Source organism: Colwellia sp. TT2012 (assembly GCF_001440345.1).
In the GTDB taxonomy this organism is placed as follows: domain Bacteria; phylum Pseudomonadota; class Gammaproteobacteria; order Enterobacterales; family Alteromonadaceae; genus Colwellia.
This window is the reverse complement of sequence record NZ_LJYX01000017.1, coordinates 519041-576711: the sequence shown is the minus strand read 5'-3', so window position 1 is coordinate 576711 and position 57671 is coordinate 519041. Positions and strand designations below refer to the sequence as shown.

42 protein-coding genes and 2 pseudogenes (1 of these 44 cut by a window edge) are annotated in these 57671 nt (G+C 39.7%); 24 read left to right on the top strand and 20 right to left on the bottom strand.

Translation table 11 applies throughout. The features are described from left to right. Positions 1–112: 112 nt before the first annotated feature. Positions 113–4255, top strand: coding sequence for a cobaltochelatase subunit CobN (locus tag ASU03_RS12180; RefSeq protein WP_082627266.1), 4143 nt, complete (start codon positions 113–115; stop codon positions 4253–4255). Positions 4256–4746: 491 nt separating this feature from the next. Here the strand turns inward: ASU03_RS12180 and ASU03_RS12175 are convergent, their stop codons facing one another. From ASU03_RS12175 to pabB, 4 genes are all read right to left on the bottom strand, one after another. Then, positions 4747–7533 (bottom strand): hypothetical protein, encoded by a 2787-nt coding sequence (locus ASU03_RS12175; RefSeq protein WP_157465892.1) that lies wholly within the window; start codon positions 7531–7533, stop codon positions 4747–4749. A gap of 1028 nt (positions 7534–8561) precedes the next feature. Then, a complete protein-coding gene (locus tag ASU03_RS12170; RefSeq protein WP_057832046.1) occupies positions 8562–9938 on the bottom strand; it encodes an L-serine ammonia-lyase in 1377 nt (458 codons plus the stop codon). A 321-nt stretch (positions 9939–10259) separates the two neighbouring features. Then, positions 10260–10829 (bottom strand): CoA pyrophosphatase, encoded by a 570-nt coding sequence (locus ASU03_RS12165; RefSeq protein ID WP_057832045.1) that lies wholly within the window; start codon positions 10827–10829, stop codon positions 10260–10262. A 100-nt stretch (positions 10830–10929) separates the two neighbouring features. After that, positions 10930–12414 (bottom strand): aminodeoxychorismate synthase component I, encoded by a 1485-nt coding sequence (gene pabB, locus ASU03_RS12160; RefSeq protein ID WP_231731585.1) that lies wholly within the window; start codon positions 12412–12414, stop codon positions 10930–10932. 277 nt (positions 12415–12691) lie between these two features. Here pabB and ASU03_RS12155 point away from each other — a divergent pair, with 277 nt between their 5' ends. Next, positions 12692–14215, top strand: coding sequence for a fumarate hydratase (locus ASU03_RS12155; protein ID WP_057181595.1), 1524 nt, complete (start codon positions 12692–12694; stop codon positions 14213–14215). Positions 14216–14278: 63 nt separating this feature from the next. Here ASU03_RS12155 and ASU03_RS12150 read toward each other — a convergent pair whose 3' ends face one another. From ASU03_RS12150 to ASU03_RS12140, 4 genes are all read right to left on the bottom strand, one after another. Continuing rightward, a complete protein-coding gene (locus tag ASU03_RS12150; RefSeq protein WP_057832044.1) occupies positions 14279–15211 on the bottom strand; it encodes a cation transporter in 933 nt (310 codons plus the stop codon). 284 nt (positions 15212–15495) lie between these two features. Next, entirely contained in the window at positions 15496–15906 is a 411-nt protein-coding gene (locus ASU03_RS12145) for an IS630 family transposase (protein ID WP_082627265.1), read from the bottom strand. Continuing rightward, positions 15866–16096: a helix-turn-helix domain-containing protein gene (locus tag ASU03_RS22110; RefSeq protein WP_442855142.1), complete on the bottom strand. Its 231-nt coding sequence runs from the start codon at positions 16094–16096 to the stop codon at positions 15866–15868. Before ASU03_RS22110 ends, ASU03_RS12145 begins: the two co-directional genes overlap by 41 nt. Before the next feature lie 643 nt (positions 16097–16739). Further along, entirely contained in the window at positions 16740–17543 is an 804-nt protein-coding gene (locus ASU03_RS12140) for a hypothetical protein (protein WP_057832043.1), read from the bottom strand. A gap of 470 nt (positions 17544–18013) precedes the next feature. On the opposite strand from ASU03_RS12140, the gene ASU03_RS12135 reads away from it, so the two are divergent. Continuing rightward, complete coding sequence (locus ASU03_RS12135; RefSeq protein ID WP_057832042.1) at positions 18014–19600, top strand: alkaline phosphatase family protein; 1587 nt, start codon at positions 18014–18016, stop codon at positions 19598–19600. 69 nt (positions 19601–19669) lie between these two features. On the opposite strand, the pseudogene ASU03_RS12130 reads toward ASU03_RS12135, so the two are convergent. Together ASU03_RS12130 and ASU03_RS12125 are read right to left on the bottom strand one after the other, a co-directional pair. Beyond that, positions 19670–20976, bottom strand: a pseudogene (locus ASU03_RS12130) (IS4 family transposase). A 180-nt stretch (positions 20977–21156) separates the two neighbouring features. Further along, a complete protein-coding gene (locus tag ASU03_RS12125) occupies positions 21157–22992 on the bottom strand; it encodes a methyl-accepting chemotaxis protein (RefSeq protein WP_057832041.1) in 1836 nt (611 codons plus the stop codon). Between the two features lie 1318 nt (positions 22993–24310). Here ASU03_RS12125 and ASU03_RS22105 point away from each other — a divergent pair. Next, a pseudogene (locus ASU03_RS22105) lies at positions 24311–25441 on the top strand (S8 family serine peptidase); the annotation flags it as partial. Further along, a complete protein-coding gene (locus tag ASU03_RS22100; RefSeq protein WP_231731584.1) occupies positions 25436–26260 on the top strand; it encodes a PKD domain-containing protein in 825 nt (274 codons plus the stop codon). The pseudogene ASU03_RS22105 and the gene ASU03_RS22100, both read left to right, overlap by 6 nt. A gap of 160 nt (positions 26261–26420) precedes the next feature. Here ASU03_RS22100 and ASU03_RS21515 read toward each other — a convergent pair whose 3' ends face one another. Together ASU03_RS21515 and ASU03_RS21510 are read right to left on the bottom strand one after the other, a co-directional pair. Continuing rightward, entirely contained in the window at positions 26421–26501 is an 81-nt protein-coding gene (locus ASU03_RS21515; protein WP_231731583.1) for a hypothetical protein, read from the bottom strand. Next, on the bottom strand, positions 26498–26716 hold the full coding sequence (locus ASU03_RS21510; protein WP_231731569.1) for a glutaminase: 219 nt from the start codon (positions 26714–26716) through the stop codon (positions 26498–26500). Before ASU03_RS21510 ends, ASU03_RS21515 begins: the two co-directional genes overlap by 4 nt. A gap of 593 nt (positions 26717–27309) precedes the next feature. Between ASU03_RS21510 and ASU03_RS12110 the strand changes: the two genes are divergently transcribed. After that, the gene (locus ASU03_RS12110; protein ID WP_057832038.1) at positions 27310–29004 is read left to right on the top strand and encodes a methyl-accepting chemotaxis protein; all 1695 of its coding nucleotides are present in this window, start codon (positions 27310–27312) and stop codon (positions 29002–29004) included. 48 nt (positions 29005–29052) lie between these two features. On the opposite strand, the gene ASU03_RS12105 is transcribed toward ASU03_RS12110, so the two are convergent. Beyond that, entirely contained in the window at positions 29053–29859 is an 807-nt protein-coding gene (locus ASU03_RS12105; protein ID WP_057832037.1) for an AraC family transcriptional regulator, read from the bottom strand. 151 nt (positions 29860–30010) lie between these two features. On the opposite strand from ASU03_RS12105, the gene ASU03_RS12100 reads away from it, so the two are divergent. From ASU03_RS12100 to nudC, 11 genes are all read left to right on the top strand, one after another. After that, positions 30011–31219 (top strand): MFS transporter, encoded by a 1209-nt coding sequence (locus tag ASU03_RS12100; RefSeq protein ID WP_082627263.1) that lies wholly within the window; start codon positions 30011–30013, stop codon positions 31217–31219. A 264-nt stretch (positions 31220–31483) separates the two neighbouring features. After that, a complete protein-coding gene (locus tag ASU03_RS12095; RefSeq protein WP_057832036.1) occupies positions 31484–32854 on the top strand; it encodes a glutamine synthetase family protein in 1371 nt (456 codons plus the stop codon). A 54-nt stretch (positions 32855–32908) separates the two neighbouring features. Further along, a complete protein-coding gene (locus tag ASU03_RS12090; protein ID WP_057832035.1) occupies positions 32909–34327 on the top strand; it encodes an aldehyde dehydrogenase family protein in 1419 nt (472 codons plus the stop codon). Positions 34328–34376: 49 nt separating this feature from the next. Continuing rightward, positions 34377–35549, top strand: a complete 1173-nt coding sequence (locus ASU03_RS12085) for an iron-containing alcohol dehydrogenase (RefSeq protein ID WP_057832034.1) — start codon at positions 34377–34379, stop codon at positions 35547–35549. Positions 35550–35632: 83 nt separating this feature from the next. After that, on the top strand, positions 35633–36346 hold the full coding sequence (locus ASU03_RS12080) for a glutamine amidotransferase-related protein (RefSeq protein ID WP_057832262.1): 714 nt from the start codon (positions 35633–35635) through the stop codon (positions 36344–36346). 445 nt (positions 36347–36791) lie between these two features. Beyond that, the gene (locus tag ASU03_RS12075; protein WP_057832261.1) at positions 36792–37646 is read left to right on the top strand and encodes a response regulator; all 855 of its coding nucleotides are present in this window, start codon (positions 36792–36794) and stop codon (positions 37644–37646) included. A 54-nt stretch (positions 37647–37700) separates the two neighbouring features. Beyond that, a complete protein-coding gene (locus tag ASU03_RS12070; protein WP_057832033.1) occupies positions 37701–38702 on the top strand; it encodes a hypothetical protein in 1002 nt (333 codons plus the stop codon). A 1-nt stretch (position 38703) separates the two neighbouring features. Continuing rightward, positions 38704–39312: a hypothetical protein gene (locus ASU03_RS12065; RefSeq protein ID WP_057832032.1), complete on the top strand. Its 609-nt coding sequence runs from the start codon at positions 38704–38706 to the stop codon at positions 39310–39312. A 47-nt stretch (positions 39313–39359) separates the two neighbouring features. Further along, positions 39360–41339, top strand: a complete 1980-nt coding sequence (locus ASU03_RS12060; RefSeq protein WP_197411247.1) for a PAS domain-containing sensor histidine kinase — start codon at positions 39360–39362, stop codon at positions 41337–41339. A 128-nt stretch (positions 41340–41467) separates the two neighbouring features. Beyond that, a complete protein-coding gene (locus tag ASU03_RS12055; RefSeq protein WP_057832030.1) occupies positions 41468–41809 on the top strand; it encodes a winged helix-turn-helix transcriptional regulator in 342 nt (113 codons plus the stop codon). After that, positions 41806–42798, top strand: coding sequence for an NAD(+) diphosphatase (gene nudC, locus ASU03_RS12050; protein ID WP_057832029.1), 993 nt, complete (start codon positions 41806–41808; stop codon positions 42796–42798). Before ASU03_RS12055 ends, nudC begins: the two co-directional genes overlap by 4 nt. A 232-nt stretch (positions 42799–43030) precedes the next feature. On the opposite strand, the gene ASU03_RS12045 is transcribed toward nudC, so the two are convergent. Next, positions 43031–43306 carry a hypothetical protein gene (locus ASU03_RS12045; RefSeq protein WP_231731568.1) on the bottom strand — a complete coding sequence of 92 codons (276 nt, stop codon included), beginning with the start codon at positions 43304–43306 and terminating at the stop codon, positions 43031–43033. An 854-nt stretch (positions 43307–44160) separates the two neighbouring features. On the opposite strand from ASU03_RS12045, the gene ASU03_RS12040 reads away from it, so the two are divergent. Both ASU03_RS12040 and ASU03_RS12035 read left to right on the top strand, forming a co-directional pair. Next, complete coding sequence (locus ASU03_RS12040; protein ID WP_057832028.1) at positions 44161–45342, top strand: serine hydrolase domain-containing protein; 1182 nt, start codon at positions 44161–44163, stop codon at positions 45340–45342. Positions 45343–45834: 492 nt separating this feature from the next. Then, positions 45835–47151 carry a DNA recombination protein RmuC gene (locus tag ASU03_RS12035; RefSeq protein WP_057832027.1) on the top strand — a complete coding sequence of 439 codons (1317 nt, stop codon included), beginning with the start codon at positions 45835–45837 and terminating at the stop codon, positions 47149–47151. 211 nt (positions 47152–47362) lie between these two features. On the opposite strand, the gene ASU03_RS12030 is transcribed toward ASU03_RS12035, so the two are convergent. After that, positions 47363–48700, bottom strand: coding sequence for a sodium-dependent transporter (locus ASU03_RS12030; RefSeq protein ID WP_057832259.1), 1338 nt, complete (start codon positions 48698–48700; stop codon positions 47363–47365). A gap of 166 nt (positions 48701–48866) precedes the next feature. Between ASU03_RS12030 and ASU03_RS12025 the strand changes: the two genes are divergently transcribed. Next, a complete protein-coding gene (locus ASU03_RS12025; protein WP_057832026.1) occupies positions 48867–49529 on the top strand; it encodes an MBL fold metallo-hydrolase in 663 nt (220 codons plus the stop codon). Further along, positions 49526–50353 carry an ion transporter gene (locus tag ASU03_RS12020; RefSeq protein WP_057832025.1) on the top strand — a complete coding sequence of 276 codons (828 nt, stop codon included), beginning with the start codon at positions 49526–49528 and terminating at the stop codon, positions 50351–50353. The genes ASU03_RS12025 and ASU03_RS12020 overlap by 4 nt, the downstream gene beginning before the upstream one ends. A 91-nt stretch (positions 50354–50444) precedes the next feature. Here the strand turns inward: ASU03_RS12020 and ASU03_RS12015 are convergent, their stop codons facing one another. After that, the gene (locus tag ASU03_RS12015) at positions 50445–50906 is read right to left on the bottom strand and encodes a YaiI/YqxD family protein (protein WP_057832024.1); all 462 of its coding nucleotides are present in this window, start codon (positions 50904–50906) and stop codon (positions 50445–50447) included. Positions 50907–51012: 106 nt separating this feature from the next. Here ASU03_RS12015 and ASU03_RS12010 point away from each other — a divergent pair, with 106 nt between their 5' ends. Further along, positions 51013–51366 carry an MGMT family protein gene (locus ASU03_RS12010; protein ID WP_057832023.1) on the top strand — a complete coding sequence of 118 codons (354 nt, stop codon included), beginning with the start codon at positions 51013–51015 and terminating at the stop codon, positions 51364–51366. An 89-nt stretch (positions 51367–51455) separates the two neighbouring features. Here ASU03_RS12010 and ASU03_RS12005 read toward each other — a convergent pair whose 3' ends face one another. Further along, positions 51456–51926, bottom strand: a complete 471-nt coding sequence (locus ASU03_RS12005) for an Hsp20 family protein (RefSeq protein WP_057832022.1) — start codon at positions 51924–51926, stop codon at positions 51456–51458. 289 nt (positions 51927–52215) lie between these two features. After that, positions 52216–52887, bottom strand: a complete 672-nt coding sequence (gene tpx / locus ASU03_RS12000; RefSeq protein WP_057832021.1) for a thiol peroxidase — start codon at positions 52885–52887, stop codon at positions 52216–52218. A gap of 173 nt (positions 52888–53060) precedes the next feature. On the opposite strand from tpx, the gene ASU03_RS11995 reads away from it, so the two are divergent. Next, entirely contained in the window at positions 53061–54176 is a 1116-nt protein-coding gene (locus ASU03_RS11995; protein ID WP_057832020.1) for a response regulator, read from the top strand. Positions 54177–54265: 89 nt separating this feature from the next. Further along, on the top strand, positions 54266–55234 hold the full coding sequence (locus tag ASU03_RS11990; protein WP_057832019.1) for a GGDEF domain-containing protein: 969 nt from the start codon (positions 54266–54268) through the stop codon (positions 55232–55234). A 115-nt stretch (positions 55235–55349) separates the two neighbouring features. On the opposite strand, the gene lnt is transcribed toward ASU03_RS11990, so the two are convergent. Beyond that, complete coding sequence (gene lnt, locus ASU03_RS11985; protein ID WP_231731567.1) at positions 55350–56948, bottom strand: apolipoprotein N-acyltransferase; 1599 nt, start codon at positions 56946–56948, stop codon at positions 55350–55352. Then, positions 56941–57671: the 3' portion of an HlyC/CorC family transporter gene (locus tag ASU03_RS11980; protein ID WP_057832018.1), read on the bottom strand. 148 nt of this gene lie beyond the right edge of the window; only the last 731 of its 879 coding nucleotides appear in the window; the start codon falls outside the window, past its right edge; the stop codon is at positions 56941–56943. Before ASU03_RS11980 ends, lnt begins: the two co-directional genes overlap by 8 nt.

The following is a 57671-nucleotide window of genomic DNA, read 5'->3' as shown; positions in this document are numbered from 1 at the left end:
CGCTATTTTCCTCAGGCGTCCTGAAAAGGAATTTTACCTAGCTTGGCTATATATTTACTCTAATTAACAACCATTAACCCGAGCTGAGGTTAAAAAGGTTCTCAAAAATATAATGATAACAAAAATTTTAAATAAACTTACTTTACTACCGGCTTTAGCACTAATGTGCTTAGTAAATGTCAGTGTTGCAGAGCCCTCTACCACGTTAGATAAGCCGTTAAATAAGGTGCAAGTTAAGCCGCAAGTGCTACTGATGATGTCCTCCCACGCCTCTAAACCTAAGGGCGACTTATTGCAATTATTAGCAAAAGATCAACCGTTTGAGCTAGTTAATTTTTCCAGCAAAGGCAAATCAGCAGAAGATATTAAAGCGGCTTGGTCGAAAGCCAGCTTAATTATGCTTGATGGTATCAATCCTGCGTTGTCTAAATACATGTTTGCTAAATATCAGCAGCACTTAATCACAATGCCTAATGTGCCGGTTATCTCCATGGGTGATTTAGCAAACACTACCATGAACCAAGGGCTATCTAGTGCGCAAGCCAAAAACATTGGCAGTTACTACAATAATGCGGGTCGTGAAAATTATGCTAATTTGATGCTTTACCTTGCCAATGATTTCCTTAACCTATCTTCGCTGACCGCCAAAGCGCCTATTATTGTGCCAAGTGTTGGTTTATATCATTATGATTTTCCCGGTCTTGTTACGAGTGATGCCGATGCTTTTTTTGAGTATTTAAATATTACTGATAACCAAGTAGTCATTGCCATTGGTATCCATAGAAGTGTTATTGATTATGAACAACAACAAATCGTCGATGCCTTGATTAAAGGTCTTGAAGCAAAGGGCGCTAAAGCCTTAGCTTATTTCTTCGAAGGGGAAGATCAAGCAACGAAATTCACTGATTTATTGATGGTCGAAAGCTCTGACAGTGTTGCAAGTAAACTGGGAGCAGCTCATAGCAAAACTAAAAGCCGTGTTGATTTATTGATTAACTATCGCTCATTACATTTTGTTGCTAAGCGTCGAACTGAGTTTGAACAACTGGGTGTGCCCGTATTACATGCCCTTAATTATACCGAAGGCGATCAAGCAAGCTTTGAACAAGACCATGCCGGTATTTCACCATCATTAACACCATTTTTTTTGGTGATGCCAGAAGATACCGGTAGCGCAGACCCTACTATTATTGCCGCAAATGATAAAGGTGTTAAAACTGTTATTGATTATCAGTTAAATGCCTTAGTTGAACGTGCTTATAATCACGCTAATCTTGCGCACATCAACAACAGTGATAAAAAAATAGCCACTTTTATTTGGAACTATCCACCGGGTGAAAAAAATATTGGTGCTGCCTTTTTAGATGTACCAACCTCCATTGAAAATATCGCTAAAGCGATGAAAGACAAAGGCTACAACATTGATGTTAAAGGCCATAAAGAAATCATTGAGTCAGCGGGTAAGTTATTACGCCCCTATTATCGCGGCGAAGATGCTGAGCAGTTAATCGCCCTCGATTTGGCCGAATATATGCCGTTAACTACTTACCTTAATTGGTTTAATGCCCTGCCAGCAGAGGTTACTGAAGCTATTATTGCCCGTTGGGGTAAGCCAGAAGAAAGCAGCATGTTACGTCAAGCTACACTTAACGGTGTCACCGTACCTGCGTTTGTTATTCCAAGAATGAACCTTGGCAATATGATAGTGATACCCCAAGGTGTGCGTGGTGACGATGCCCAAGAGCATGCTAATTTATATCACAGCACTAAAACACCGATTAATCACAGTTATCTTGCCAGCTATTTATTTGCCCGAGAAATTTTTGGCGCTGATGCCTATATTCACTTAGGGACTCATGGCAGTCAAGAATGGCTAACCGGTAAAGAACGTGGTTTATCTGTCTATGATGCACCGAGTTTAGCTTTAGGTAACTTACCGGTGTTTTATCCCTATATTATCGATAATGTTGGTGAGGCCATGCAGGCTAAGCGTCGTGGTCGAGCGACTATGATAAGCCACCTAACACCAGGTTTTGCCAAAGCAGGTTTATATACTGAAGTGGCAACATTAAATGAAAAAATCAACAATTACTTAATGTTATCTGAAGGGAAAACTAAGGCGAATACTCAAGACAGCATCATAGTTATGGCACAAAAGCTCAATATGTTAAAAGACTTAGCCATTGAGCCAGAGACCATGGCAGCTGATTTTGATAACTATATCGCTAAATTACAAGATCACTTAAATGCCTTGGCACAAATGAGCCACCCCTTAGGTGTGCATGTTTTTGGTGCTTTGCCAAAAGAGGCGCATTTATATACCACCATGTTGCAAATGTTAGGTGATGACTTCACCAAGCGTGCTGCAAAATATGAGCAAGCGCATAACATGACTATTGCCAAAGCAGAGCAGTTTGATCAACGTAATGTTAAAAAGCTACCGGCACTGGAAGGCTTTCAATTACTAAAAGCTTACTTAACTAAAAATAAAGCTAACCCAGAGTTATTAACGGATTTAGATGAGTTATTAGTTGCTGATTTAACGATAGCCAAAAACTATTGGCATAACTTTCAAGCCATAGCAGAGACACAAAACTTATTATTGGCCCTAGACGCTAACTACATTAAAACCAGTTATGGCGGTGATCCCATTCGTAACCCAGAAGCCGTACCAACGGGTCGTAACCTGATAGGCTTTAATCCAGCCAAAGTACCTTCTAAAGAAGCCTATGATGCCGGTGTTACCTTGATGAACCAAACCATAACGGCTTATGTTGAAAAGCATGGTAAGTTTCCACAAAAGTTAGCTTTCTCCTTGTGGTCATTAGAAACCATGCGTCATCAAGGGGCCTTAGAAGCGCAAATTCTCCATGCCCTAGGTGTAAAACCTAAGTGGAATCACCAGGGGCATGTGGTCGGTACCGAGGTTATTCCTTATAGCGAATTAAAACGTCCACGTATTGATGTGGTTATCTCAACTACAGGTCTATATCGAGATGCCTTTCCTAATGTGATGTTATGGTTAGCAAAAGCCATTGATAAAGTGGCAAAAATGAAAGAAGACAATAACTTTGTTTATCGTCATAGCAATGCCCTAAAGACAGAATTACTGGATAAAGGTAAATCGGTAGCAGATGCTGAGTATTTATCTTCTATTCGTATTTTCTCTAATGAAACCGGTAATTATGGTACTGGTTTAGCGGGTAGCTCATTAGCCTCGGATACGTGGGAAACCGATGATAAATTAGCGAACCTTTATCTTGACCGCATGGGCTTTGCTTATGGCGCTGATGAAAAACGTTGGAGCGAAAATGTTGCCAATGCTTTAGGGGCAGGGCAAGGTTTATATGCCAAAGTGCTTTCAGGTACTCAGGGCGTTATTTTCTCACGCTCAACCAACCTTTATGCCTTAATGACCAATGATGATCCGTTCCAGTATTTTGGTGGTATCGGTTTAGCAGTACGCTATCTAGATGGTAAAACTCCGGAAATGTATGTTTCCAACTTGCGTAAAAAAGATCAGTTAAAGGTACAAACCCTGGCTGAATTTATTAATCAAGAAATGCGTAGCCGCTATTTCCATCCACGTTGGATTAAAGCCATGCAAGACTCTGGTTATGCTGGCGCTACGGTCATTTTAGACCGCATGAATAACATGTGGGGTTGGGAAGTGATGACGCCTGAGGCGATACGTGATGATCAATGGCAAGAATTCTTTGAAGTCTATGTTGAAGATAAATACCAAATGGATATGCGTGAGTTTTTTGAGGAGCATAATGCGGAAAGCTTAGCGCAAATTATCGAGCGTATGCTTGAAGCCGTGCGTAAAGGCTACTGGCAAGCTGATGAAGCAACTATCAAGAAAATGGTAGCAACCTATACTGAAATCGCTACGCAGTTTGATGTGGTTACTGACAATGTAAAATTCAATGAGTATATGGACAGTGCCGCGGTTGGTTTTGGTTTAATGCCCTTATCTAAGGCATTAGCAGAGGTATTGGCACAAGCTAATGCACAGCCGAAAGTGCCAGCAGCGTCAGCAAGTCAAGCCAAAAAAACTGAGCACGTTACTGGACAAAAGCTGGCAGAGCAGAGCAAAGCTGAGCCCCTTGAAAGTGATCACACTACGCTATATTGGTTATTGGCTATATTCTTCGCTGGCCTCGTTAGTCATTTTGTTCGACCAACTAAAAAGTTGGTATGGCTTAACCCAAATGCTAAAGCTGTAAAACCAGTGTTAGAAAAAGCAGCCTAACATCGATAATGCTATGATCGATGTTATTTTTAGCTAAAAAATAATGAAAACATTAATGAAAGAAAGCCCCCAGCAATAAATTTGTTGGGGCTTTTTGTTTGTTATATCTCAGATCATTTATCTCCTTACAGCCAGTGCTATAAAAATAAACACTGGCTGTTTGGGAAGAGCAAAGAGGTTTAATTAAAGGAATAAAGCCCTGGTATTTTTAAAGCGGTAACTCAGGAAGTAATTGCAATTCCCATAAGGGGTTTTTAGTTTTTATTAAAAAAGATAAAGGGCCCATGCCGCTACGGTATTCTAGGTAAAATTGAATCCAATAACCCGTTATATATTTGTTTTCATCAATGGATTTATATGGTTAAAGCGGATTTTAACGCCAAAGGGTTTAAAGCTAAGGTGCGAGTCATCTTTTCTTATCCAACCAGTTCCGTTGCCCAAGAAAAGCATTAACTATGAAAGACAATACATAGTTAATGCTACCGAAATCGTTAAGGCAGCGTTGTTAAACAAGCTGCAGCCTCGGTAGTATCATCATCGATATAATCGCCAAAGCCGCCAAGTAAGTAATAATCATAATGGTTACCTGTTGAATGAAAAGAGGATGAACGATAGTAGACCCCAGGCCAGCCCATACCCCTGACAATGTAGGAGTCTGAAAACTGTGCATAATCAATAGCCGTCTGATTATAAAACTGCTGTAAACCAAAATCATCTGAGGTATCACTAACTCCTTGCACCGGCAGTATCATGCTGCGATTACTACAGCTATCGAGCGCAGTTTGCTGATCATAAATGGCCCAAATAATGCCAGTATTTCCATCTATGTATTGATCGTTATGTAGTGGCACACTACCCGAACTATTAATATTGGCGAGTGTTGATTCGGTAACATTGAGAGGCCTGTGTAATCTTTTACTAGTACCTGAAATGGTTAAATCAATAAAACTTACCGGCGCAATAACGCGCTTGCTGATATTATTGTCGGTATCTAATTGTGTCGGTAAACCACCAGTAATCTCAGTTACTGCTTGCTCAGCGGCTAATAAACATATCTCACCCGATTCGATAGTATCAATGCAAACTTCAAGGTCGTGACCTATTAACCAATTAGCTTCTTCCGTTGGGCTAGCTATGGTGAAAGAGCTACTATCGTTAGATCTTATGGGAGAATGGCTTGGGTGTAATATTCGCCAAGTGACGCTATTAAAACTATAACCGGTAATTGCTAAGCTAATGGTCTGGTATAGTTCTAATTTACCTGTGATAACAATATCCGCGATATATTCGGCTACGCAGCTAGTGGCTCCTTCTGCGGGGGAGCCAGTTATAGCAATAGGGGTAACACATACCGATAACAGTTTGCCTGCGCTATCATTAGGCAGTATATAATCGGGCATTTGACTAACTTCTGCGCCATCAATAGACCAAACAGTTGTGCTATCAAATTCTAAATCACCATCACTATCGACATAGTCATATGATACCGACATGTTATTAGTGGCTTTGGCAAAATTGGCTAATTGTAAGTTAGTTACCGATGGCGCAGAGCCTGCTTTCGCCGCTATCATTACTTGGTCGCTACAAATAGTATCACCCGTAGCATTTTCACCTGAGATTGCGATGGGGGTTAGGCATAATATAAGGAAACTGCCTTGGTGCTCTACCCCGAAGGTAATGATTTTTTGTGCACTGTAATCACTGTCATTTATTTTCCAGTTGAAAACACTATCACCTTCAAGCCGTTCGTTTTCATCTACAAACAGGTAAGTTGCCGAAACCTCAATACCCGTTGTTATGGAGCTAGTCAGTACTAAGGCATCAATAGTCGGTTTTGTGTATTGCCCGGTAATTACCTGTGTTTCACAGACCTCTAATCCTTGGGTTATTTCTCCTGTAGCCGCTATAGGGGTAATACAAAAAATTAAATTTTTAGCTTCGCTATCACTTGGTAGGGTAAAACCAAATGAATCCGCAATAACAATATCGTCAATTAACCAGCGATATAAACTACTGCCCTCAATATCATGTTCATCAAAATAAGTATAACTGGCAGTTATGTCTTTATTGGGTTGAGTTGGGGGGATGATGGTCACCTCACTGGCAAGTGGTGCAATGTTTAAAATAACTTGGGGTACATCGTCAGAGAGTTCTAATTCACCTGTGATAACAATATCCGCGATATATTCTGCTACGCAGCTAGTGGCTCCTTCTGTGGGGGAGCCAGTTATAGCAATAGGGGTAACACATACCGATAACAGTTTGCCTGCGCTATCATAAGGCAGTATATAATCGGGCATTTGACTAACTTGTGCGCCATCAATAGACCAAACAGTTGTGCTATCAAATTCTAAATCACCATCACTATCGACATAGTCATATGATACCGACATGTTATTAGTGGCTTTGGCAAAATTGGCTAATTGCAAGTTAGTTACCGATGGCGCAGAGCCTGCTTTCGCCGCTATCATTACTTGGTCACTACAAATAGTATCCCCCGTAGCATTTTCACCGGAGATTGCGATGGGGGTTAAGCATAATATAAGGAAACTGCCTTGCTGCTCTACCCCGAAGGTAATGATTTTTTGTGCACTGTAATCACTGTCGTTTATTTTCCAGTTGAAAACACTATCACCTTCAAGCCGTTCGTTTTCATCTACAAACAGGTAAGTTGCCGAAACCTCAATACCCGTTGTTATGGAGCTAGTCAGTACTAAGGCATCAATAGTCGGTTTTGTGTATTGCCCGGTAATTACCTGTGTTTCACAGACCTCTAATCCTTGGGTTATTTCTCCTGTAGCCGCTATAGGTGTAATACAAAAAATTAAATTTTTAGCTTCGCTATCACTTGGTAGGGTAAAACTAAATGAATCCGCAATAACAATATCGTCAATTAACCAGCGATATAAACTACTGCCCTCAATATCATGTTCATCAAAATAAGTATAACTGGCAGTTATGTCTTTATTGGGTTGAGTTGGGGTGATGATGGTCACCTCACTGGCAAGTGGTGCAATGTTTAAAATAACTTGGGGTACATCGTCAGAGATTGGTGGTATATCGTCAGAGATTGGTGGTACATCGTCAGAGATTGGTGGTACATCGTCAGAGATTGGTGGTACATCGTCAGAGATTGGCGATACTCTTTCAGTTACAGCTGGTATATCATCAGGGCTCAATAACTCTTCTTTGGGTTTGTGATCCTGGCAGGCCGATAGGCTTAATAACAATATAAATTGGCAGATACAGCTTGTCGGGTAGGGGAAGTATTTAATCATATCATTAGTTACCTTGTTAACGTATTTAATATAACCCCTCCATGTTAAAAATAATTCCGTTTAGCTTAACTCTCGGTATAGTCGGTATAGCTTCATATAGTAAGTGTACAGCTTGTTTAAAGTAGAAACAGCGGTTAGTTATTTATAAACTGATCATCTTTTCTCCGGCAAGAGATGTAACAATGAAAAATTATAAACAACTAACCTATGCACAACGATGCCAGATTTATGTGCTAAAGAAAACAAATATTTATCAACAAAAAATGGCGAGTATTATCGGAGCCAATCAATCCTTGGTAAGTTGGGAGTTAAAACGTAATATACCCAAGCCACCTCCAACTGCATGATTCAGTTGGAATTAGAAACGTTTTAGGTAAGGCATTTATTGAAGAGAACGGTTATTCCCTTGTCAAAATGAATAACGCAGCATAAAACGTTTCTAAACCAACCCTTTAGGGACTTCTGAGTCAATCATGCCTTGCGTTGCATCTGTTTTTAAGGGAATAACCATTAATAAAAAGATGCGCCTTGTTCATGAATTACTCAGTAGTCCTGAACAAGCAATTTGAAGTGGCTTGGTTATATAGGCAAGCGAGGTTATCGTTTCAAGCATGCCCAATTATTAACTGACAGTCGACGATTAGCGGCTACGAAGGTGATAAAAATGACACCTCATCTAATATCACTTATCGAAGACAAGTGAAGAGAAAAATGGAGTCCAGAGCAGATATCAGGCTGACTACACAAAGAAAGGTACACAACCGTTTGCCATGAAACGATCTACCGTCATGCTTGTGAAGCTCGCCTTTATCACTTCAGCAATACTCAACATAAAATCATAGGGTTATAATGTAGACAACCGTATTATGGTACAGAGCCAATTGTTAGTTTAAGTTAAGTGATTAAATTGATAGTTAAAGAAAAGCCCCAACAAGACTGACTTGTTGGGGCTTTTTAATTTGATATTGCTATTTACTAAAGAGACTATTATTTAGCTGTTTTGTAATGAATTTTCAGCTAACACTCGCTTAACATTCGATAATATTTACCGCTAAACCACCACGTGAAGTTTCTTTGTACTTGGTTTTCATATCATTACCTGTTTCCCACATGGTTTTGATCACTTTATCTAAAGAAACTTTTTGTGTGCCAGTACCGCGCAGCGCTAGGCGTGAAGCGTTAATCGCTTTGACTGAGCCCATAGCATTACGTTCAATACAAGGTACTTGCACTAAGCCGCCAACTGGATCACAGGTTAAACCTAGGTTGTGTTCCATACCTATTTCAGCGGCATTTTCTACTTGTGGTGGCGTGCCACCCATAATTTCAGTTAACGCGCCCGCGGCCATTGAACAAGCAACACCTACTTCACCCTGACAACCTACTTCAGCGCCAGAAATAGAGGCATTGGTTTTATATAAAATACCAATAGCGGCAGCGGTTAATAAATAGCGAACACAGTCATCATCCGAAACCGGCTTGACAAACTTATCGTAGTAGCTAAGTACTGCTGGAATAATACCAGCGGCACCGTTGGTAGGTGCGGTAACTACTCGGCTACCCGCGGCATTTTCTTCATTTACCGCCATGGCGAATAAATTGACCCAGTCCATTGCGATTAAAGGATCGGTAGATTTTTCTACCAACAAAGTGCGATATAGAGCAGGGGCACGGCGAGCTAATTTTAAACCGCCCGGGAGAATACCTTCGGTGTTCATACCACGTTCGATACTGTCTTTCATTGCTTGCCAAATGGTGACCAGTTTAGTGCGAATTATCGTTTCATCGTTTAAGCACTTTTCGTTATCCATCATGATAGTACTAAAACTTAGCCCTTTAGTACTCGCCAAAGCTAATAACTCATCTCCTGAGCTGAAAACATGTGGCCGCTTAATATTGGTGTGTAAAGAGAGCGCTTTATCTTTTTCTTGTTCAAAATCACATGCTTCAACAATAAAACCACCACCAATGGAGTAATAGGTTTGCTCTAATAATAAGCTATCATTTTGATAAGCATATAAGGTCATGGCGTTAGCATGAGCAGGTAGCGTTTTTCTGCGGTGATAAATAATTGCGTCATCTTTAGGGAAGTTGACTTCATGGCTACCATTGAGTGAGATTTTTTGGCTGCTAACGACTTCCGCTAAAATAGTTTCTATTGATTCAACCGGAATGCCTTCAGGCGTTTGCCCGGTGAAGCCTAAAATAACCGCTTTACCTGTGCCATGGCCAATACCTGTTTGTCCTAATGAGCCAAAAAGTTCACATTTAACTCGGTCGACCTTAGTTAATAACTCTTGCTTAACTAGTGCATCAACGAAAAGTTTTGCCGCTTTCATCGGACCCACTGTGTGTGAGCTTGATGGACCTATACCAATAGAAAACATATCAAATACACTGATCATACTTTTTTACCTTTGCTCTGCTTATTTAATACCAAGTGGAATAATCTACTTGGTTTAATTCACACTATTCTTTAATTATAGACCCAAGAACACTCAAGCTAAAGCTCGGTGTTAAAGGTTTTATGCAATATAAAGTATGGAACTTACATTGCTTTTCCGAATTATTACTGGTTTTTGTCGAAATAGTGGGATTTTTATCGGTTAATTTTTGTTGGTGGTAATTCTAGCTGAAAGTTATCAAATAAAGAAATAAAATAATCGACTAATTGATAACTAAATGTACTAGGGGGGCTTTTTTTTAGTGGCGTAATAACCGATGTGCTAGTTTATGTGTGCCACTAAATCTTTGATCATTACCGCGGTAGCACCCCATATATGGTAGTGTTTATAGGGCATAAAATGCACATTATGTTGTTTGCCATTTTTGCTGGCAACAAAAACATGGTGGTCTTTGGTGGTCAAAAAATGCTGTAGTGGTACTTGAAATATTTCAGCAACTTCATTTTTATCCATATGGTAAGTTTGCGCGCTGGCGACAATAGCAACCACAGGGGTAACATGAAAGCCGCTAATGGTTTCATAGGGTGGTAATTGCCCAACGACAGTGATGGCTTGGCGAGATAAACCAATTTCTTCAAAAGCCTCGCGCAGCGCCGTATCTATTAATGACTTATCTACTGGCTCTACTTTTCCGCCGGGGAAGCTTACTTGTGAGGGGTGATGTTTTAAATGGCTGGCTCGTTTGGTTAATAATACTTGTAAACCCTCAGCTGATTCGACCAAAGGGATGAGTACCGCTGCAGAACGAAGTGGTAAATGATGTTGATAATTATGCTCGGACTTAACCAATTGTAATAAATTAAAGCGTAATAAAAATTCATCTTTGCCCATTGGCGTTACCCTTACTACTTATTAGGAATCGTTAACCATTATTTTTATGCTGGTTTCTAAAAGACTTAACTTAAACTTTAACTATGGCTTTAACTAAAGCCTACACCTGATTGAGTTTTGATAATACCGGTAAAATACAATTGACCTTATCAAAGGTCTCTTGATATTCGCTTTCAGCGGTTGAATCAGCGACAAGCCCACCGCCAGCCCAGCAATAAATGCTATTCTCCCCTTTTAAAGCGGTATTGACTGAGCTGTCACTTGGCTGACAAATCAAGGTGCGAATCGTTATGCTGGTATCCATAGTGCCACAATTTGACAGATAACCAATAGAACCACAATAAACACTACGGCGGTGAGGCTCTAGCTCTTCTATAATTTCCATGGCGCGTATTTTCGGCGCACCGGTAATCGAGCCGCCGGGAAAGGCACCGCGAAGTAAGTCAGTGGCATGTTTATCGTTAGAGAGTACACCTTCAACGGTACTGACTAAGTGATGTACGGCCGGAAAGCTTTCAATATCAAAAAGTTTAGGCACTTTTACCGAGCCTGCTTGGCAACTTCTACTGAGGTCATTACGCAGTAAATCAACAATCATTAAATTTTCGGCAATATCTTTACTTGAATGTCTTAAAGTTTCGGCATTCTTAGCATCTTGTACTTTATCGTTACTACGCGGCATGGTGCCTTTAATGGGCTTACTTTGTACTTTACCTTGCTTTAACCGTAAAAAACGCTCAGGAGAGACACTTAAAATAGCCGCATTGTCTAAGCGAATAAAAGCCGAAAAGGGTGCTTTATTTGCTGCCTTTAGGGCTAAGTAAGCCTCAAATTCATCACCCTGATACTGGGCACTAAAGCGCTGTGCTAAATTAATTTGGTAACAATCGCCACTTAATAAGTAAGCTTGTACTTTATTAAATTTTTCAATGTAACTGGCTTTATCCATATTCGCTTGCCAAGAGCTGGTTAAATGGAAAGCTTCATTGCTCGCTTTCTTAGCAACTTTTGTGTATTCACTTGCGTCAAGCGAGGCGTTAATAGTCGAGTTAAGTAATGATTTTTCAAGCTCATTTCGCTCAGCATCGGGGCACACTAGGTAAAAAGTCGCTGAGTTTTTATCAAAAATAACCGCTTTGTTATATAGACCCACAGCCATGTCAGGTAAGTGAATGTCTTGTTTAGCAATACTAGGTAGTTGCTCAAATCGACGACCTAGATCATAGGAGAAATATCCTAAGGCGCCACCTAAAAAAGGCAGGAACTGATGAGGCTGCTGTGGGATGTTAAATAATTGTGCTTGCAGTTGTTTAAGCAGCAATAGTGGATCATCACTGCTTTTTTCAAGGTAACTATTATTTGCTAAGTTTTGAGATACGTTTTCAGGAAAGCAGATATCAGTGTTATTACCCTGTGTGGTTAGGGTGGCAATGGGCTGCCACACTATAATATCAAAGCGACTATCAACATGGTCGCTATTACCCGAGTCTAACCACATCGCCCAAGGTTGATGAGCAATAGGGCTAAAAATAGCCTCTGCTGTGGTACCACTTTTAACGGGCAGTATTTTAGCGGCAAGAGTCACGGCGCTTTTATTGGCCTTAATTGCCGCGTTAAGTGTTGTGGTAAATTTGATGTCAGTGGTATTAAACAAGGTTTTGCTTCACTTAAGTATTTGCTAGTTAAATAGTTATTATCAGTCATAAGGGACTGGTAGCACTTTCAATAGCAGGTTATTATACGCAGTAGTTTTATTATAACTTTCCACTTAACAATATTAAAGAATATTAGGGTTTTTTGAACTTTCATGCTGTAAACATAATCAGCAAAGGACAATCGCCCTATAGCTAATAGAGAGCACTATGGCCATCATTAAACAACAAGACTTAATCGACAGTATTGAAGATGCACTGCAATATATTTCTTATTATCATCCGATTGATTTTATTCAGGCATTAGAAAAAGCGTATCACAAAGAAGAATCAAAGGCGGCGAAAGACGCAATAGCACAAATTTTGATTAACTCACGTATGTCAGCCCAGGGTAAACGTCCAATCTGTCAAGATACTGGTATCGTCACCTGTTTTGTTAAGATAGGTATGGCGGTGCAGTGGGATAAAACTGACATGACCGTACAACAAATGGTTGATGAAGGTACCCGTCGTGCATATTTAAATCCGGATAACCCCTTACGTGCTTCTATCGTTGCAGATCCTGCCGGAGCACGTATAAATACTAAGGACAACACGCCAGCTGTTGTCCATATTGATATGGTCGAGGGCGCAGGCCTTGACATTATGATTGCGGCTAAAGGCGGCGGCAGTGAAAACAAAACTAAAATGGTGATGCTAAACCCATCAGACTCTATTGCTGATTGGGTCGTTAAAACCTTACCGACGATGGGCGCGGGTTGGTGTCCACCAGGAATGTTAGGTATAGGTATTGGTGGTACCGCTGAAAAAGCGGCAGTTTTAGCCAAAGAAAGCTTAATGGAGCCGGTAAACATTCAAGATTTAATTGAACGTGGCCCAGAAAATGCTGAAGAGGAATTACGTTTAGAAATTTTTGAACGTGTCAATAAACTTGGTATTGGCGCACAAGGTTTAGGCGGTTTAACCACAGTGGTTGATGTAAAAATCAACTCAATGCCGACCCATGCCGCATCTAAACCGGTAGTGATGATCCCAAATTGTGCCGCTACCCGTCATATACACTTCCATCTTGATGGCTCAGGCCCAGCAGTATTAACGCCACCTAAGCTGGATGAGTGGCCAGAAATTACCTGGGAAGTTGGTGAGAATGTTCGTCGCGTTAATGTTGATGAATTAAGCAAAGCCGATATTAGCGAGTGGAAAACGGGTGAAACGGTATTGCTGAGCGGTACTATTTTAACCGGTCGTGATGCCGCACATAAACGTATTCAAGACATGTTAGCGAAAGGTGAAAAACTGCCGGTAGACTTCACCAATAAGTTTATTTATTACGTTGGTCCAGTGGACGCTGTTGGTGATGAAGCAGTTGGTCCAGCTGGCCCTACTACGGCAACACGTATGGATAAATTTACTGAGATGATGTTAGCAGAAACTGGCCTATTAGGCACGATTGGTAAAGCTGAACGTGGTGCGGCAACGTGTCAAACCATTAAAGACCATAAGTCAGTGTACTTAATGGCGGTTGGTGGCGCGGCATACCTTGTTTCTAAAGCAATCAAAAAAGCGAAAGTGGTTGCCTTTGAAGATATGGGTATGGAGGCTATCTACGAATTTGAAGTAGAAGATATGCCAGTAACGGTTGCTGTTGATAGCACAGGTGAGTCTGTTCATGTCACCGGCCCTGAAATTTGGAAAGTTAAAATCCAAGAAGCGGAAAACAAAGCAAAAGCTTAATCGACTCTTTATTTTAAAGAGACAATTAATGAAGAGCGCTTACAGCGCTCTTTTTTATGCCTGCTATTTTAACGATAGTTCGAGCATTGAGTGAGGGTAGTGTTGATTAAGCTCAGCTTCGATAGCAGCTTTGGTTGCTGTTATCGCCTTACCATCAATAGTCTCTAGCTTAGTTATACTTATGTAGGCGACAACTAAATAGCAACTGCCTGTTTTTGATATGTAGCTGTCGACTAATAAGCCATCCTCGCTTAAGTGCTTAGCTATAATCGATTCAATGTGCTGTTTTTGCTTAGTGTTTTGCAAAGTACCACCAGCCAATTCAATAAAGGAATGCCGCACCAGAGTGAGAGGCTCTTTACCAAAAAGAAATACCAGCGCAATAATCAGTAAAGCATCACCTATATAATGAAGAAAGCCGAAATAGCCTTCAATATCAATAAATCGAATACTCACTAAAGCGATACCTATGCCCAATGACATTAAACCATCGAGTTTTACCCCGGTGTATTCAGCCAGTAATAATGTGCTGGCATTAGATAGTCTCTTATTTTGTTGTTTATAATAAAAAGCCAAAGAGAAACAAAGAAAAACCATCATCACGCTATAAATAAAAATAACATCGGTATCTAAAACATTCGCAGGCTCACCCGCTAAATAATGAAATATTCGCTCAATATTGACAATAAGTGCCATCAGCAACATGCCGATTATCATCAAACCTTTAACCATTGAAAAAAGTGACTCATAGGCGAATTGGCCAAAAGGGAAGGTGCTGGTTTGGTTTAGCTTGATAGCTGACACGCGTAAAGCGAGTATTACAGTGATAAAGGCAACAAAAGAGAAGTTACCATCGAGAGCCAAGGCTTGCGAGTTTGATAAGTAGTAAGCTAACCAACCTGCAAAAGCCATAAATAAATTAGTTGCGGCACCGACCATTAACGTTTTTTTTTCAATCAATTGCTTACTTACCTTTTTACGCACTATATTACTCATTTCAACATTCTTTTATCTTAACTTAGCGGCTTAATACTCACTGTTAATATTTTAGTTTCATCTTTATATGTGAGTGAAGAATATTAACTTAATAAGTTTCTCGGGGGGGGATATTATACCAATTCCATTAATTAACTTCCCACTTGTATCCAGTCCCTAGAGCATAATTTTATTACTCTGGAGGTATCAGATATAAAGCTAGTCCAGGCTCGGCTACATTCATCAACAATATCGTCATATCCCTTAAAGCATCTATTGGCGAGTTCATTTTGGCGTAGCCATTGCTAAACTTGCTCTATTGGATTCAACTCTGGTGAATAAGGCGGCAACTTAATAATGAATATGTTTTCAAATTTATCTGCTAAGTGGTTTTGATGCCAAGCGGCCCCATCTACAACGATCACTCCATGACGGCCTTCAGGCACTTTTTTCGATATGAGCGCTAGATGTTTTTCCATTACATCCATATTCATACACGGTGCTATTAATACTTCTGTGTCTCCTGTTGCAGGGCAGACGGCACCAAAAAGATAGGCGTATTCAAACTGCTGCTGTTTTACTGCTCTTGGCCTTGTTCCTTTCTCAGCCCAGAGCCGTATTGTCGTGTTTTGCTGTTCAAAACGAGCTTCGTTTTGGAACCATACATCAACATTTTCAAGGCTTACATTCCACGGGATCGTAAGTATCATTTCCATTTCGAATTTTTTTAAAATTCTCTTGAATTTCTATCGACTGTTTAGGATGTCTAGATCGGCTCGTTATCCATGAAAAGCCTAACTGATGAAATAGTCGATAAACATTTGAAACACAATAGTTGAGTTTAAATTTTTGAGCAATATAATTAACAAGCATCTGGGCGTTAAGCCTGCCACCACTTTCCTTAATACTATTATTGTGAAATATACTCGCTTAGTTGAGCAAGTTGAGCTTCATTTAAACGTGAAAGACGACCCGAACGAGGTTTTTATTTTAATCCTTCGAGCCCTTGAGTATAAAATATTTTAAGCCAATCATTAATAATGCGGCGGCTAATATGGAGGTTTTTTACGGTGATTTTCTAAAAACTCAGTTGAATGAATTTAATTGGTTAATTTTTGTACTATTTGAATTAAATACTGAACAGCTCATTAGTGATTTCTCTCTATTTTTAATTCATAGATAGGTTAGCAACTAGCTAACTTATTGTAAATACGTAATTTAACCTTAAGTTAATGACATTGTTATGCGCAAAGGGGACGTTAACTTAGATCAACTGAACGCTAAAAGCTGACGTTAAATGGCAACTTTGAGGCTAAAGCGAACGTTTCTTACTAGTCCCCCCTGATAAGTAACACTCTGGATATGAAAGGGAGCCTACAGAAAAAGTCTATTTTTAACTTGATTTACTTTAATGCTTTAAATAATTAGATGCACGAGGTGTAGCTATATGGCTATACAGCTGGAGCTGACCCAATTTTTGTTCATCTTCAAAGCATCATATACATGTTGTTATCATGGACGGTATAGTTAATTTTTTGTAATTCACTCATTATGCTGAAATCCCTTTTTGATCTACTATTAACTGATTAATAAACTGATGTATTTCTGCCACTTTAAACAGGGCATTTTCTAAATCGACATAACTGACAAGAACGTTAACGGTTACCGCGGGGTTATAATCAAAATTTACCCTGCATTGCACCTTAGCTAACTCTTTTTTGTTCATCTTGGTTACATCTGGATTTATCTCATGAAAAAGACAATCTATATAAAAAGGCAATACCGCTTTATCACCAAGATGATAGAACTTCAAATAACTCATCCCTGCTGAAGGTTTTTTATCTAGATTAAAAGGTATTTTATCTAGATAAGCAGGTAAACCTAGATAATCATTAAATAACTTGTCGTCATGTTTTTCTGAAGAAGTTTGACTGCCCATAAATCGCGCTTTAAAGCTAGTATCAGGATTATGACCCTCGTTGAAGTAAATCATCCGGCCACTTAACCAACTTCCATGACCCTCTTCGATAGTAATCTCCATTTTCCCTTGATTTCCTGAATTATTGCCATGGTATTTTATGTTTTTAGTTGCCTTAAAAACGTAGCCATTGCACTGCCCATCTTCAATAAAAGACCCAGTGTCTTCTTTATCAAAGGTGTCATTATAAATACATAAATAATTATCTGGCTGGCAAGTGGTCAAAGCCAACAGACAAAAAACCACCAATAAACAGATTATTTTTCCTCGGGTAATTATTTTCATCTTTGAAAGTATCTCTTTTTTAATAGTGGTAGTGATGCTGACACTATTACTGCAGCCACAACTGTAAGGTAGAACTAAAAAGCTGTTCATCCATAATTCTTTAAGTCTTGCTCACGGCATTGCTACCAATGATAAACGTTCAATCATTCAACTTAATTGTTGAACTTTTAAAGCTTCAGATCCCTTGAATTTTCAATCTTTATTAACAGGCAGTTTTTCATGCTGTAACCTCGTCCTTAATGTGAATATTTCTCTTAATTCTGTGATTGTTAGTATTATCTTACGTCGATGAAGCATATCTAGGTCATAAATAATGAGAAGTGCGTCACTGAATGAGAAAATTTAAAATATTGGTTACGTTTTATGACTGCCCCTAATAGTTAAGTTTAACGTTGCTGCCGTTGGAATTATAACCTGAAACTATTTTCTAGTTACGAAACTAAGGCCAAAACGTCTATGTCAAACGCTCTGACCCCTTAATTTCTGACCCTTTATTTTATAATTACAAACTATTTGTCTTATCAGCTAAAATGAGTATAAATGACAGCGTGGGGAAAAATATGAAAAATATACTGTTTATCACCGCAGATCAATGGCGAGCCGATTGTTTGTCCTTGATGGATCATCCCTGCATCAAAACCCCACATTTGGACAAGCTTGCAGAAGATGGTGTGCTTTTTAAGAATCACTACGCTCAAGCCGCACCGTGTGGCCCCGCAAGAGCCAGTCTTTATACGGGTATGTATTTACAGAATCACCGGATTGTTCAAAACGGAACCCCCTTAGATGCCAGACATACCAATATCGCTTTAGAAGCCCGAAAAGCAGGCTACGATCCACTGCTGTTTGGTTATACCGACATGAGTCCCGACCCTCGAACCCGTGCGCCAGGGGATCCCGATTTAAGGCGGGATGAAGGCGTTTTACCGGGGATGACGCCAGCGGTGTTACTCAATAGGGAGGCGATCCCTTGGCTTATCTATCTTAAGGGAAAAGGCTATGAAACTCCGCTGGGCCCCTGGGAAGTCCATCAACCGGTTACAAACTTTGCCGATGCCAAAAATCGGGGTCCATCTTTCGCTCCGTCCCGCTATAAGGCTGAGGACAGTATCACCGCATTTCTGACCGATGAAGTCCTCAAATATCTATCCATCAAACAGGATAATCCCTGGTTTATTCATTTGTCCTATCTACGCCCACACCCTCCGTTTGTCGCCCCCGAACCTTATCATGATATGTATAATCTCCAGGATATTCCTCCGACGGTAAAAGCCGAAACGGCTGAAATCGAAGGCCAACAACATCCCTGGTTATCGCATTATATTAATAATCAGACACAGCAACTTTGGTATGGCCACGATGCCACAACCAATGTCACCCTGGATGGTGCCGAGGTGGATCAAATCCGCGCTACCTACTATGGCTTAGTGTCTGAAGTCGATCACCAGATAGGCCGTCTAATCAATTTTCTCAAGGAAAATAATCAATATGACAAGACTCTGATTGTTTTTACCACCGACCATGGGGAGCAGTTAGGCGATCATTGGCTGTTTGGTAAGTCCGGTTATTTTGATCAGTCCTTTCACATCCCGCTGATTATTCGCGATCCCGACAGCGATGCTAAAGCAGGACAGAAGATTGAGGATTTTACCGAATCGATTGATGTGTTCCCAACTATTTTAGATTGGATAGGCCTGGAGACTCCCTCACAATGTGACGGCTGGTCGCTACTCTCTTTTTGCAAGGGGCAGAAACCCAATGTCATCAAAAAAGAAGTCCATTGGGGCTATGATTTTCGTGACACAGAAGGTCGAAATGTGCAAAAAGAATTGGGTCTGAGAATAGATCAATGCACCTTAAATGTGATACGCGATAAGAAGTTTAAATATGTTCACTTTACGGCGTTACCTCCGCTGTTATTTGACCTTGAGAAAGATCCCCATGAATTGGTTAATTGTGCAGATGATCCGGCTTATATTTCAGTGGTGACAAAATATGCCCAAATGTTGCTGTCTTGGCGAATGCAGCACGACGATAGAATACTATCGAATACCTGGATAGGCCCAAAAGGACCATTAGAAAAGAAAGACCCAAAACCCTCACACACAGAGGATAAGAATAATTCTATGCTGAAAAAAACATTGTAAAAGAGAATTAGCAGGCCAGTAGCACGTTGGTAACGTGCTCTGAATTACTCCTGGTTGTTGTAATGCCGTTCACTTAAGGTGACCGGCATTTCTTTTTTTAAGGGGGTATCTGTTTTTTGAGCATTTTAATTCTCGTGGATAACTTCGCTCTCGCCGTGCGGGAAGTATAAATTGTTTGGCACTTTTTGTTATATCCATCACGAACTTCGCGATGTTGCCTGGCGAACAAAATGGCAACATCGTTAGTTGATAAATTATATGCATTGATGCTCCATGAAAACTCAGTTGATTCGGGTGTATTGAATCAAGTGACTTGGCCATCAATACCATTTGATAGCGGATCAAATTGTACGCAAGTAATATTCCCCACAACTCTTGCTTTATAAGCTCTGGCTGATTACTCCGTAAAGTGAACTCACTATCAAGTAGTGACTGCTTCATATCTCTTAATCCTAGTTCTATTTCCCAACGGTGTGCATATAAGTCCACTATATCAGCAACAGGAAAACTCATAGGATCTGTCATAGAGGTTAAAACGTCACATGCCTTGAGACGAGCCGTGTTTCAATTGATTCTGGCAAGTCTGGACATTTCTTGCGTGCTTGTGGGCACGCGGTCAGACGAACGATTTTATCTTGTCTTCCTAATGAGCGAACCACTTCATATTGCACATTCTTCTTTAAAGGGATTAACCAATGACGTGAAGTACCCGTTGACTGCCAACGATTAAGGAGTCCAAGCGAGTAAAATCCCCGGTCAAATAATGTAAGGCTATTATCTGGCGTTGTTTTTATTAATGACTCAGCTAATTTCATCTCACTAATATCAACGCTATCAAAAGCACTTTGTGTCAATAAATGACTCGTCAATTCCATTTGGCAAACCATACGCACTTGAGGATAGCTTGCTTTACCGTAGCGATTACCCGTTCGGCCATAGTGTTCGCTATTTTCTTTTGAGTCAGGCGTTCGCCATACAACACCATCAACCCCTAATAGCGTTAAGCCACACCATGTTGGATGTACTGACTTCTCATGCCATAAAGATTGAGTTTGATTGAAAATACGTTCTATTGATTGATGACCAAGCTTTTTTCTCGCTTGTGTGACGGCACTTGGAGCGACATAAGGGTCACCGTTAGGCCGGATGATATCAAGTTGATTAACGAGTTGGCGCATGGACATTTTACGAAATAAAGCCATACCAATAACAGCCCATACCATTTGTTCCATGGGGAGTTTACGTTTCCTGATGGTAGCAACTCCAGATTGTGCTAATGCATCAACAACGAGGCTAGGCTCTAATAGCTCACTTAGTGCAGTAAACTCGGTGAAATTGTTTTGTGAAACTTGTGATAAAGCGGTAGATAGCAGCAAAAGAAAAGGCTCCTGAATAAATTCAGAAGCCTTTATAACCTAACCAGAAAATCGGTCAATGGATCTTGAAAATTTCTTAACTGATCGGTATTAGGCGCCTAAGGCGCCTTTTTCTAGCATTATTTTCAGTATCATATAGCCACTTCAAAGTAATAGCGTAGACATTTTTAGTTTAACGTTTTACAAGGTAAATACACTCGCTTCTTTATGTAATTCTTGCGCTAAGTTCGCGACATCATGGCTCGCTTTAGCATTACATTGAGAGTCGTTAGCGACCTCCTCACCAATATCTCGAATCCGGATAATGTTTTGATCGACCTCTTGTACCACTACTGATTGCTCTGCAACTGCCGTGGCAATTTGTACCGTCATATCGGCGATTGCATCAACATCTTCGATTATCTCATTTAAGAAAGACTCGGTCTCTTCAGCCTGAATAACACTATCAATACCTTGATCTTTACAGTGGTTTACTGTTTTGACTATATCAGAGGTGGTTGATTGAAGTTCTGTAATGATGGCGGTGATTTCAGTGGTTGCATCCTGTGTACGTACAGCTAACGTTCTGACCTCATCGGCGACCACAGCAAAACCTCGGCCTTGTTCACCTGCGCGAGCAGCTTCAATGGCAGCATTTAATGCTAACAAGTTAGTTTGCTCGGCAATACCCTTGATCACATCGAGAACAGAGGTTATGCCACTGCTCTTTTTTTCAAGATTCAAAATTTCCTTTTCTGCATCGATCAGTTTTTTTGATAGTAGGTTTATATTTAGCACAGTGCTGTGTAGCTTTTCTTTACCACTTTTTGCTTTTAAAGAGACTGCATCCGTTTTTTCTTTTGTGAGGTTGGCATTGGTAGCAATTTCATGAGCGGTGATGCCCAATTCAGTAACGGCTGTTGCCACCATGTCACTTTCCATTGCTTGATTAATCAAACCTTCGGATGTTTTAGTTACACTATTTGAAACAATAGCCGTTGAATCTGTTAGAGACGATACTGTTTTATTTATACTTTGAATTATTGTTTGAAAATCACCCATTAACTCATTGAATTCTTTTGAAATAACTCCAATTTCATCACTTCTTTCCTCACAGCGCTGAGAAAGATCATTGTTTTGCCTAATTTCAGAAATTCGTCGTGAAAACACATTAAGTGGTGTGATTATTTGTTTGGAAATAATGATAACAATAACACCAATTAGCAGTGAAATAATCGCTGTAATCATCAGATGAGAAAGTTTTGCGTTACTGACATAAGCTTCAATATGATCATTTAACCGAAATACCTCATCATCTAGGTTTTTCTCTACCTCATGAATAGCGGCACGCATATCCCCTTTAATACCAGATGTTGAAGTTAGACCTATTTTTTTACTGATTGCTACAAAGTGTTTGAACTCTAACAAGTAGGTGTCGAGTAAATTGACATCATTTAGCGTTTTTAGCCGCTTTAATAGCAACTCAGCTGTTTTGGCTAGCCCCTTAGCATATTTTTCATCCAAGCGTAAAATATAATCTTTCTCGTACCTTCTAAGAGTTAATAACAATATTTGTGATTTATCATTATTCGCTTTTTTAATTGCCTCCTCTAAGGCATGTGCTGCCTGCCTTAATCGACCGTAACTGCCATCATTTTTGTTTAGCCCTCTTGATTTGCTGGCTTCAACTAAAGTCATAAAGTGGCTTTGGTAGCTGTCAAGCTGATACGATATTTTTTCCAGTTGACCTATTGATATATCTGACGCTATCAAGTTATGCTCAAGGGTTAAAATTTGAGATTTTGTTGCTTTTATCCTAACGGCGAAAGCTTCTTTATATTTAATATTTTGACGCAGTAGAAAGTCTTTTTCAGTGCGCCTAAGTTGTAATACAGATATTTGCAGGTTTTTCATATTCTCATTACTTTCACTGAGAATAGAGAGCTTATTTTGATTCAATGAACTTTCTAAATAAAGGCCGATAAAGCCGGAGAAGACGAGAGTAATGATTAGTAGTAACTTTTGCTTGATTGTCATAGTGATAAAATGCCTTTTAAAATATTGATGGAGTAATGCGGAGCACTTAAATCTCCAATCTTATTCATATATTTGTAACTTTTCATAACATGCTCTGCTGATAAAGGTAAAGAATATAGCTAACATCGATATTTTCAGCAGCCTGTTTGCTTTTATTCTATTTTTCCAGTTACCCCGATGTACTCTCGGTAATAACTGTCAATTGTGGTCATATTAACTATTAGCTTGTTGCCTTATGTTTGTTAAAGCATTATCAATAAAATCTATTTTTATTCACACTGCAAGAGGTTAATAGTCTCTTTTGCATAACGACTTAAACTATGATTATTAGACGGAAAGTGGTTATTAATAAAAGAACCTACTGGTAGGGAAATATAGTGGTGTTTTCTGTCAAGGTCTGAATAGAGCCTAACCCCCAAACATTGAGTATACAATATTTAATATACATTTTGTGGCGATGTGTTTGAATTAACTGATTTTATCCACTTTTAGTGGATTTAATCGACCATTGATAAATGACATTCTATTAACATCCATTTTGATTGATAAAATCTAGCGATGAAAGTACTCACTACTTGTGCAAGTAGTGAGTGATCAGGTCAAGCTGCATAAGACCTGATCACAATTAACTGACTTAACCTGCACGGACCTAACATAAGAAATATGGCAACGTTAAAGATGTCGCCATCAGGGGTTGTGCACTCTATGGTGAGGCACTAACAGGAGAATAAACTCACCACTGAATATGGGTTTTAATGAGGTTAATTATATCCGCCAGATATTGGTTAACACTCGCGCCGATAATAAAATACCTTATCAGTTACTATTTTTTAGCGATAACAACAACTATATTTAATAAAGGTAGAAAGCAACCTCAATGTTAGCGATGTCGGCTTGTTTAGTGTTAGCTCTAACATCAATAATAATGATAGGAAGAGCTGATATGAATATTAAATATATCCCCCTTGTTGTAGCAATCGTTGCAATGATGTTTATGCCATCGCTAGCCGCCACAAAAAAAGATTTTAATGCCGAAAATGAACGCTATATTGTTAAGTTCAAACCCGGCAGTAAAGCCTCAATAATAACGTTGATTAATAGCCATCACGGAAAAATCAAGCTTGAAATCGATAAACATCGAATCATAGCGGTAAATTTACCCGCCCAAGCAGCCAAGCAATTCAAAAATCGCCATGATGTTGAGTTAGTGGAGCTCGATCCTAAACGCTACTTACTCGCTGAAGAAACGCCTTATGGCATAACTATGGTACAAGCTGATAATGCAGTGTTTATTAACAATACAAATACCAATATGACCGTTTGTATTATGGATACTGGTTATGATCTTGGTCATGGAGACTTACCTCGCTCAGGTGTAACGGGCAGTGATGGTTATGCTAATTATGATTCCGGTAATTGGTATGATGACGGTCATGGTCACGGCACCCATGTCTCGGGCACTATTGCGGCATTAGGGAATAATTATATCGGTGTGGTCGGCGTTAATCCAAATGGTAATTTAAAAATTCATATGGTTAAAGTCTTTGATAGCAGTGGTTCTTGGGCCTATGGCTCAGATTTAATTGTCGCGATCGATCAATGTATGGCGGCAGGGGCAAATGTCATCAGTATGAGTCTTGGCGGCTCTGGCTCTAGTATGGCTGAGAGCAATGCTTTTCAGGCCGCTTATGACAGTGGTATTCTTTCAATTGCTGCGGCCGGTAATGATGGAAATAGTGGCATGTCCTATCCAGCTTCTTATGACTCTGTTGTTTCTGTTGCTGCTGTTGATTCCTCTGCCAATAAAGCAAGTTTTTCACAATATAATACTCAGGTAGAAATAGCAGCACCGGGTGTTAGCGTTAAATCAACCTTACCTAATAACTCATACGCCTCGTGGAGTGGTACTTCCATGGCAACACCTCATGTAGCAGGTGTTGCCGCACTAGTTTGGAACTATTATCCTGATTGTAGTAATCATCAAATACGTATCGCTATGGCTTTGACAGCTGAAGATCGCGGCCGTGCTGGCAGAGATAATAGCTATGGTTATGGCATAGTCAAAGCAAAAGCAATGTATGACTTGTTTGCCAACTCCTTTGACAATAATAATGGTTGTGATATTGGTGATTTTCCACCAATACCAGAGCCGATTCAGTTAGTTAACGGTGAAGCTGTTAGCAATCTCTCTGGCGCTAGTGGTGATGAGTTGATGTATCAAATGAGTATTCCTGAAGGTGCCTTTAACTTAGCTTTTAATATTTCAGGTGGCAGTGGCGATGCTGATTTATATGTGAAATTTGGCTCACAACCCAGTATAACCAGTTATGATTGTCGTCCCTATCAAAATGGTAATAATGAAAGCTGTAGTGTTGCCAGTCCACAAACGGGGACTTATTATGTCATGCTGCGGGCTTATACAAATTTTTCAGGAACATCATTACTGGGCGGTTTTGAAGAAACGATACCTAATGTCCCGCCGGTAAGTTTATTTACTGTCGACTGCACTGATTTAAGCTGTACCTTTGATGGTAGTACTAGTTACGATAGTGATGGCGATGATCAAAAAGTGGTTTCATATAGTTGGGGTTTTAGTGATGAAGGCAGCGCAACTGGGGTAAACGCTGCTCATAGCTTTGCTGCTGACGGTACTTATAATGTTAAGTTAACTGTGACTGATGATGCCAGTGCTAGCCATGACAGCGAGCAAGAAGTCACTGTTGTTGATATCACCCCTAATCTACCGCCAGTAAGTGCATTTACATTTAGCTGCATCTATTTAAGCTGTACTTTCGATGCTAGTACTAGTAATGATAGTGATGGCACTATTGATTGGTATACTTGGGATTTAGGTGATGACACTGACATAATTACCAGTGATAAAACAACCACCTCTCATACCTATGTTGCAGGTAACTATATCGTTACTCTAACCGTTTTAGACAACGCTGGCGCCAGCAATTTTAGCACTGAAGAGGTTACTCCAACAGAACAGTCTGCCGCCGCGCCGCCAGAAGATGAAACTATCACCCTAGAGCTTAGTGGTTATAGTGTGAAAAAAATTAAATATGTCAACTTAGTCTGGAGTAATGTAATGGGTGACAGTGTTAAAATTTATCGCACTAAAAAAAGAAAATCAAAAACCATAACTACTGCCAATGATGGCGTTTATGAGGACTCATTTAGAGGTGGTGGCATCTATATTTACAAAGTTTGTCAGACGGGAAGTACTACCGTTTGTTCAGCAGAGCAGACGATAGAGTTTTAAAGCAGTACCTTCTTTACTAAGCTAGCCGGTCGCTTCTTTTTTACTAAGAAGCGGCCTTTTTTCTCTGTTTTTCCGCCGCTGCACTTGGCTTGTTAACATTGTAATAAAGTACCTTACAACTCAATATCATGCCTTTGGCGTAGGGCTGTTTAGGTTAAGCTTAAAAAATAGAAAGTCCTGATTTAGTAGTAAATAGCTCTAGTGCTTTTGTGCCAACTAATGAATTACCGTATTCATTCAATGCCGGTGCATAGACCGCGATAGTTGTTGTGCATTCATCACAATAGAGCAATGTTTAAAGTAAGTTTGCAATACTGCGTTGACATCATTGTCAAAGTTATCAAAGTTATCAAAGTTATCAAAGCTTTTCATTAAATTCGCTAAAGCGGAAATATAGGTAGCAACCTTGCCTTGCTCAAGGGAAGGGAGCACTTGCTGATGTATCTCATTTAACACGTCCATCAGCCTCATTAATAAAGCCTATAAAATACCATTAATACAAAAGTGCTATGGAGGAGTTTGCGTCACCTTAGTCGCAATCGTTGCTTTTTATATCGCTAAAGTCATTACATTGACAAGATAAAATTGTACCGAGCAATCTTAGTGATAGTTAAGCGGCAAGTAAAAACACCTTTGTAAGGAACTTTATCGATGAGTAACCGCGTTCTTTTTTGTAGTGATACTTGCCACTATTGAAACCGAGTTAGCAGCAGCGTCAAAGAAGGTAGAAAAAGCTTAATCGTTAGAGTTTTTTAATTTTTCACTCATTAAAATAGAAATAACATCAGTCACTGTTATGGTTTGTTTTATTTTTATGAATACTATCCAGCTCTCTAAGATAATTATCTGCAACTGTTTTTTATTGTAGGTCATAACATCATAAAATTATAAGCTATATCTTTTAAAATGACAGTACAAAAAACGAGCTATACTTTTAATCTAGGTTTTAAATTTATAGTAATAATGCGGTGATAACGGGCAATAATACCTATAAAAGTACGGTTAAAGGTATTTTTAAACGTATTCTCAAACATTGAGGAGTAATTAAGATGAAAGTTGATTTATCGATCAAGCAACGCATTATTGCTATGGTTGTGCTAGCCGTTGCTGTCCAGGTTATTGCCACCGCTATAATACTAACGAAATTAATCACCATTGAGCATCATATTGAAGCTGTTGCTAGTACAGATATTCCCATAACCAAAGCGGTCACTTCGTTAACAGAGCATCAGTTAGAGCAAGAAATATATTTTGAACAGGCTTTTCGCTTTGCTTTAGCAATGGCTACTGAGCCCTCAGCAAGCGCGCACTATAAGGCAGCGGTTGAGCACTTTGAAAGTTTAAATAAAAAGATTGAACACGAATTAAAGGCAATAGAGCAGTCACTTGAACAAGCAAAAAATCATGCTCAAGAGCAGGTTGACAGAGATGAATTTTCGAAGCTTTTAACTGATGTCAAACAACTAGAACGTCAGCATGAAAAATGGGCGAAACACGCGAAAGAAGTTTTTGTGGCGTTAGCTCTGCATAAGTTTCATCATGCTGAGCTATTAAGCGAAACGGTTGAAAATGAGGCCTTAGCGCTAACTGAGCATGTTGAAGGTGTTTTAGCTGAAATTGAGCGTTTTACCGAAGAGGCGGTAATAAAAATTGATGAAGAAGCTATCAAGCTTGAGTTTATTGCCATAGCTGCAGTAGTTGTGAGTGTATTCGTTAATATTATTAGCGCTTGTCTGGTCATTAATGCCGTGCAAGCTGGCTTGAAAAAGGCAGTACATTCATTAGAGAATATTGCTCATGGCAATTTTGATGAACATGTAGCAGTAAATGAGCCAGGAGAAGTAGGGCAGATGCTTGAACATATGGAGACAATGCGCGCTAGTGTTTGTGCTCTTTTAACCAAGGTCAATAACTCTACCAATGATGTGCAACAAACTGCTCAAGTATTAGCCCAAGCAAATAACCAGGTACAAGAAAATTTAGTCAATCAATTTCAACAAATTGATTTGGTGGCTACGGCGATTAACGAGTTGTCTTCAACCGCACAAGAAGTAGCAAAAAACACTACCAATACCCTAGAGTTAACAGAAGTCGCATCATCTAACTCTCAGCAAAGTCAGCAGGTAAATTTACAGGCCATGGAACAAATTAGGCAATTGATAGAAAGTTTATCAGACAGTGGCAAAGCACTGACTAAGCTAGAGAAGAACAGTGAAAAAATAGAATCAGTGTTGGAAGTCATTAAAGGCATTGCTGAGCAAACCAATCTTCTCGCGCTTAATGCTGCGATAGAAGCCGCCAGAGCAGGGGAGCAAGGTCGAGGTTTTGCTGTCGTTGCTGATGAAGTGAGAAACTTAGCGCAACGTACGCAAGAGTCTACTAAAGAAATTGAAAAAATGATTGAACAATATCGTTCTGGTGCACATAACGCCGTGGTAGCTATGGATCATAGCCGAGAGCTGAGTGCCAAAACCATAGAGTTCTCTGAGCGCTCAAATGCTTTAATGGCCGATGTTAATGAAGCTATTAGTAGTGTTAATGATATGTCCACCCAAGTGGCGACCGCTGCAGAAGAGCAACACTGTGTGGTTGAAGAAATAAATAACAATATCACGCAAGTTAATGATGCCTCGCATGAGAACAAGTTGGAGATTGATCGGGCCGTTGAAGCAACTACTCACTTACAGTCTACCTTGCATGAATTACATGATGAAATGAGTAAATTTAAACTTGAAAAAAAATAGTGATACTGATTATTTAGGGTAAAGCATGACAAAATCGTCTTTAAAAGCCTAGTTAGTCAAGTACTTTTTAGGTGGGCAACCAAGTTGTTTTTTAAAGCCGGTGATAAATGCTGAGGTTGATTCATAACCTAGCTCAAAGGCAATATCTACCAGTGGGGTATTGCTGTTCAGTAATTCTAACGACTTTAATATTCTTAGTTTTTGTTTCCATTTGCTAAAACCCATGCCGTAATTTTGATTAAATAATCGATTTAGTGTCCTGCTTGAGGCACCAACTTTAAGTGACCATTGCTCTATGGTTAATTTATTAGCGGGCTCTTGGTTGAGGGTTTCAATTATCGGTAATAGTCTTTTATCTTGAATAGTTGGCATAAACAACGGGTTACTTTTCGCCATGGCTAGGCGATCTAACAACACTAAAATAAAACGCTGTGTTTGCGCTGTTTCTTTATAGTCTTCTGGCCAGCTTGAAATCTCCAATATCAATGATTTTAATAAGGGGTCAACCGTTAACGGCCGTACTTTATTACCAAGCACTTCACTCAAAACAGGATCGATATATAAGCTACGGTAGCTTACCTTGTTCTTACAAAAATGTTGATGCGCTATACCTGGGGGTAACCACAATGCTTGCTCGGGGGGAATAACAAAAATACCCGCATCGGTTTCAATATGCATAACACCAATACAAGAATAGGAAAGCTGCGACCACGGATGAGTATGGCTAATAATCTGCGTCATGGGCTTAAATTCGGCAGAGGTAGGTAATACAGTTCGGGGTAAGCTTGGGTAAAGTCGGCTCGGGCTTTGTTTATGCCAGACTGATTTTGTCTGAATTGATAAACTAATTGTCATAATTGTCGCTATTGGTCATGTTTAAATCATCATATAATGGCCTCTTTCGCGACACAAGCTTATCCTTGGTAGAGCGTTTACCTGCTATGTCTTTGGCACTCATTACTTGGGGTAAGTTATTTAGTGTCAGTTATGTATAACAAGGAGTTGTATGAAAGAATTAAGCAAAGCAACGCAAGCAACAGCAAGAACAACACTTGTCGGCGAGCAAGATAAAAGTTGGCAAAGTCCTTTTGTTTTCTTAGCGATTGCCAGCATTGTCATGTCAGTTACTTTTGCCGGTTGGATGGCAATGCTCAATAACTTTGTTATTGAGCAAGCAGCCTTTACTGGCGCTGAAATAGGCATGTTGCAATCTTTACGGGAAATTCCTGGCTTCTTAGCGTTTACCGCAATATTTGTGTTATTAGTGTTTACCGAGCAAGTCTTAGCCTTGATTTCTTTGTGTCTGTTATCTATTGGTGTTGCCATTACTGGGCTGTTTCCTAGTATCTACGGGCTTTATGCGACAACGGTGTTGATGTCTATTGGTTTTCATTATTATGAAACCATAAATACGTCATTAAGCTTGCAGTGGTTTAAAAAAGCAGAGGCGCCAGTAAAACTTGGTCAACTAATGTCAATAAAGTCAGCGGCATCACTTATCTGTTATGGCTTAATTTGGCTGGGTTTTAGTGTTTTTTCTGCTAGCTATCAAGTGATGTATATATTTTTTGGTATTAGTGGCTTATTACTAACGATTTGCTTAGCCGTTGCTATGCCTAAATTTCCGATGGAACATATACAACATAAAAAAATAATTCTAAGAAAACGTTATAGTTTGTATTACTTACTCACTTTTTTAGCGGGAGCACGTCGACAAATATTTGTTGTCTTTGCCGGCTTCCTTATGGTGGAAAAATTTGGTTACAGTGTCCAAGAAATTACGCTTTTGTATATGATTAATCATCTAATTAACTTTTTTTTAGCGCCTAAAATAGGTGCTTGGATTGCCAAAGTAGGGGAGCGTAAAGCCTTAACCTTAGAGTATTTGGGCTTAATTACGGTCTTTATCGGTTATGCGCTGGTTGAGTCGGCTGATGTTGCCGCCGTGCTGTATGTTATTGATCATTTGTTTTTTGCTATGGCCATCGCCTTAAAGACCTATTTTCAAAAAATAGCGGACCCAAAAGATATTGCTGCAACTGCTGGGGTAAGTTTTAGTATTAATCATATTGCCGCTGTGGTTATACCAGCGACCTTTGGTTTAATTTGGCTTTATGATCATTCCTTAGTATTTTATGCGGGTGCCTTTTTCGCCTTACTTTCTTTAGCCGCCAGTCAGTTTGTTAACACGGCTAAGCTGGCACCGACCAGTTAATATTACCTTAGTATCATGTATTTGTACCATGCATTAATACCATGTCATCAGTAGCCAGTCACTCGACTGGCTTTTTTATGCCTGCTTAGCTGTGGACTCTTCTGAGAAAACACTCAATCAACATTGAGTTATTTTGAAAAATCTCCTTTGTTGAGCTTTACTGTAAAGGTAAGTACACATTTTAATTATCCTTCGAGTTATCAATATTCTAGATAATCTCTAGGTGATTTCTAGGTAAGGTAATACCGCTAAAGAGGAAAGTGCATGTTATTACCAAGAGAAGTTAAAACCATTGCAGACGCTAAGTTAATTGTCGAGCAAAGAGGCCTTAGCCATGTGAAAGTGGGCTTGTTTGATATCGATGGCATTATGCGTGGCAAGTACATGAGTAAAGAAAAATTCTTCTGCTCATTAGACTCAGGTTTTTCTTTTTGTGATGTCGTTTTGGGCTGGGATTGTCAAGATCAGCTTTATGATAATGTTAAATATACTGGCTGGCATACTGGCTTCCCAGATGCACCTGTTCGTATTATCCCGCAAACCTGCCGTGCCTTACCCTTTGAAGATGATATGTTGTTATTTATCGCGGAGTTTAGTGGTGCTGCAGCGCCTATTTGTCCACGCAACACGCTAAAGCGAGTACTTGAACGCGCCAAAGAACAAGGTTTTTTAGTGATAGCGGCATTAGAATATGAGTTTTTTATTTTTAATGAAACGCCTGAGTCTGTTCGAGCAAAAAATTATAAAAACTTAACACCACTGTCACCGGACTGCTTTGGTTATTCGATGATCCGTAACTCGGTGCACGCCGACTTACATCATCAAATCTTAGCCCTTGCTGAACAAATGGACTTTCCCCTTGAAGGATTACACACAGAGACAGGTCCTGGGGTATTAGAAGCCGCAATCGCCCATGATGAAGCACTTAATGCCGCGGATAAAGCCGCACTTTTTAAAACCTTTATCAAGGTTTGGGCACAACGTAATAATTTAATGGCTACTTTTATGGCTAAGTGGTCGACAGATTGGCCAGGACAAAGTGGTCATATTCATATCTCATTAAAAGATGCACAAGGCCACGGTGTGTTTTATCAGCAAGATAATAAGGATGGCATGAGTAAATTACAGCGCCAGTTTCTTGCCGGACAACAACGCTTTATGCCTGAGTTTATCGCCATGATTGCTCCGACAGTTAATAGCTATAGTCGCATGGTTCCTGGTTTATGGGCGCCACTTGATGCTACTTGGGGGGTAGAAAATCGTACCACAGCACTGCGGGTTATTTCTGGCTCAGAAAAATCACAACGAATTGAATATCGCCTTGGCGCTGCCGATGCTAACCCTTATTTAGCCTTAGCCGCGGCCATAGCTTCGGGCTTAATTGGCATAGAAGAGCAACTGGAGCCCTTGCCACAAATTAAGGGCAATGCTTATCAACAAAGTCATCCAGCAGAATTAGCACTGCCGAATACTTTATTTGCAGCGGCGACTAGGTTTAAGCAATCGAAAGCCGCCATAGCCATGTTTGGTCATGACTTTGTTGAGCACTTTAGTGCCAGTAGGGAATGGGAAGAGCGAGAATACCGTAAGCATGTTTCTGATTGGGAGTTAAGTCGCTACTTTGAAATTATATAAGCTGAAATAATTTAACAACACTTAGCAGTAGCGTTGTTACTAGGTAGATAAGTAATGAGTAATTTATCAGTCACTATGAGTAAAATTCAAACCACACGTTCACCTATAGATGACGCTATTTATGTCGAGCGTGAATTGGCTACTCAGGCTGAGGTCCAACGGGCTTTGGCACTTGCTAATAGCGCACAAATTAGGTGGCGACAAAGCTCACTAGCACAGCGGGCGGTTATTTGTCATGCCATGGTCGATATCTTGCTCAGTAAAGCCGATGAAATTGCCGAGCAGTTATGTTGGATGATGGGACGGCCCATTCGTTATGGCCAGGGTGAAGTAAGTGGTATGGCCGAGCGTGCTCGCTTTATGATTACCGAGGCACAAAATGCCCTAGCAGATATAAAGTTAACCAAGAAACCGGGTTTTATACGCTATATTAAGCGCGAACCCTTGGGTGTTGTTTTTATTATTGCCCCGTGGAACTATCCGTACTTAACGGCGATTAATTCTATCGTGCCAGCCATTATGGCGGGAAATAGTGTACTGCTAAAACATTCGGCGCAAACCCCCTTATGCGGTGAGCAATTTGCTAACGCTTTTGCGCAAGCGGGCTTACCCAAGGGCATCTTTCAAAATTTATTCTTAAGTCATGATGAGACCGAAAATCTTATTCGCCAGCCGCTAATTAAATACGTTGCTTTTACTGGCTCAGTGGCCGGCGGTGAAATGGTCGAACGCGCCGCCAGTGGCCGTTTTATTGGTGTGGGTTTAGAGTTAGGTGGCAAAGACGCCGCGTATGTTCGAGCAGATGCCGATATAGCTGAAGCGGTGGCAAGTTGCCTTGATGGCGCTTTTTTTAACTCAGGGCAATCTTGTTGCGCTATTGAGCGCATATATGTGCACAGCGAGGTCTATGATGACTTTGTTGAGCAATTAGTGACCTTAGTGCAGGATTATAAGTTAGGGCGGCCGGATGACCTTGCCACCACACTTGGACCCTTGGTTAACGCTGCCAATGCGGACTTTGTTCGTCAGCAAATAACCGAGGCACTTGCTGCTGGTGCCAAAGCACACCTTGCCAGTCATCACTTTCCCTTAGATAAGCCAGGTAGTGCTTATCTCGCGCCGCAAGTGTTAACCAACGTTGACCACAGTATGTCACTAATGACGGAGGAAAGTTTTGGCCCTGTGGTTGGCATTATGAAAGTTAGCGATGATCAACAGGCGGTTAGCTTGATAAATGATTCAATGTTTGGTTTAACCTCGACAATATTTACTCGCAATATTAAGCAAGGTATCGCCCTGGGCGAACAATTAGCTACCGGCACCTTTTTTATTAATCGCTGTGATTACCTAGACCCAGCTCTACCTTGGACTGGGGTTAAAAAATCAGGGCGAGGCTGTACCTTGTCTAGCTTAGGGTATGAGGCCCTTACCAGAGCAAAATCTTTTCATATTAAAATTACTAACAGCGAATAATGACTGGTAAATTTGACTTAACCCAACGTGAAACCCAAGGAGGTTATCGGTGACAACGCTAAAGCAATTTTATGGCAATTGGCATTATCCTACCTCGATTCGTGCCGGCATTGGCCGTATCAATGAATTACCCTCAGCGTGTCAGGAACTTAGTTTTAAAGCGCCTTTACTGGTCACGGATCCTGGTTTGGCTGCTCTGCCAATGGTAAAACAAGTCGTGTCACACCTTGTTGGACAAGGTATTCACTGTCAGGTTTTTTCTGCCATTAAAGCTAACCCCTGCGAGCAAAATATAACCGATGGTGTTACGGCCTTTTTGCACGGCGAGCACGATGGAGTTATAGCGTTTGGTGGTGGCTCAGCCCTAGATGCAGGCAAAGCAATCGCCTTAATGGTTGGTCAAACGAGACCTTTATGGGACTTTGAAGATATAGGGGATAATTTTCACCGAGTAAACACAGATAAAATGGCGAAAGTCATTGCTATCCCAACCACATCAGGAACTGGTGCTGAGGTAGGGCGAGCATCGGTTATCACCGATGAGCAAGCGCATATTAAACGTATTATCTTTCACCCAGACATGTTACCCAATATTGTGATTTTAGATGCCCAGCTTAGCGTTAGTTTACCGAAGAAATTAACTGCGGCCACCGGCATGGACGCATTATCGCACGCGCTTGAAGCGTATTGTGTCCCTTCTTTTCACCCCATGGCAGCAGGTATTGCTCTTGAGGCCATCCGTTTAATAAAAGAGTATTTACCTAGAGCGACGGCTAATGGCCATGATATCGAGGCACGAGCACAAGTGATGGCCGCTGCCACTATGGGGGCAACAGCTTTTCAGCGCGGCCTTGGCGCTATGCACGCCTTAGCACATCCCCTTGGGGCACTTTATGATAGTCATCATGGTTTACTTAATGCCATATTGATGCCTTATGTACTCAAAGCAAATGAAAAGGTTATTGCAGAAAAAATCACTCGGTTAAGCCGTTATTTATCCCTAGAACGGATAAGTTTTGACGGTTTCTTTCAATGGGTTTTAGCCTTGAGAAAACAACTAGCTATTCCTCATTCATTGCAAGAAATAGCCATAGATGCCTGTAGAGCCAATGAAATTGGCATGATGGCATTTAATGACCCTAGCGCCGGCGGCAACCCTATTGCCTTTAGCGCTCAGCAATATAGCGATATATTCAAAAAAGCAGTGCACGGAGAGTGTTAACGAGTTAGTTATTTTTGCTATGGCATTGTTATTGAGTTGATATGGGCTGATATTGAATGCAGATGAGGGGGGGTATTATTATTATGAAGTTAGGCATTTTGCTTTGTGACCATGTGCAACCTGCGCTGCAAGAGAAATTTTCTGACCTTGATGGTATGTTTACTCAGTTGTTATGCCAATGTGATAGCGCCATTGAATTGCATTATTATTGGGTTGTTGATGGCGAGTTCCCTGACAATATTGAGGTTTGTGACGCCTATATGACTAGTGGTAGTAAAGCCAGTGTAAACGATGACTTACCTTGGATTACTAGGTTAGAGCGGTTTGTTTGGCAATTATTTGTCGGGGGGAAACCCTTTGTCGGTATATGTTTTGGCCATCAACTTATGGCCAAAGCACTGGGCGGTAAAGTCGCTTGCTCTGCTAAAGGTTGGGGCGTTGGAGTGGCGACAACAAAAATACACTGCCATAAACCTTGGATGAAACCGCAGAAAGAACACATTAAACTCGTGGTTAGCCATCAAGAGCAAGTATACCAGTTGCCAGCTGAAGCTGAGGTATTAATGGCTAATGACTTTTGCCCTTATGCCATGATACAAGTGGGCAATAATTTTATTGGTTTACAAGGTCACCCTGAATTTAGCCGGGCTTATGCTAAGGCGATAATGCAAAGCCGAAAAGCTATTATTACTGAGAAAAACTACACTCAGGGTCTTCAGTCATTGTCACAACAAGGCGATGGGGAATTAGTCATGCGTTGGCTTATTCATTTTATACAACAAGTTATTGCCAAATAATACCGTTTTTAAAACGGATAAAAACACTGAATACGGGCGTTGTGCTTTAAATGTTTATGATAAAAAAAACAAATAGACTCGTCTTTATTGGCCATACCTTCAAGCCAGTATCATATTGGTTTTTTATTTATGTTTCATAACGCCTTTAACCCATAATAAGCTACTTGATATCAAGCTAATGCTTGCCAACCGAGCTATTACTTCTCTGCGTTGCATTTTGCAAATAATATCATTTTTAAAAATATCCCATCCCGCTTAATTACTTCGCTAAAAATACCAACTCATGCCACGGCCTAGAGTACTAATGGGCTTTAAAAAAATAGCGGTCCTATTTTGATGTCTGGTACATCAATTGCACTTCAATTATTACTTAGTGTTTATGCGGCTTTATGCCAAAGAGCAAGCAGCTATTAATTTTTTTATATTTACCGGGCAAGGAGAGCGTATGTTAAGCGAAAAAAGTGTCCTCATTGTTGATGATGAAGTCGGTGTTAGAGAGACCTTGAAAAGGGGGATTCACCGTCAATTTAATAAAGGCAATCAACGAGTATCTATTAGCGAGGCCGCTAATGGTGAAGAAGCGATAGCGTTAGCACATAGATTTCCTCCGGATTTAATTATTATGGATATACGTATGCCAGTCATGGACGGGTTAAAAGCCTGCCGTATTTTAAGGAGTGATAGCAAATTTGCCGCGACCATGATCATTATGCTGACCTGTGAAATAGCGGAGGAAAGTGCCGGTTTACTCTCGGGCGCAGATGATTACGTCATAAAGCCCTTTGATATAAAAACCTTACTTATTCGTATCGAAAGAGGCTTATTTAAACAAGGTGCTATGGGAACTTTCTCCTATGCGGAAAGTGATGGCGTGTTATCAAAAAACTACTTTGTCGAAAGTTGGTTAAATTATGAAATTGCCCGAGCTAAGCGTTATCAACACCCGTTAAGTTTTCTCTTAGTAAAAATTGGCTCAATAGATGACAAGCAAGGGGCTAAAAGCCGAGCTTTGGAAGTGATAACACTATTAAAGCGCCGAGCATCAGATCCCTTGATAAAGTGGGCTGAGCATACCTTTGCGATTTTACTGATTGAAACTTGTGCCGATGATGCCGTTTTACTTGCCAAGCGCATCATCTGGTTAGCTCAAAAAAGTCCTCACCTGTTACGCCCTAATATAGGTATTGCCAACTTAGAAGATACACTTACTGATGATTTAATTATCAATGCCGAATATTCATTAGCGGCTTCTGTCTGTACCGGGGAATTAGTCCTTAATAGGTTAGCCGTAAATTTGTAAATGTTTATTTATATAAATAAATGGCAAGACTTACTTTACCCGTAGGGGGGAATAATGAAACCTTGGCTTTATATTTGCTCACTACTCTTTATAAGCTTTGCCTTAGCACTTGTTTCACAGCCTTGTTATGGCAATTTTGGCAAAAATCTCAGATGGAGCATCGATGGCAGTGCTCGGTTGAATGATAATCAAGCCTTAGATAATACCAGTGCTATTTATGCTTTAGGAATTGATACTCATAAAGTCTTTACCCATTCCACTGGCGATATTGGTTATGGCGTAGGACAGGTGTATTTCACCAAGTTAGCAAACCATATACCAGTGCCTTTCTTATTTAGCTCGAAAGATGATAGTGAGTTTATTATTAGAGAGGCGCACCTCAATTATACCGCTGGGCCCAATTGGCTGCCTAATGTTCGAGTAGGGCATTTCACCTTACCTTTTGGCTTAGAAGAAAGCATTGATACCAATGGCCGCTTGCTTGATTACTATCATGGAAAAAATTTAGGCACAAAATTGGATTGGGGGCTTAGCTTCAACAAAGTACTAAGACAAATAGAATATAACTTTAGTTATACCCTAGGGGGAAAAGACCAGGCAAAGTCGCTTGCTGGCTCTTACGCCCTTACCGGGCGAATAGGCTCATTAAGTCACCTAGACTTTGTGCTTGGCTTGTCTTTTTTTGATGGCAAGATTGATGAAGTTTCACGAAAAAGGTTAGCCATTGATTGGCAATACTATTGGGGAACATGGGGGATATTAGGGGAGTTAGCCTTAGGTGAAGATAATAAACAGCACCAGGGCAGGCAAAAAGAAAAATACAGCCTAGTTGAGCTAAATAAAACCTCAATAAATGAGCAATTAAAGTTATATAGCCAGTTCATTATTAGAGCTAGAACAGATCACGCAAGTACGGATAAGCTAGTAAATATTGGCTTTAGTTATCAATTTAATAACCAGTTAGAGCTAAGCATGTCTGGCGTAAAACAAATTAACAGCCCGGTAAGTGGTCAAAAACAGCAATTGGCTAGAGTTCAAATAAGGGTTAGGTACTGATATGACCATACACTTCAGGATATTAATACTGACTTTAGCTATGCTGCTATTGCTACCTGGTAATGTTAACGCAGTCGCTTACTGCTCCTTACGTGACCCCGTTGCGCAAATAGCACAGCTTTACCCACAAAAAACTAATCAGCTTTCTATTGTTAAAACGGTCGATGATAATATTCGCGCGCAAGTGCAAATTGCACTGCCCAGTAATGACTTACACTTTAGTGAACTCGGTCGACATACCTTGTATATCGCGATGAAAGGTCAGGAGGTGCTAGGTTATGTCCATGTACGATCAGAGCAAAGTGATTGGGGCTTGGTAGAAATAGTGTGGGCAATTGATAAAGACTTAAGAATAAGAGACTTTGTTTTTCAACGCTGTCGCAGTCCTAAAAAGAAAATTGCCCAACATAGCAATTTTAAGGCCATTTTTATTGGCAAAAATTATCAAGAATTGAAGCAACAATTAAGTGCTGATGGTATTACGGCGAAGCCAAGCGTATTGAGTCATGCCCAAGGTGCTGCTGAGTTAGCCAATGTGGTATTAAGGTGTGCATTGAAAACCCTGTTACTCACTGAAATATTATGGGGAGATGAATTGGAAAAGCTATAGTTATGGTAACGCTTTTCATATCCATCACAAAAAATGACGAATTAATTATGAAAATTTCTAATTATAATCTGCTATTAGCAATATCGACGTTACTTTCTGGAGTCGTTATTTTTGCCAGCCTTTGGCATCAATACCAAAAGGTTGAGCAGATATCACGGATACATTATCAGTCACGTTTATTAGTACAAACCATTGAGCATGTATTTACTATGTCGCAGCTTTGGCTAACCACACAAGACCTACTCTTTTCTGGTCGGCAAACGTATTTAGCAAAAGGGATTAATGAGCAATCAGCACAACTCAGGCAAACCCTGATGAGTGTTAAAGGAAAACTAGCCAATAAGGACGGTAATGATCTGGTGTTAAAACTCATTGTCGCTACTGAAAGAAATGATGTTATTGTCAATTTGTTCTCCCAGATTTCAAGACGAAAAAACACCTATTGGCAAGCTAGGATTGCTGACTCTGACCAGATAACAACAATGTATGTCAGTAACTTAGAGCAATTATCGGCTCAAGTTATGCGTGATAATCTTTTCTGGAGTGAGCGGGCTAAGAGAGCGAAAAGCAACTTTACTACACTGTCATTTTTGGTGGTTTCTCTCTATTTATGTTTTATTTTATGCACGGTCAGTTTCTTTAGTAAATACATAGTAAAGCCCATTGAAAATATTACCGCCTTAGCTCTGCAGCGTACATCCGCAGGGGCTAGTGTTGAGTTTATACAAACAAGGGCAGCCACTGAAATAATTGCTTTATCAATTGCGATTCAGCAGTTTACTCAACATATTACCATTGAAAAACAGCGAGCAGAGCAAGAACGGTGCAATGTTATTCGAGCAAATGACAAAGCCAATATCATTATGGATACCATACCTTGTTCGGTACTCTTAGTAGACGAACAAGGGCTGATAAAGGAGTGCAATATAGAAACTGAAAAATTATTACTAAGAGATAAAACGCATATCATCGATAAGCCAGTGGCTAATTTCGTCCCGGCTTTAGCAACCTTAGATGGTCAGTTTGATAAGGAAATAGCGTTAAAAAACATGGAAGAATCTTTACTTGCCCCTGGCTTTGAAAATCCACATATTGAATTTACAGGCCGGAAAATAGTCATTATGGGAGCCGTTAATTATTTAATCACCTTAAATGATATTAATGAAAGAAAACATAGCCAAAAGGCATTATCTTCATTAAATGAGCAGTTAATACAGGCAGAAAAACTCGCCTCTATTGGCCAACTATCTGCAGGTATAGCTCATGAAATTAATAATCCGGTAGGTTATATTCGCAGTAATTTGGATGTACTTAATGACTATTTTAAGCCACTGCTTGCTTATATAGCATTAACAAATGTAGATCTAACTAAAAATTCGGCTAATAAAAAAGCTGCACAAGAGTTATATCAACAAGAGGATTTAGATTTTATTCTTAAGGATATTGAACCTTTAATCGCTTCAACGTTGGAAGGAGCAGCCAGAGTCAGTAAAATCATCACAGATTTAGGTAATTACGCTCATATTGACGAAAAACTTCCTGAAGCGATAGCCATTGATGAATTAATTGAAAAAAGCCTTACCCTAGTCGCTAATGAACTTAAATACAAAGTTGAAATAAGCAAAGACCTAGCAGCCAATGTTAATGTTATAGGGTTTCCGCAAAAGTTATTACAAGTGTTTATTAATATATTGGTAAATGCCTCTCATGCCATTGAAACTAAAGGCTGTATTTGTATTTCGTCACATGTTGTTCAACAAGAAATCAATGTCCGTTTCGAAGATGATGGCGCTGGTATTAGCCAAGAGAACTTAAAAAATATTTTTGACCCCTTTTTTACCACTAAGCCAGTGGGTAAGGGCACAGGTTTAGGGCTTCATATTGTTAGGTCTATTATTGAAGATCATCATGGTCGTATTGAGGTCAGCTCAAAGGTAGGCCAAGGCAGTCAATTTGATATTTTTTTACCTATTCATTATGATGAATTATCGGCTAGGAAATTAAGTGTTAAGCAATTAATTAGTTAACACTTAGCTGCTAAGTACTCATTGGCAGTGAGCGTTACTCTCTTGCTCTTGCGGGGGCGCTTGCTATAGTAACCATGCTACAAATAATGTAGCATGGTTCTTTTATTATTGCATTTTCTCTTGTAGCTATGACACTCCCACTACCTGGCAGACAAGTACGCGGCTCTACAACCGGTAAACCTATTATGGCTTTACTCGATTTACTTGGGCGAACATGGGCATTAGGTATTATTTGGCATTTACATACTGGCCCGGCAACATTTAGAGAGTTGCAACAACGCTGTGAGAAAATTTCCCCCACCTTGTTAAATACTCGCTTAAAAGAACTCAAAACACTGCAGCTTATTGAAAGCCAAAAAAGTGGTTATCAATTATCCTCCCAAGGCGTAGACTTATTTGAAATTATTTCCCCTTTGGGATGTTGGTCTGCTCAATGGGCACAAGCACTTAAGGACGAAAGCAAAATATGACATTAGCCTATGGTAGTATGCCGTTAGATAGATGCACTAACCAGCGAAAGAATAAACGTTGGTTAACGGCTGAGTTTAATCACCAAGATACTTTATTTTGTGTCATTCATGAAGGCATGAGTCTTTTTGAAAAGGCGGCCGAATTTATTCCCATTTATCTTAATAAAACACAACTGCCAACGGTTAATCTTAATAGCTGTATATACTTAGGGAAAGGTAGAGCAGAACATCAGGGTGGTGGAAAAAATCAGTCAGCAACTGCTGCCATCTTTGCTATCGATTATAATAAATTGCGTTTTTCTACTCAGCAAGCGTTAACTGAACTGGGGCAATGGCAAGGGCTTAGACAAGTCACCGCTAATTTATCTGCTATTGATGCGTCAATCTTAGCGTTAGCTAAGGGCTTAGTGCATTGGCATATAAGTCATCAATTTTGTGGCCATTGTGGCAATGCTAATGGTGCTGTTGAAGCAGGGCATGCCCGACGCTGCTCAGATTGTCGAAATATGAGTTTTCCACGCACCGACCCTGCGGTCATTATGCTGGTAGAAAAAATGTTTGCTGACGGTACTCCACGTTGCTTATTAGGTCGGCAGGCTAGTTGGGCTAAAGGTATGTATTCAACGCTAGCAGGTTTTGTTGACCCAGGTGAGACTCTTGAGCAAGCGGTGAGCAGAGAGGTAGTGGAAGAAACCGGTATTATCGTGGAAAAGCCACAATATATAGCGTCTCAACCCTGGCCCTTTCCCGCCTCAATAATGTTAGGTTTTACCGCTATTGCCATTTCGGAGCAGATTGATATTAGCCAAGATGATTTAGAAGATGCTCAGTGGTTTTCACGTGAGCAACTGAGTAAGTTTGCCTTGAATAGTTCTGTGACTGATGTGGCGAATAACCCTGAGACTCAGCAATATAGAATGAGTAGTAGCGACTCTATTTCTTCTTATTTAATAAAAGCGTGGATGAATAAGGAAATAGGACAGTATTAATTATAAGTGACAAAGTAAAAAAGAATAAAATCAAAAGGGGTAAGCTAATCATTGATTCGCTTGCCTCTTTTTTCGCTTAAATTTTTCCTGTGCTTGCTGACATAGAGTCTGTGCTAGCAACGTTATGTAGCAGTATTGTTTACTGTAGTACAAACGATGAAACAGCCCTTGCTGACAGTTATATATGCCAGCATTATCAATTTTTACGCTGAAATAGTTGTTGGCTAAAAAACTAAAAGTCACATTGCAGTATTTTCATCGGTTTATCTGCGGCCATGATACAACCCCTTGCTTCATCTGTAGCGGCTTTGCACTGTTTAAGCATTTTGGTCTTACTCGGGGCATTGTCTTTTAATACATTTTTCACATGACTGACCACAGCGGAACATTCGCTTAGGGGTACAGGCGTGGCTTTAGAGCAACTGACTAACGTTATGACCATTAAAGGCAAGGCTAAATAAGAGATAATATTCATTGTTTTATGCAAAGGGCTAGAATTTTTCTTCATGTTAATGACTCTGACAATTAGAAAGTAAATTGAGTATAGACATGGATTGTTATAAGTGCCGTTAGCTTTTGCGCTTTCTTCTAGTCTGTGAGATCCAGTTTAAAGTGAAATTGGCAGTATAATGAAATCAAAAGCTTAGAGGTCGAAATCCTGATAGTCTTTTTTTTAAATCCAGATTAACGGTAAATTGAACGCATAAAATCGGCGTTAACATGAAATTGGCATTTCATGGAAATTGAATATCTCAATTATATAGGCAGCTCTAGGGCTCATTATTGAAGAATATCAGAACATTGTGGATTTTCACGGAAGCTAAACGAGTAAAAGTCATACAATTTAATCATGCGGTTTTTTATTAGGCCAGTCTTTTAACTGGTACCTCAAAACAGACATTTATTTTTGAGGTACTAGGGGAAACTAGGAGCCTAAAGCGGTCTTTAAATGAATTAGAGCTAAAGATCACTTAGTGCGCATTGTTGACCTTAGCTAGGGGTTCAACACTAGGTCAACTTATAGCCAAAAGCGGACGTTAAGCTTTATGAAGCCACAATCATATTTATGGTAATATTCACCTTAATTTTCTACCCTCTTGTGAGGCAACTGTATAGCGCATTGCGGACGGTCGGGTTTTAACCATAGAGGTCAGCTGCTGTCAAACGGCTGACCTTGCTCCACAATACAAAAAGGACGACAATCACTTTTTTGGTGTATTTATAAATATTATCAATAACTTAATTAAAGTCACATAAGCCAGCAATACACTTTTGATACACTTTTGATACGATTTTTAACCCTAATATACTTTTGCTGTGATATCTTTTTTGCAATCAAATAATCACGGAAAGATAAAGAGTATGTTTAATTCAATCAAATCAGCATTAATTATAAGTTCTCTCACTTTAGCAATAACCGCCTGCGGTGGAGGTGGAGGTGGCTCAAAGGCTACAAGTAACGAAAATCAAACACCCGTAGTGTTTGATTATCAAGCATTGATCGACCAGACAATATCAGATGTTATTCCTGGCATAGTACTTTTGGTTGAAACCCCAGAGCGCAAGTTTCTAGGCAGTAGCGGACTGGCAGATATTGACTCTCACCTGCCGATGCAAGTTGATCATATTATGCCCAATGGCAGTGCCGGTAAAAAAGCAACGGCCTTGTTGACGGTCATATTGGCCGAAGAAGGCCTGTTAAGTTTGGATGACCTTATCAGTAACTGGTTACCAGAGCAGTTGCTATCACAAATCCCTTTCAGTGAACAAATGACCATACGTCAGTTATTAAATCATAGCGCAGGGGTTTACGATTACCTTGATGACGATACCATTGCAGACTTTTTCGCGGCAATACAAGCCGATCCAGAGTCATTAAAAACGGATGCTTTTGCACTACAATTTGCGCTTAATCAGCCGGCCTACTTTGAACCAGGCGAGGGTTGGGAATATTCAAATACTGGCTATTTACTGGTTGGTCTGGTGCTAGATGAAATACTAGGCGAGCATCATTCAATAGCCATGCGCAATCGAGTTTTTGACCCTCTAGCAATGCACTCGACCCATTTTGGCGGTGTAGAAAAAGAGCAAGGTGACATTATATCTGGTTATTACCATGATATTGATGGTGATTTTACTGGTGAAGCAGGCAAAGTGATCAATACCAAATCTTGGTATGAAAACATTGGCGTAGCCGATGCCCCCATGGTGGCAAGTGTTGAAGATATGGCATTACTTTTACGCAGCATTGTAAGTGACGACAGTAATATCAGTCAGGATATAAGAACCATTATGATGGCTGAAGATAACTTGCAATATATCGATGGAGAGGAAAGCTACGCGTTAGGCCTGTTCAAAACAAGTATAGCGGGCAATGTTGTCTATGAGCATGGTGGATTAGAGGCTGGGTATTCAACTTTTAACCTTTATATTCCGGCAATAAATACCAGTATTACCGCCTTTGCTAACTGTGGCGGATCGGATCCTTGTGAAGAGCAATTTGATGATTTAATCAAGCAGGTACTGATCGAGGAATTATTGTAAAATTTATACTCCCAGTATCGGGTTAAACGGGTACTGGGAGATAATTCATCAGGCTGAGAATAAAACTGATGTTTTTTTATTTCTGATGACTCTTATCTATAAAAATATTGACATTTAATGTCGGCCTTGTCGAATCACTTGTCGCTAGGTAAGACAAGCCTTACGTCCGCTATCGTATCAAAGTAGTCGTTAGATAGGGTGATTTTGAACAACAAATTTAGACCGCTTTGTGGTACAAACAGCCATAATTCTCACATCTAAGCCTATTTATAGGTGATTACTCAACTTATTTAATCAACTCTATATCCTAGGATTATCTTTATCATTATTTAATAAACGGCCCTGTTGAAGAGTTTAATCACTCTGGACAAAATTCAGAATTAAACTGGAACCCACACAATCCCACAGTTCTTGCCTTTGTGCTTGCCTTTCAGAAAGATACTGGTAATATTTACAGTGTAGTGCGTTTGGCACCTTATTGAGATTGATAAAATGACTTTTACCCTAGAGCAACAGCAGTTGCTATCGACTTGGTTGCCTGTACTGGCTTTTGTTGTGTTGGCCTTGCTATTAATACTGGTACTAGTGCGGTTAGCAAAGCAAGAAAAACGTTTACAAGTGCACAATATTGACTTGTTTAGTCAGTTAGCAAAAAAAACTGAGCAACAATTTTTGCAGCAGCTTAGCCAATTACAAGAAAAGCAGCAATTGCAATTAACTAATAGCTTTGAGCAGCAAATGGCTGATTTACGTATTAAATTATTAAGGCAATTTAATGAGCTGCAAGCGCAATTAAATCAAAATCAAAATCAGTCACTCGATCAACTTATTAAACATTTAAATGCCACTGCCTTTAGCAATAGGGAAGAGTTGTCGAAAACATTAGCGCAAAGCAGCGAGCAAATGACCAAGCGTATTGATGCTTTAACGGACTCTACCGATAAACGTTTACAAGAGATCAGTGGTCAGGTCGAAAAGCGTCTTAGCGAAGGCTTTGAAAAAACCACTAAAACTTTTAGTGATATCTTACAGCGTTTGGCATTAATAGATGATGCTCAGAAGAAAATTACCGAGTTATCTACCAACGTGGTCAGCTTACAAGCCATACTTAATGATAAGCGCTCACGAGGGGCCTTTGGCGAAGTGCAATTAAATAGCCTGATCAGAAATGTGCTACCAGAGCAAAGCTTTAAACTGCAGCATACCTTATCAAACGGAAAAATAGCCGATTGTATACTGTTTTTACCTAAACCGACCGGTAATGTTGTAGTAGATTCAAAATTTCCTTTAGAAAATTACCGTAAAATGATGGATTTTGAAGCCCCTGAATCTGAGAGGAAATCAGCTATGCGTCAGTTCAAAATCGATATTAAAAAACATATTAATGATATTAGTGATAAGTATCTCATTGATAACGAAACTGCCGACGGCGCTATTATGTTTATTCCTGCGGAAGCTGTGTTTGCTGAGATCCATGGGCATCAAAGTGACTTAGTTGAATATGCTCATAAGAAACGTGTTTGGTTGGCATCACCCACCACCTTGATGGCGATATTAACAACCGCGCGCTCGGTCCTTAAAGATGAAGCGACTCGTCAGCAAATCCATATCATTCAGGCACATTTGTCTGACTTAGCACAAGACTTTAATCGCTTTAAAGGTCGTTTTGCTAATCTGGCCAAGCATATAGACCAAGCGGCAACGGATGTTAAACAAATTCATACCTCGGCAGATAAAATATCAATACGCTTTGAGAAAATAGAGCAAGTGGACTTGGCTGAGGAAGAAGCGGCGTTACTGGATAAATAAAGTTGCCAGTGCGGATACTCGCTTAACATCAAATGCTAATAGGTTATCTACGGGGAAAACTGAGGCCATTTAGTTGTTCAGCTATTAAGATGACAGGTCATTGATAAGGTCATTATGGCCTGGTGTTTTTTATATCACAACAGCATTCTTCAGAGCCTACTTGTGTTAAACAGGCTGTAAGAAAAATTATAAGCTGTTTAACTAAGGGATATTAAAAGGCGATATTAACAAAGACGACCAATAACAATGCTGGGCAAATAAAGCGTAAGTAAAAACCAAGCAGTCTTAAGAATTTATCTTGTGCTAATGTTGCTATGTCTGTTAGTTGATTGCCACGCTTCCACAACCATCCTATAACAATAAAATAAAACAGCGACATCAGTGGTTGCAGCACAGTAGTGAGTAATTGGATGACTAAAGCAAAGAGTTGCTCAAAAAAGGCAATAAGTAACATGCTGGCAAGCAAAACTAACCCAGACACTAACCAGGTAGCATTTTTTCGTGTCATGGCTTTATCTTCAATTAAATAAGCCACAGGGACTTCTGTTGAAGAAATGGTTGATGTGAGGGCCGCAATTGAAAGCAGTGCAAAAAAAGCAAAAGAGACAATTAAGCCGACTGTGCCCATGGAGCTAAACAGGGTTGGCAGAATGTTAAAAATAAGCTGACCTTCACCAATTAAATGACCGTCAATAAATACTTCTTGTCCTGCATGTTGGGCAACAAACAGTGCTGGGATAATAAGTAAGCCGGCGATAAAAGCAATAAAGGTATCAAGTAAGGTTATCGAAAGTACTAACTTGCCAATACTTTCTCCTTTAGGCATATACGAGCCATAAGCCATCATGGCACCAACCCCTATGGCCAGTGAGAAAAATGCTTGTCCCATGGCTGAAATAATAAGTTTGGGCTCGGTCACTTGTGAAAAATCAGGGACTAAATAAAGAGTTAGTCCCTCCATAGCGCCATCTTGTTGCAGGATATAAATAACTAAACCACCTAGCATAACGAGTAACATTGGCATTAAGCGTGCCGACCAACGTTCAATGCCGCTGTGCACACCTTGGCGTACTATGGCTGCGCCAAGCACGATAAAAATAGGAGTGAAAATAACGTTGCGCCACGTACTTGACGTGGATAACCATTGCGATAATGACATTAAACCAACTAATTCAGCCAAAGATGCTAGCGCATGAGCCAACATCCAGCCTGCCACTATGGTATAAAAACTTAACATCATCATGGCGCCAATAATGCCAATAATGCCGGCGCTATGACCGAGTTTTTTAAAGCGTTTACCACAAGCCGATGCTAAGGCTGCTACAGGGTTCGTTTGTGCTTGATTGCCGATGTAAATTTCTGCATAAAGAGCAGGCAGGGCGAGTAAAAAAGTTACAATTAAGTAGACTACTAAAAAGGCGCCACCACCGTTATTTGCCACTTGTGTGGGAAATCCCCAAATATTGCCTAACCCTATGGCAGCACCTGCTGCAGCTAAAACAAAACCAAGACGAGAATGAAAGGAATCACGGGAAGAAACGGTGGTCATAGAGAGATAGTTAGTCGTTAATATTAGTTGGCCAAAGCTTACCGAGTTAACACGCTTAGGGGAAGTATTATTCATGGTTATTGTTACCTTTTTGTCATCAATATACCCTTGAAACTTATGATATAATGCCGCCATTTTGTAAATAGTAATGATTGAAGAGCGAGTTATGTTAAAACATGAAATTATCCCGGTAACGCCTTTTGAGCAAAACTGTACGCTATTTTGGTGCAGTGAAACCCAACAGGCTGCGGTAGTTGATCCCGGTGGTGATATTGACAAAATCAAAGCGGCCATCACTAAACATGGCTTAACGTTAGCAAAAATATTAATTACTCATGCTCATCTTGACCATGCCGGTGCGACCCACGCCTTAGCGATAGATTATGATGTTATTATTGAAGGTCCACATAAAGAAGATCAGTTTTGGATAGATGCTATCGAAGAGCAAAAGCAAATGTTTGGTGAGGCATTTAACTATGCAGAAAAATTCACACCTACGCGTTTTTTGCAACAAAACGATAGCGTAAGTTTTGGCAATATTACCTTAGAAGTTTACTTTTGCCCTGGTCATACCCCAGGTCATATCGTGTTTTTTCATCGAGAGTCAAAACTTGCCCAAGTTGGGGATGTTTTATTTAGCGGCTCTATTGGTCGTACTGATTTTCCCCGAGGCGACCACGCCACCTTAATTCATTCTATTCGTAACACTCTATTTCCCCTCGGAGATGATGTCCGATTTATTCCGGGTCATGGCCCAATGAGTACCTTTGGCCAAGAGCGTCGCAGTAATCAGCATGTCAGTGATGCTGTGATGGGAGTGAGCAAATGAGTCGTTTGATCTTAAGTGCTCAGCGCCAATTAAGTAAAATAGACGATAGTAAAATTTTTCAAGGTGTTGTTATTGCTGTTATTTTATTATCCGCGTTATTGATTGGCGCTAAAACTCATAACTTGTCCGCCAATGCTATTGCCGTATTATTACTTATGGATGTAGCGGTTACGGTGTTTTTTGCCATAGAAATATCTATTCGTTTTTTAGCTTGTCCTGAAAAAAAACATTTTTTTAAAAGTGGTTGGAATATTTTTGATACTGTCATTGTTATAGGTAGCCTAGTGCCCTCTGGCGGGGCAGGGGTTTTATTGGCTCGTTTATTAAGGGTGTTTCGTGTTTTACGCTTAATATCTATAGTGCCAGAGCTGCGTTTGTTGATTAATGCCTTACTTAAAGCTATACCTCGTATGGGTTATATAGCGCTACTGATGTTTGTCATCTTTTATATTTACGCTGCCATAGGTAGTATGTTTTTCCATGAAATTAATGAAGTGTTATGGGGCGATGTCTCTATTTCAATGTTGACCTTATTTCGTATCGCCACCTTTGAAGATTGGACCGATGTGATGTACGAAACGATGACTGTGCATCCATTAAGTTGGATTTACTATCTAACTTTTATTTTCTTAACCGCTTTTATCTTTTTTAATATGATGGTGGGTACAGTATTAGAAGTGATGAGCCAAGAACATGAAAAATTTCGTGCTGAGCAACACGGTGAAAGTGCAGAAGGTGGTGAACCCGCAAGTCGTGCGCAAATAGATAACTTAGAAAAAGAGTTGCAAGAAATTAAAGCGCTTTTACTTGCAAAAAATAACTGAAAAAAATAACGGGAAAATAAGCCAGTTTAGAGAAAAGAGGCCGATACTCGTTTGAGTATCGGCCTCTTTTTCTTTATTGAATCGGTATATTTCACTGTTTATTGAAATTTTTAAACTGGGTAATAATACGATCAAGGTGATTGGCGAAGTTTTGTCTATCGGTTTGATTTAATGCCGGTGGCCCACCAGTATGCACACCACTAGCACGCATAGTGTCCATAAAATCACGAATATTGAGCCGTGGTTTAATATTCTCTTTGGTAAAAAGTTCGCCGCGGGGGCTAAGGGCAATACCAGACTTTGTTATTACTTCATCCGCCAGTGGAATATCACTGGTAATAACCAAGTCATGCGGCTCAACACGTTTAACAATCTCATCGTCAGCAATATCAAAGCCACTGCTTACCTGTATAAATTTGATAAAAGGTGATGGCGGTACTCGAATATTATGGTTTGCTACCAAGGTCGTGGCTATTTTGGCTCTATCAGCGGCTTTAAATAAAATCTCTTTAATTACCACAGGACAGGCATCAGCATCCACCCAAATTTTCATGTTTTTCCTTAGCATAGTGTAATTGATGTTTGTGCTGCTATGATAGCGTATTCACTGGTCAATAAAAAATGTACTAATCAAGCTTGATAGCACAGGACGTAGAAAAATGGTAAACCCACATTACCAACAAATATGGCAAACAGTGCAGTTAATTCCTTACAGCCGGGTTGCTTGTTATGGACAAATTGCTGATTTGGCTGGTTTACCTGGTCGTGCTCGTCTGGTGGGTAAAGCGTTAGGTAAGGTGCCAAAAGAGGGATGGCAAGGGCGACGTGTGCCATGGTTTCGAGTTATTAATTCACAAGGGAAAATATCTTTTCCCCTCGGCAGTGAATATTTTGTTAAGCAAAAGCAGCATTTGCAAGATGAACAGATAGTGGTGCTTGGTAGCCGAGTAAAGCTAAACGATTTTCAATGGCAACCAGATTTAGCAGAAATATTGTTTTCACTTGAGTTTTAATACGTGCGGGCAGACATTTAACTTGCTTCGTTAAAACAAAAAAGCCCAGTCAAAGACTGGGCAAAAACAAAGGGAGAAACAGTTAAGAATTAAGCGTTACTAGGTAATAAACTTTTTCCGTTAATGGCTATCTTACGAGGTTTTAATGCTTCAGGAACCTCTCTTTCTAAATCAACGTGCAATAAGCCGTTTTCCATAAAGGCGCCAATAACTTTTACGTGCTCGCCAAGTTGGAACTTTCGCTCAAAATTACGTTCGGCAATGCCTTGGTGTAGAAACTGTCGGGGAGTTTTACCGGCCTCAACTTTTGGTTTATCTCTGACTTGCTTGGTGCCAATAATCGTTAAGCTACTTTCTTTTGACTCGATATCAATATCGTCTTCGCTAAACCCAGCCACAGCCATGGTAATGCGGTATTGATCTTCCGCTAATAACTCGATGTTAAAAGGCGGGTATGATGATTGTTTGTCAGCTCGTGAGGCTTTATCGATTAAACCAGCTAAGTGGTCAAAGCCAATAAAAGAGCGGTATAGTGGACTGAAATCTGTAGAGTTACGCATAATAAGTTATCCTAATATATAGCAATAAAATGATTATTATTTTGAATGTTGGCGTTCAGCTATTGAGCAACTCACTAGCAAAGCAATATTGCCTAGTAAATTACTGCGCGAATACGCGAGTCATTTTAAATAATGCTGCCTTTCACAATGAACAGGCAATTTTTTTGTGTAGCCCCTTGCGGCGACTACACAATTAGAGATGGGATTGTTTATTTGTTTTTCAAGAATATAATGGAAATAAGTTAAAATTTAATTATTAATGTTTGTTTTTATTGGTCTTTTAAATTAATTATTTTTCTGTTTTTTTAGCTGCTTCTTTAATTGTTACCGCATTAATAACAATAACGGGGGCTGTATATCTTACCTTTGCTAGCGCTTTATCGTAATTAGGCTGCTGTGAGATGTTGGCAACAAGCTCTTTGTAAACAATCTTGCCTTGATCATCAATGATGAATATGGCTCGGGTAAGCAAACCCATGTCTTTTATTAATAGACCATAGTTAGTACCAAACTCACGCCACACTGAATCGGATAGCACTTTAATGCTATCGATTTTTTCAACATTACAAAAACGCTTTTGGGCAAATGGCAGATCATTACTGATGGTTAAAATAGTGATGTTTTTAGGTAACTTGGCCGCTTCTTCATTAAAACGTTTGGTTTGAATAGAGCAAACGCCCGTATCTAAACTAGGTACAACAGAAATAAGTAAGGTTTGCCCTTGGAAGTCTTTCAGTGATACTGGCGCGAAGTTTTTATCAACCACTGTAAACGGCGGTGCTTGATCGCCAACATTAACTTGTTGCCCTAAAAGGGTGACATACTTGTCGCCAGCTTTAACAAGATTATTGCTTTGTTTTAGCTTATCCAGATCAAAAGAGTAACCCTGACAGTTAAAAGCCAAAGTAAAACTGGCGATAAAGAAAGCACATAAGGTGATGTTTGAAGTAGGAAATTTCATGATGTATTGAAAATAATGGTTTAGGTGAACCGATATTAGCCGTTTAGCGATAAAAGTTCTATAAATAGAACTTTATCATTGTGTTTTATATTGGATACTCTATGGTTATCAATAGAGGCTAGAGATGTTTTTTAACGGCCGTTGTTATCGTTTATGTAAGGCCCAAGATTAATATGACCACTAAATTATTAATTTGTGATGATTCTAATATGGCGCGAAAACAGGTGGCGCGTTCATTACCTGATGGTTGGGATGTGGAACTAAGTTTTGCGGCCAATGGTTTAGAATGTATTGAAGCGATAAAGGCAGGCAAAGGTGATGTGCTTCTACTTGATCTTAATATGCCTGATATGGATGGTTATCAAGTACTTGAAACTATTTTAGCAGAAGATTTACCCACACTTACCATAGTGATATCGGGTGATATTCAACCCGAAGCTCATCAACGTGTTACCCGTTTAGGTGCGCTAGACTTTATTCAAAAACCCGTTAATAAAGATATTCTTACCAAGGTATTATCGTCTTATGGCGTGTTCTCAAGGGAAGTCACTACCACTGAGCCAGCACCAGCGGTAAAAGTAGCGCCGATTAAACTTCCTGTGGCAGAATTTGATAGCCAGGGAGCTCTCCTTTCTAGCCAGTTTGATGTCTCTACCGTTGAAAGTACCCCTTTGACTGCTGAACCAGAGATGACTTTATCCGCTGAAATGCGTGATTGTTATCAAGAAATCGCCAATATTGCTATGGGACGGGCGGGTGATTTACTGGCACGTTTACTCAATGTTTTTGTGGTGTTACCGATTCCGAATGTTAACTTCATCGAAGTGAGTGAACTTCGCATGGCGTTAAAAGATATCGAAAATCATGAAAGTACCTCAGGTATTTGCCAAGGTTTTATTAGCGCAGGTATTTCAGGAGAGGCTTTATTAATTCTAAATGATTCAAGCTTTAAAGATGTCGCCTCATTGATGAACTATCAATATGATGCTGATATGGGCACTGAATTAGAGTTATTAATGGATTTGGCTAATGTACTTATTGGTGCTTGCTTAAAAGGGATCGCAGAGCAACTTGATATCCAGTTCAGCCAAGGACATCCTGAGGTATTGGGACAACATAGAAAAATATCTGATTTAATTGCTAATAATGCCAATAAATGGAAAAGAACCTTAGCCATTGAAATAAGCTATGGCATAGAAAATTACCCCATTAAGTGTGATTTGTTGTTGCTTTTCACTGAAAAGTCGATGAAAACACTTAACAATAAGTTGGCTTATTTGATTGATTAATTACTGAGTCAATCGCCGTTAATACATTAGCTTGTTGCTATTAACAAGTGACAAAAGTACGCGCTGGAAAGTGATGACAGGAATGGTTTATGACGTTAGAAAAATCACAATTACATGAGCTGCATTGGATAATGGAAATGTTGCACAACATCGACGTTGGTCTCGTTGTGCTCGATAAAGAGTTCACTATACAAATATTTAATGGTTTTATGGAAAATCATAGTGGTTTATTTCCCCGTGAGGTAAAAGGTAAGCTGATATTTGATCTGTTTTCAGAGATACCTAGAGAGTGGTTTACCCGTAAAGCTGAATCAGTCTTTTTACTGAAAAATAAAGCCTTTACTATCTGGGAGCAAAGACCTTACTTATTCAAGTTCGATAGTTATCGTCCGGTAACGGGTAGTGAAGAATTTATGTATCAAAATACTACTTTTATTCCGCTGCTCTCTGCAACCGGTGAAGTAAGCCATTTATGTTTAATTGTTTATGATGTCACCGATACAGCTGTACATAAACTAAGCTTGAAAAAAGCTAATGCAGAATTAGCCCTATTAAGTCAAACAGATGGCTTAACCCAATTATTTAATCGTAGCCACTGGGAGCAATGTTTACGAGCCGAGCATAAACGCTGGAGTCGTAGCCAGCACCCAAGTTCTTTAGTGATGATTGATATTGACCATTTTAAGAATATTAACGATAGTTATGGTCATGTTGTTGGTGATAAAGTCATTCGTCACATTTCTGGCTTAATTCGCCATCATGTCAGGGAAACCGATGTTTGTGGTCGTTATGGTGGTGAGGAATTCGCTATTTTATTGTCGGATACTAATCTTGACAATGCCTTCATTTTTGCTGAACGACTGCGTAAAGAGGTCAGTGATGCTATTGTCACTTATAATGATATTAATGTTAACTACACCATTAGTATGGGCATAGCTGAAGTTGATGAAAGTATTCAAACCCATGAAGTATGGATTGAATGCGCCGATGCTGCCTTGTATCGTTCCAAAGAAACGGGTCGTAATAAAACGTCTCTACACCCCAAGCAAACAAAGTGATTATCACGTTAACTTAGTGACCTTAGTATTTATAGAAAGTAGTATTGATAGAAAAGGCAGTGTATAAAAATGATTTATAGAAAAGTGGCTGATCAGGCCACTTTTTTATTGAGTGTTAAAACTTAAAGGTTTTCAACAAGACCAATGGCATGAACACCATCAAAAACAATATTAAATTCGGCCATTGGCTGTATGGCGTATAACCAGTGACAAACTCAACCTGACCTCTAAGTACAACTTCTTCGAACTGTGGCGCTATGGCAGTAATTTCACCCAAATGATTAACAATGCCGGTAACACCATTATTTGTTGAGCGTATTAAGGGCCGGCCAAATTCTAACGCGCGCATTCTGGCAATTTCAAAATGCTGATGTGGACCATGAGAGTCGCCAAACCAGGCATCATTACTGACGGTCAGTAGCAATTCTGTTTTATCGGTAAAATTGGCGGCTACCTGGAGTGGGAAAGCAATTTCGAAGCAGTTTAGTGGTAAAATATGAAAATTATTGGCCACTAAATTGGGTTGGACATAATTACCTGCGGTGAAAGACGACATAGGTAAGTTAAAGAAGGGAGCTAGAGGACGCAGCCATTCTTGAAAGGGAACAAATTCACCAATGGGTAGCAAGTGGCTTTTATAATACCTATTACTGTGATTGTAATAATAGCCTTGTTCATCCTCTGTGGTTTTCTTACCTAAAACCAATAAGGCATTATAATACTCTTTACTTTCAAAGTTATAATTAATTATCCCAGTAATAATAGCGCTGTTATTTAAAATGGCGGAACGATTTACTGTGCTTAAATAGTCCTGAACTGCTGGCTCCAGTGCCGGAATGGCGGATTCAGGCCAAACAATTAAGTCGGCATCATAGTTTACCCGTGTTAAGTCGAGGTATTTAAGCATGGTTGGCCATTCTTGCTCTGGTTGCCATTTGATAGACTGGGCAATATTTCCTTGGATAAGGGCAACTTTAGCGCTCTTTCCCGTTAACTCAGTCCAACTAACCAGACTTAAAGCAAAACTAGTAACAAGAATACTTGTTACTAAAACTATAGGGAATATTAAGTCTTTGCTAGATGTGTGTGTATTAGTGTCTTGGTTCTTATCTTTAAATAAGGCCGACAAGATATTATATATTTTGACCCAGCAAATGTTTACTAACAGGATAATAGCCGTTATCCCCACTTCACCAATAATCGGGGCAAAGTTAGCTAATGGGCTGTCAATCTGACTATAGCCAAGTGATAGCCAAGGAAATCCGGTGAGCACGACTGAACGTAAATATTCACAAAAAAGCCAAATAGAGGGTAATAACCACAAGTTAACTTGTTTGTTTTTAGAAAAAATAGCGGTTAAATAGCCTGCTAGTGCCGGAAATAGTGCGAGGTAGGAACATAAAGCTAGCATTAACAGTAAAGAAACTATCAGTGGCAAACCACCAAATTGATCAATACTGACATGGACCCAGCTAATACCACTACTAAACCAACCCAAGGCAAACAGAGCCATTTTTTTAGCGGCTAGTTTAGGCGGAGCATGGCTGACTTGGTGTAGTATTATGCTCGGTAAAATTAATGCTAGCCACCAATAGGAAAATGGCGCATAAGCAAAAACCAAGAAAAAACCACTAAAAAAGCACAGCCAATTGTTGCGATTTGTTAGTTTGCTTATTATCGAGGTAAAAATAACCGCCGTGCTGATACTAGTCACTGATTTTACCGTTAATTTCATGACTTTTATCAACACTGACTTGTAGCATTTGTATGCGTCTATTATCAGCAACCAGTACTTTAAATTCGAAATTCCCTATGTTTATAAGTTCACCTTTTTGCGGCAAGTGGTTAAACTTACGTAAAACAATGCCGCCAATGGTAACAGCATCGCTTTCATTAAAGTTGCAATTGAAGTAGTCATTAAAGTTACCTAGCTCAGTAAGCGCTTTTACTAAGTAGACATTACCGGCTAATTTTTTTATTTCATCTTCATTTTCATCATCGGTTTCATCTTCTATTTCACCGACAATTTGTTCTAAAATATCTTCAATGGTGATAACACCTGAAACACCGCCATACTCATCAACTACAATAGCCATATGATAGCGATTAGAACGAAACTCTTTTAATAAGGGTTCAACCTTTTTACTTTCGGGGATAATAATGGCTGGGCGAATGATATCCCTCAGGCTAAAATCATCTTTCTTTGAACTAAAACCAAAGGCAAGTAGATCTTTTGCTAATAAAATACCATCTATGTGATCAATATCTTCATTAACAACGGGAAAACGTGAATGACCTGACTCTAGGATAATAGGCAGGAATTCGTCAAGACTATGGTTAATATCAATAGTAACCATTTGTGAACGTGGGATCATTATTTCTCGAACGCGCAATTTAGAAACGTCTAAAACACCTTTGAGCATTTGTTTAGTTTCAG

Coding starts and splice junctions, on each gene's coding strand:
- ASU03_RS12180 (WP_082627266.1), top strand. CDS start 113: ATGATAACAAAAATTTTAAATAAACTTACTTTACTACCGGCTTTAGCA.
- ASU03_RS12175 (WP_157465892.1), bottom strand. CDS start 7,533: ATGATTAAATACTTCCCCTACCCGACAAGCTGTATCTGCCAATTTATA.
- ASU03_RS12170 (WP_057832046.1), bottom strand. CDS start 9,938: ATGATCAGTGTATTTGATATGTTTTCTATTGGTATAGGTCCATCAAGC.
- ASU03_RS12165 (WP_057832045.1), bottom strand. CDS start 10,829: ATGGGCAAAGATGAATTTTTATTACGCTTTAATTTATTACAATTGGTT.
- ASU03_RS12155 (WP_057181595.1), top strand. CDS start 12,692: ATGGCCATCATTAAACAACAAGACTTAATCGACAGTATTGAAGATGCA.
- ASU03_RS12150 (WP_057832044.1), bottom strand. CDS start 15,211: ATGAGTAATATAGTGCGTAAAAAGGTAAGTAAGCAATTGATTGAAAAA.
- ASU03_RS12145 (WP_082627265.1), bottom strand. CDS start 15,906: ATGGAAATGATACTTACGATCCCGTGGAATGTAAGCCTTGAAAATGTT.
- ASU03_RS12140 (WP_057832043.1), bottom strand. CDS start 17,543: ATGAACAGCTTTTTAGTTCTACCTTACAGTTGTGGCTGCAGTAATAGT.
- ASU03_RS12135 (WP_057832042.1), top strand. CDS start 18,014: ATGAAAAATATACTGTTTATCACCGCAGATCAATGGCGAGCCGATTGT.
- ASU03_RS12125 (WP_057832041.1), bottom strand. CDS start 22,992: ATGACAATCAAGCAAAAGTTACTACTAATCATTACTCTCGTCTTCTCC.
- ASU03_RS12110 (WP_057832038.1), top strand. CDS start 27,310: ATGAAAGTTGATTTATCGATCAAGCAACGCATTATTGCTATGGTTGTG.
- ASU03_RS12105 (WP_057832037.1), bottom strand. CDS start 29,859: ATGACAATTAGTTTATCAATTCAGACAAAATCAGTCTGGCATAAACAA.
- ASU03_RS12100 (WP_082627263.1), top strand. CDS start 30,011: ATGAAAGAATTAAGCAAAGCAACGCAAGCAACAGCAAGAACAACACTT.
- ASU03_RS12095 (WP_057832036.1), top strand. CDS start 31,484: ATGTTATTACCAAGAGAAGTTAAAACCATTGCAGACGCTAAGTTAATT.
- ASU03_RS12090 (WP_057832035.1), top strand. CDS start 32,909: ATGAGTAATTTATCAGTCACTATGAGTAAAATTCAAACCACACGTTCA.
- ASU03_RS12080 (WP_057832262.1), top strand. CDS start 35,633: ATGAAGTTAGGCATTTTGCTTTGTGACCATGTGCAACCTGCGCTGCAA.
- ASU03_RS12075 (WP_057832261.1), top strand. CDS start 36,792: ATGTTAAGCGAAAAAAGTGTCCTCATTGTTGATGATGAAGTCGGTGTT.
- ASU03_RS12070 (WP_057832033.1), top strand. CDS start 37,701: ATGAAACCTTGGCTTTATATTTGCTCACTACTCTTTATAAGCTTTGCC.
- ASU03_RS12065 (WP_057832032.1), top strand. CDS start 38,704: ATGACCATACACTTCAGGATATTAATACTGACTTTAGCTATGCTGCTA.
- ASU03_RS12060 (WP_197411247.1), top strand. CDS start 39,360: ATGAAAATTTCTAATTATAATCTGCTATTAGCAATATCGACGTTACTT.
- ASU03_RS12055 (WP_057832030.1), top strand. CDS start 41,468: ATGACACTCCCACTACCTGGCAGACAAGTACGCGGCTCTACAACCGGT.
- nudC (WP_057832029.1), top strand. CDS start 41,806: ATGACATTAGCCTATGGTAGTATGCCGTTAGATAGATGCACTAACCAG.
- ASU03_RS12045 (WP_231731568.1), bottom strand. CDS start 43,306: ATGAAGAAAAATTCTAGCCCTTTGCATAAAACAATGAATATTATCTCT.
- ASU03_RS12040 (WP_057832028.1), top strand. CDS start 44,161: ATGTTTAATTCAATCAAATCAGCATTAATTATAAGTTCTCTCACTTTA.
- ASU03_RS12035 (WP_057832027.1), top strand. CDS start 45,835: ATGACTTTTACCCTAGAGCAACAGCAGTTGCTATCGACTTGGTTGCCT.
- ASU03_RS12030 (WP_057832259.1), bottom strand. CDS start 48,700: ATGACCACCGTTTCTTCCCGTGATTCCTTTCATTCTCGTCTTGGTTTT.
- ASU03_RS12025 (WP_057832026.1), top strand. CDS start 48,867: ATGTTAAAACATGAAATTATCCCGGTAACGCCTTTTGAGCAAAACTGT.
- ASU03_RS12020 (WP_057832025.1), top strand. CDS start 49,526: ATGAGTCGTTTGATCTTAAGTGCTCAGCGCCAATTAAGTAAAATAGAC.
- ASU03_RS12015 (WP_057832024.1), bottom strand. CDS start 50,906: ATGAAAATTTGGGTGGATGCTGATGCCTGTCCTGTGGTAATTAAAGAG.
- ASU03_RS12010 (WP_057832023.1), top strand. CDS start 51,013: ATGGTAAACCCACATTACCAACAAATATGGCAAACAGTGCAGTTAATT.
- ASU03_RS12005 (WP_057832022.1), bottom strand. CDS start 51,926: ATGCGTAACTCTACAGATTTCAGTCCACTATACCGCTCTTTTATTGGC.
- tpx (WP_057832021.1), bottom strand. CDS start 52,887: ATGAAATTTCCTACTTCAAACATCACCTTATGTGCTTTCTTTATCGCC.
- ASU03_RS11995 (WP_057832020.1), top strand. CDS start 53,061: ATGACCACTAAATTATTAATTTGTGATGATTCTAATATGGCGCGAAAA.
- ASU03_RS11990 (WP_057832019.1), top strand. CDS start 54,266: ATGACGTTAGAAAAATCACAATTACATGAGCTGCATTGGATAATGGAA.